Origin of the sequence: Binatus sp. (SeqCode), from assembly GCF_049584895.1 — a bacterium.
In the GTDB taxonomy this organism is placed as follows: Bacteria; Desulfobacterota; Binatia; order Binatales; family Binataceae; genus Binatus.
This window is the reverse complement of record NZ_JBAUYR010000097.1, coordinates 1-56,714: the sequence shown is the minus strand read 5'-3', so window position 1 is coordinate 56,714 and position 56,714 is coordinate 1. Positions and strand designations below refer to the sequence as shown.

At 59.3% G+C, this 56,714-nt stretch carries 57 protein-coding genes, 1 tRNA gene and 3 pseudogenes (1 of these 61 running past the window's edge); 31 read left to right on the top strand and 30 right to left on the bottom strand.

What is annotated here, in order from left to right; all coding sequences use genetic code 11:
- From WB650_RS16905 to WB650_RS16880, 6 genes are all read right to left on the bottom strand, one after another.
- Positions 1-419: the 5' portion of a cytochrome c gene (locus tag WB650_RS16905; protein ID WP_422305748.1), read on the bottom strand. The gene continues 286 nt to the left of window position 1, outside the view; only the first 419 of its 705 coding nucleotides appear in the window; it begins with the start codon at positions 417-419; its stop codon lies off the left edge, out of view.
- A gap of 7 nt (positions 420-426) precedes the next feature.
- The gene (locus WB650_RS16900) at positions 427-1,257 is read right to left on the bottom strand and encodes a hypothetical protein (protein WP_422305747.1); all 831 of its coding nucleotides are present in this window, start codon (positions 1,255-1,257) and stop codon (positions 427-429) included.
- Between the two features lie 9 nt (positions 1,258-1,266).
- The gene (locus WB650_RS16895; protein WP_422305746.1) at positions 1,267-1,869 is read right to left on the bottom strand and encodes a cytochrome c oxidase subunit 3; all 603 of its coding nucleotides are present in this window, start codon (positions 1,867-1,869) and stop codon (positions 1,267-1,269) included.
- Between the two features lie 61 nt (positions 1,870-1,930).
- On the bottom strand, positions 1,931-3,616 hold the full coding sequence (ctaD, locus tag WB650_RS16890) for a cytochrome c oxidase subunit I (protein WP_422305745.1): 1,686 nt from the start codon (positions 3,614-3,616) through the stop codon (positions 1,931-1,933).
- A gap of 13 nt (positions 3,617-3,629) precedes the next feature.
- Positions 3,630-4,685 (bottom strand): cytochrome c oxidase subunit II, encoded by a 1,056-nt coding sequence (gene coxB, locus WB650_RS16885; protein ID WP_422305743.1) that lies wholly within the window; start codon positions 4,683-4,685, stop codon positions 3,630-3,632.
- Positions 4,686-4,821: 136 nt separating this feature from the next.
- The gene (locus WB650_RS16880; protein WP_422305741.1) at positions 4,822-5,757 is read right to left on the bottom strand and encodes a hypothetical protein; all 936 of its coding nucleotides are present in this window, start codon (positions 5,755-5,757) and stop codon (positions 4,822-4,824) included.
- A gap of 371 nt (positions 5,758-6,128) precedes the next feature.
- Between WB650_RS16880 and WB650_RS16875 the strand changes: the two genes are divergently transcribed.
- From WB650_RS16875 to WB650_RS16790, 18 genes are all read left to right on the top strand, one after another.
- The gene (locus WB650_RS16875) at positions 6,129-6,308 is read left to right on the top strand and encodes a Flp family type IVb pilin (RefSeq protein WP_422305739.1); all 180 of its coding nucleotides are present in this window, start codon (positions 6,129-6,131) and stop codon (positions 6,306-6,308) included.
- A 65-nt stretch (positions 6,309-6,373) separates the two neighbouring features.
- Positions 6,374-6,553: a Flp family type IVb pilin gene (locus WB650_RS16870; protein WP_422305737.1), complete on the top strand. Its 180-nt coding sequence runs from the start codon at positions 6,374-6,376 to the stop codon at positions 6,551-6,553.
- Between the two features lie 187 nt (positions 6,554-6,740).
- Entirely contained in the window at positions 6,741-7,880 is a 1,140-nt protein-coding gene (gene cpaB / locus WB650_RS16865) for a Flp pilus assembly protein CpaB (RefSeq protein ID WP_422305735.1), read from the top strand.
- Positions 7,881-7,907: 27 nt separating this feature from the next.
- Complete coding sequence (locus WB650_RS16860; protein WP_422305733.1) at positions 7,908-9,779, top strand: pilus assembly protein N-terminal domain-containing protein; 1,872 nt, start codon at positions 7,908-7,910, stop codon at positions 9,777-9,779.
- A 67-nt stretch (positions 9,780-9,846) separates the two neighbouring features.
- The gene (locus WB650_RS16855; protein ID WP_422305731.1) at positions 9,847-11,034 is read left to right on the top strand and encodes an AAA family ATPase; all 1,188 of its coding nucleotides are present in this window, start codon (positions 9,847-9,849) and stop codon (positions 11,032-11,034) included.
- Between the two features lie 10 nt (positions 11,035-11,044).
- Complete coding sequence (locus WB650_RS16850; RefSeq protein WP_423961298.1) at positions 11,045-12,427, top strand: CpaF family protein; 1,383 nt, start codon at positions 11,045-11,047, stop codon at positions 12,425-12,427.
- On the top strand, positions 12,424-13,386 hold the full coding sequence (locus WB650_RS16845) for a type II secretion system F family protein (RefSeq protein WP_423961296.1): 963 nt from the start codon (positions 12,424-12,426) through the stop codon (positions 13,384-13,386). Before WB650_RS16850 ends, WB650_RS16845 begins: the two co-directional genes overlap by 4 nt.
- Positions 13,387-13,394: 8 nt before the next feature.
- Positions 13,395-14,342 carry a type II secretion system F family protein gene (locus WB650_RS16840; RefSeq protein WP_422305725.1) on the top strand — a complete coding sequence of 316 codons (948 nt, stop codon included), beginning with the start codon at positions 13,395-13,397 and terminating at the stop codon, positions 14,340-14,342.
- A 48-nt stretch (positions 14,343-14,390) separates the two neighbouring features.
- The gene (locus WB650_RS16835; RefSeq protein ID WP_422305723.1) at positions 14,391-14,876 is read left to right on the top strand and encodes a tetratricopeptide repeat protein; all 486 of its coding nucleotides are present in this window, start codon (positions 14,391-14,393) and stop codon (positions 14,874-14,876) included.
- Between the two features lie 34 nt (positions 14,877-14,910).
- The gene (locus WB650_RS16830; RefSeq protein ID WP_423961294.1) at positions 14,911-15,357 is read left to right on the top strand and encodes a peroxiredoxin; all 447 of its coding nucleotides are present in this window, start codon (positions 14,911-14,913) and stop codon (positions 15,355-15,357) included.
- Positions 15,358-15,360: 3 nt separating this feature from the next.
- A complete protein-coding gene (locus WB650_RS16825; protein ID WP_423961292.1) occupies positions 15,361-16,167 on the top strand; it encodes an HAD family hydrolase in 807 nt (268 codons plus the stop codon).
- A 98-nt stretch (positions 16,168-16,265) separates the two neighbouring features.
- Positions 16,266-17,531, top strand: a complete 1,266-nt coding sequence (locus WB650_RS16820; RefSeq protein WP_423961291.1) for a sigma 54-interacting transcriptional regulator — start codon at positions 16,266-16,268, stop codon at positions 17,529-17,531.
- A gap of 151 nt (positions 17,532-17,682) precedes the next feature.
- Positions 17,683-17,988: a hypothetical protein gene (locus tag WB650_RS16815; RefSeq protein ID WP_422305717.1), complete on the top strand. Its 306-nt coding sequence runs from the start codon at positions 17,683-17,685 to the stop codon at positions 17,986-17,988.
- Between the two features lie 61 nt (positions 17,989-18,049).
- A complete protein-coding gene (locus WB650_RS16810) occupies positions 18,050-19,210 on the top strand; it encodes an XdhC family protein (RefSeq protein WP_423961288.1) in 1,161 nt (386 codons plus the stop codon).
- A 10-nt stretch (positions 19,211-19,220) separates the two neighbouring features.
- Positions 19,221-19,826 carry a nucleotidyltransferase family protein gene (locus WB650_RS16805; protein WP_423961286.1) on the top strand — a complete coding sequence of 202 codons (606 nt, stop codon included), beginning with the start codon at positions 19,221-19,223 and terminating at the stop codon, positions 19,824-19,826.
- Positions 19,827-20,053: 227 nt separating this feature from the next.
- Positions 20,054-20,647, top strand: a complete 594-nt coding sequence (locus WB650_RS16800) for an RNA polymerase sigma factor (protein ID WP_422303526.1) — start codon at positions 20,054-20,056, stop codon at positions 20,645-20,647.
- A 5-nt stretch (positions 20,648-20,652) separates the two neighbouring features.
- Entirely contained in the window at positions 20,653-21,111 is a 459-nt protein-coding gene (locus tag WB650_RS16795) for a hypothetical protein (protein ID WP_422303525.1), read from the top strand.
- Positions 21,101-21,535 (top strand): hypothetical protein, encoded by a 435-nt coding sequence (locus tag WB650_RS16790; RefSeq protein ID WP_422303524.1) that lies wholly within the window; start codon positions 21,101-21,103, stop codon positions 21,533-21,535. Before WB650_RS16795 ends, WB650_RS16790 begins: the two co-directional genes overlap by 11 nt.
- A 9-nt stretch (positions 21,536-21,544) precedes the next feature.
- Here the strand turns inward: WB650_RS16790 and WB650_RS16785 are convergent, their stop codons facing one another.
- Positions 21,545-22,363, bottom strand: a complete 819-nt coding sequence (locus WB650_RS16785; RefSeq protein ID WP_423961283.1) for a helix-turn-helix domain-containing protein — start codon at positions 22,361-22,363, stop codon at positions 21,545-21,547.
- 461 nt (positions 22,364-22,824) lie between these two features.
- Here WB650_RS16785 and WB650_RS16780 point away from each other — a divergent pair, with 461 nt between their 5' ends.
- Complete coding sequence (locus WB650_RS16780) at positions 22,825-23,232, top strand: DUF1330 domain-containing protein (protein ID WP_422303522.1); 408 nt, start codon at positions 22,825-22,827, stop codon at positions 23,230-23,232.
- Between the two features lie 39 nt (positions 23,233-23,271).
- On the opposite strand, the gene WB650_RS16775 is transcribed toward WB650_RS16780, so the two are convergent.
- Positions 23,272-23,817, bottom strand: a complete 546-nt coding sequence (locus tag WB650_RS16775) for a CC0125/CC1285 family lipoprotein (RefSeq protein WP_422303521.1) — start codon at positions 23,815-23,817, stop codon at positions 23,272-23,274.
- 101 nt (positions 23,818-23,918) lie between these two features.
- Positions 23,919-24,485, bottom strand: a complete 567-nt coding sequence (locus WB650_RS16770; protein ID WP_422303520.1) for a tetratricopeptide repeat protein — start codon at positions 24,483-24,485, stop codon at positions 23,919-23,921.
- 169 nt (positions 24,486-24,654) lie between these two features.
- On the opposite strand from WB650_RS16770, the gene WB650_RS16765 reads away from it, so the two are divergent.
- Together WB650_RS16765 and WB650_RS16760 are read left to right on the top strand one after the other, a co-directional pair.
- Positions 24,655-25,500, top strand: coding sequence for an alpha/beta fold hydrolase (locus tag WB650_RS16765; protein ID WP_422303519.1), 846 nt, complete (start codon positions 24,655-24,657; stop codon positions 25,498-25,500).
- A complete protein-coding gene (locus tag WB650_RS16760) occupies positions 25,497-26,330 on the top strand; it encodes an alpha/beta fold hydrolase (protein WP_422303518.1) in 834 nt (277 codons plus the stop codon). The genes WB650_RS16765 and WB650_RS16760 overlap by 4 nt, the downstream gene beginning before the upstream one ends.
- Here the strand turns inward: WB650_RS16760 and WB650_RS16755 are convergent.
- Together WB650_RS16755 and WB650_RS16750 are read right to left on the bottom strand one after the other, a co-directional pair.
- Positions 26,327-26,770, bottom strand: coding sequence for a GNAT family N-acetyltransferase (locus WB650_RS16755; RefSeq protein WP_422303517.1), 444 nt, complete (start codon positions 26,768-26,770; stop codon positions 26,327-26,329). The two genes, WB650_RS16760 and WB650_RS16755, sit on opposite strands and share 4 nt — an antisense overlap.
- Before the next feature lie 89 nt (positions 26,771-26,859).
- Positions 26,860-28,679 (bottom strand): annotated as a pseudogene (locus tag WB650_RS16750) (ABC transporter ATP-binding protein).
- Positions 28,680-28,897: 218 nt separating this feature from the next.
- Between WB650_RS16750 and WB650_RS16745 the strand changes: the two are divergent.
- A complete protein-coding gene (locus tag WB650_RS16745) occupies positions 28,898-29,878 on the top strand; it encodes a redoxin family protein (protein WP_422302785.1) in 981 nt (326 codons plus the stop codon).
- A gap of 44 nt (positions 29,879-29,922) precedes the next feature.
- Positions 29,923-30,720, top strand: coding sequence for an SIR2 family NAD-dependent protein deacylase (locus tag WB650_RS16740; protein WP_423961280.1), 798 nt, complete (start codon positions 29,923-29,925; stop codon positions 30,718-30,720).
- A gap of 4 nt (positions 30,721-30,724) precedes the next feature.
- Here the strand turns inward: WB650_RS16740 and WB650_RS16735 are convergent, their stop codons facing one another.
- From WB650_RS16735 to WB650_RS16705, 7 genes are all read right to left on the bottom strand, one after another.
- Positions 30,725-32,566, bottom strand: a complete 1,842-nt coding sequence (locus tag WB650_RS16735; protein ID WP_423961278.1) for an ArnT family glycosyltransferase — start codon at positions 32,564-32,566, stop codon at positions 30,725-30,727.
- Between the two features lie 79 nt (positions 32,567-32,645).
- Complete coding sequence (locus tag WB650_RS16730) at positions 32,646-32,849, bottom strand: CDGSH iron-sulfur domain-containing protein (protein ID WP_422302791.1); 204 nt, start codon at positions 32,847-32,849, stop codon at positions 32,646-32,648.
- A 105-nt stretch (positions 32,850-32,954) separates the two neighbouring features.
- A complete protein-coding gene (locus WB650_RS16725) occupies positions 32,955-33,263 on the bottom strand; it encodes a hypothetical protein (RefSeq protein ID WP_422302793.1) in 309 nt (102 codons plus the stop codon).
- Positions 33,241-33,687, bottom strand: coding sequence for an HIT family protein (locus WB650_RS16720; RefSeq protein ID WP_423961275.1), 447 nt, complete (start codon positions 33,685-33,687; stop codon positions 33,241-33,243). Before WB650_RS16720 ends, WB650_RS16725 begins: the two co-directional genes overlap by 23 nt.
- Before the next feature lie 32 nt (positions 33,688-33,719).
- Entirely contained in the window at positions 33,720-34,223 is a 504-nt protein-coding gene (locus WB650_RS16715; protein ID WP_422301991.1) for a deoxycytidylate deaminase, read from the bottom strand.
- 31 nt (positions 34,224-34,254) lie between these two features.
- Positions 34,255-35,337, bottom strand: coding sequence for a site-2 protease family protein (locus WB650_RS16710; RefSeq protein ID WP_423961273.1), 1,083 nt, complete (start codon positions 35,335-35,337; stop codon positions 34,255-34,257).
- 3 nt (positions 35,338-35,340) lie between these two features.
- A complete protein-coding gene (locus WB650_RS16705; protein WP_422301988.1) occupies positions 35,341-36,177 on the bottom strand; it encodes an SAM hydrolase/SAM-dependent halogenase family protein in 837 nt (278 codons plus the stop codon).
- A 76-nt stretch (positions 36,178-36,253) separates the two neighbouring features.
- Between WB650_RS16705 and WB650_RS16700 the strand changes: the two genes are divergently transcribed.
- On the top strand, positions 36,254-37,720 hold the full coding sequence (locus WB650_RS16700) for a glycosyltransferase family 39 protein (RefSeq protein ID WP_422301986.1): 1,467 nt from the start codon (positions 36,254-36,256) through the stop codon (positions 37,718-37,720).
- On the opposite strand, the gene WB650_RS16695 is transcribed toward WB650_RS16700, so the two are convergent.
- Together WB650_RS16695 and WB650_RS16690 are read right to left on the bottom strand one after the other, a co-directional pair.
- Positions 37,717-38,322 carry a DNA-3-methyladenine glycosylase gene (locus WB650_RS16695; protein WP_422301984.1) on the bottom strand — a complete coding sequence of 202 codons (606 nt, stop codon included), beginning with the start codon at positions 38,320-38,322 and terminating at the stop codon, positions 37,717-37,719. The genes WB650_RS16700 and WB650_RS16695 overlap by 4 nt on opposite strands.
- A gap of 8 nt (positions 38,323-38,330) precedes the next feature.
- Positions 38,331-38,954: a hypothetical protein gene (locus tag WB650_RS16690; protein WP_422301982.1), complete on the bottom strand. Its 624-nt coding sequence runs from the start codon at positions 38,952-38,954 to the stop codon at positions 38,331-38,333.
- Positions 38,955-39,087: 133 nt separating this feature from the next.
- Here WB650_RS16690 and WB650_RS16685 point away from each other — a divergent pair.
- A tRNA-Gly gene (locus WB650_RS16685) sits at positions 39,088-39,162 on the top strand.
- Between the two features lie 227 nt (positions 39,163-39,389).
- Here WB650_RS16685 and WB650_RS16680 read toward each other — a convergent pair.
- The 4 genes and pseudogenes from WB650_RS16680 to WB650_RS16665 all read right to left on the bottom strand — a co-directional run.
- Positions 39,390-40,448, bottom strand: a pseudogene (locus tag WB650_RS16680) (Arm DNA-binding domain-containing protein); the annotation flags it as partial.
- Positions 40,435-40,659 carry a hypothetical protein gene (locus WB650_RS16675; protein ID WP_422301770.1) on the bottom strand — a complete coding sequence of 75 codons (225 nt, stop codon included), beginning with the start codon at positions 40,657-40,659 and terminating at the stop codon, positions 40,435-40,437. The gene WB650_RS16675 and the pseudogene WB650_RS16680, both read right to left, overlap by 14 nt.
- A 288-nt stretch (positions 40,660-40,947) precedes the next feature.
- Positions 40,948-41,391, bottom strand: a complete 444-nt coding sequence (locus tag WB650_RS16670) for a hypothetical protein (RefSeq protein ID WP_422301768.1) — start codon at positions 41,389-41,391, stop codon at positions 40,948-40,950.
- A gap of 418 nt (positions 41,392-41,809) precedes the next feature.
- Complete coding sequence (locus tag WB650_RS16665; RefSeq protein WP_422301766.1) at positions 41,810-43,129, bottom strand: hypothetical protein; 1,320 nt, start codon at positions 43,127-43,129, stop codon at positions 41,810-41,812.
- Between the two features lie 407 nt (positions 43,130-43,536).
- On the opposite strand from WB650_RS16665, the gene WB650_RS16660 reads away from it, so the two are divergent.
- Positions 43,537-44,508: a sigma-54 interaction domain-containing protein gene (locus WB650_RS16660; RefSeq protein ID WP_423961270.1), complete on the top strand. Its 972-nt coding sequence runs from the start codon at positions 43,537-43,539 to the stop codon at positions 44,506-44,508.
- 138 nt (positions 44,509-44,646) lie between these two features.
- Here the strand turns inward: WB650_RS16660 and WB650_RS16655 are convergent, their stop codons facing one another.
- The 3 genes from WB650_RS16655 to WB650_RS16645 form a co-directional block, all read right to left on the bottom strand.
- Positions 44,647-45,303, bottom strand: a complete 657-nt coding sequence (locus WB650_RS16655) for a zeta toxin family protein (RefSeq protein WP_422303281.1) — start codon at positions 45,301-45,303, stop codon at positions 44,647-44,649.
- A 292-nt stretch (positions 45,304-45,595) separates the two neighbouring features.
- Positions 45,596-45,988, bottom strand: coding sequence for a hypothetical protein (locus WB650_RS16650; RefSeq protein WP_422303282.1), 393 nt, complete (start codon positions 45,986-45,988; stop codon positions 45,596-45,598).
- A gap of 659 nt (positions 45,989-46,647) precedes the next feature.
- A complete protein-coding gene (locus tag WB650_RS16645) occupies positions 46,648-46,875 on the bottom strand; it encodes a helix-turn-helix domain-containing protein (protein WP_423961314.1) in 228 nt (75 codons plus the stop codon).
- Between the two features lie 415 nt (positions 46,876-47,290).
- Here WB650_RS16645 and WB650_RS16640 point away from each other — a divergent pair, with 415 nt between their 5' ends.
- A complete protein-coding gene (locus WB650_RS16640; RefSeq protein WP_423961268.1) occupies positions 47,291-48,130 on the top strand; it encodes a type IV toxin-antitoxin system AbiEi family antitoxin domain-containing protein in 840 nt (279 codons plus the stop codon).
- Positions 48,117-48,831, top strand: a pseudogene (locus WB650_RS16635) (nucleotidyl transferase AbiEii/AbiGii toxin family protein); the annotation flags it as partial. The gene WB650_RS16640 and the pseudogene WB650_RS16635, both read left to right, overlap by 14 nt.
- Before the next feature lie 250 nt (positions 48,832-49,081).
- On the opposite strand, the gene WB650_RS16630 reads toward WB650_RS16635, so the two are convergent.
- The 3 genes from WB650_RS16630 to WB650_RS16620 all read right to left on the bottom strand — a co-directional run bounded on the left by WB650_RS16630 (position 49,082) and on the right by WB650_RS16620 (position 50,659).
- Entirely contained in the window at positions 49,082-49,954 is an 873-nt protein-coding gene (locus WB650_RS16630) for an ArdC family protein (protein WP_422305080.1), read from the bottom strand.
- Positions 49,955-50,029: 75 nt separating this feature from the next.
- Entirely contained in the window at positions 50,030-50,413 is a 384-nt protein-coding gene (locus tag WB650_RS16625) for a single-stranded DNA-binding protein (protein ID WP_422305078.1), read from the bottom strand.
- A gap of 36 nt (positions 50,414-50,449) precedes the next feature.
- Positions 50,450-50,659 (bottom strand): hypothetical protein, encoded by a 210-nt coding sequence (locus WB650_RS16620; RefSeq protein ID WP_423961266.1) that lies wholly within the window; start codon positions 50,657-50,659, stop codon positions 50,450-50,452.
- A 460-nt stretch (positions 50,660-51,119) separates the two neighbouring features.
- Between WB650_RS16620 and WB650_RS16615 the strand changes: the two genes are divergently transcribed.
- The 3 genes from WB650_RS16615 (at position 51,120) to istB (ending at position 56,324) form a co-directional block, all read left to right on the top strand.
- Positions 51,120-53,939: a DEAD/DEAH box helicase gene (locus WB650_RS16615; protein WP_423961265.1), complete on the top strand. Its 2,820-nt coding sequence runs from the start codon at positions 51,120-51,122 to the stop codon at positions 53,937-53,939.
- A 106-nt stretch (positions 53,940-54,045) separates the two neighbouring features.
- On the top strand, positions 54,046-55,548 hold the full coding sequence (gene istA, locus WB650_RS16610; protein ID WP_423961263.1) for an IS21 family transposase: 1,503 nt from the start codon (positions 54,046-54,048) through the stop codon (positions 55,546-55,548).
- Positions 55,545-56,324, top strand: coding sequence for an IS21-like element helper ATPase IstB (istB, locus tag WB650_RS16605; protein WP_423961261.1), 780 nt, complete (start codon positions 55,545-55,547; stop codon positions 56,322-56,324). Before istA ends, istB begins: the two co-directional genes overlap by 4 nt.
- Positions 56,325-56,714: the final 390 nt, after the last annotated feature.

Sequence of the window (56,714 nt, the reverse complement as noted above, 5' to 3'; positions counted from 1 at the left end):
GTGGAACTGGAATATGGCGGAGCACCCGCGGCAGCATCCGCAGCGCCAGCCCAGCTTTTGCGGATGCCCGCGATCAGAATCTCGATCTGTTGATCAGTCAGCGAACCGCCGGCGCTTTGCGCGAACGGCGGCATCGCAGTGCCGGGAACTCCGTTGGCGACGACGCGGCGCATCGAAGCGTCGTCGATGATCGCGAGATACACGGGATTGTTCATTGCGATTGCGGCGCCCGACTTACCGTCGGCGCCGTGGCATCCAGCGCAATTGTCGCCGTACAGAGTCGCGAAGTCGGTCACATTGGTAGGGCGCAGTGGAAGCTCGGCTTGCGTGGGGCGGCCGGGCAGCGAATCGCACCCTGCGAACAGGATTGCCGTTAGCGCCGCGCTCGCGAGGAGCGATTTGGACTTGCGCGCGTTCAACTTGATGCTAGTCCTTGCGCTCTTCGCCGAGACCAGGCGCCTCGATCCCCGTGCGAACGGCGAATGGCAGATGCTGCAGCGTATGTACGCGCTCTGTTTGATTGACTACGAAACCAGCGACCGCGCCGAACCCAATCTGGCACAGAATGAACCAGCGCCATTCGATGCGCGCGTCGAGCAGCGGATTGATCACGCGTAGCGACGACCACAGCAGACCGGTCCACAGCAGCGGCGCGACGATCGCGGCCCACAGCGCCGGGTAGCGCGGAAACATCGGAAGCATCACGCCGTAGAGCAGTCCAACCAGGATCGAAGCCGAGGCGTGAATTATCAGTGCGACGACGAATGCTTCCGGGATGAATCTGCAAAGCGTCGCCGTGTCGGCGTTGGAGAGATTCGCCATCGCGGTCGCGGCGAGAATGTTGATTGTGTACCAGAGACTGCCGTGAAAAATGACGCCTTGCGCCACAGCGAGAACAGCCATCGCGACGCCGCCCGCGATCCCGCCTTTGATGCCAGCCGAGTACGGATAGATTTCCAGCGGCAGCACAGCGCGATTACCCAGCTCGCCGACTCGCAGATAGTCGACGCCGATTTTTGCGGGAACGATGACTTCCTCGATCGGCGTGACGCGAACCGTCTCGCGATGTTCGACCGGAAGCACTTCGCGAAACCATCCGACGGCGCCGGCGATCGTGAGCACGAAGCCGACCATGCTGACGGTGAAGGCGGTGACGAGGCCGGCAAAGGACAGCGTCAAGCCGATCGCAAAAAGCATCGGCCATGGCGTCGGTGCAGGCACTTCGATTACGTTGTCGCGATTTTCCTGCATAGCCATTGCATTAGCTCATCGACCGATCACGTACACGGTCAGGAATACTACAACCCAAACGGCGTCCACGAAGTGCCAATACCATGAGAGCACATCAGTCCGCTCGATGTGTCGTTCGTTCATGTATCCGCACATAGTCAGTATCAGCACGAGCAGAATAAGTAGTAATCCAACAGTGACGTGGATCGCGTGCAGACCCACTAATGAGTAATAGGTAGTTCCAAAAAGGTTGGTGCGAATCGATAGACCCTCATGGTAGATGAGTCGATGCCATTCGAGGGCCGTGCCGGTCAGGAATTCGGCGCCGAGGGCGAAAGTGACGAACCACCATAGGGCAAAGGTGCCGATCGAACCGGCGCGCAGGGCTCGGATCGCGAGGACGATCGTGATGCTGCTCGAAAGCAGGCAGATGGTATTCAGGATTGGAGGCGACAGGACGTCTTTAGGGTACGGGCCGGTCAGGCTTTTGCCAAGATAAAAGATGTAGGCGACTACGAAAATCGAGAAGAACACGGACTCGGTGAGAATCAGCGCCATAATGCCGACGCGGCCGCGTCGTGGGAGCGTGTCCGCCCAAGTCACTGCGGGAGTGGGCATCACGGTAGGTGCGGCGGCCATTACCTAACCCCTAACCCCTTCCCTCGAGGGAAGGGGGACAATCGCAAATGAGAGAACGCCTTCATTCGTACTTCCAGTCCGGGTCTTCCGGATGTTTAAGGTCCCACAGCGGACGGCGACTGAGTACCTTAGGCGCTTCGGCGAAATTGTATTCCGGTGGTGGTGAGCTCGTTGACCATTCGAGCGTCCAAGCATCCCACGGGTCGTTGCCTGCCCGTTCGCCGGAGCGGAGCGAGCGAACAATATTGATTACTAGTATGAGCACGGCGATGCCCTGGAACAGCGCGCCAATCGACTCAACCAGATTGAGCGTCTCGAGTCCGCGTCCCGGCTGATAGGTATAGATGCGCCGGGGCATCCCGCGCAGTCCCGCAAAGTGCATAGTGTCAAATGTCAGATGAAAGCCTATGAAGAATAGCCAGAAATGCCACCTACCCAATGCCTCACTGAGCATTCGCCCAGTAGCCTTTGGGAACCAATAGTAGATAGCGGCAAAATCCATGAATACAATCGCTCCGACTAGTACATAGTGGAAATGAGCGACGACGAAGTAGGTATCCGTAACTTGCCAATCGAAGGGCGCGACGGCCAACATGATGCCGGTCAGCCCCGCGACGAGAAACTGAAAAATAAATGCGAGGCTGAACAACATCGGCACTTTGAAGCGAAGTTTCCCGCCCCAGATTGTGCCGAGCCAGTTGAAAATCTTGATGCCGGTCGGCACACCTACCAGCATCGAGGAGGCGGCGAAAAACGAGTTGCCGACGGGCGTCATGCCGACCGAGAACATATGATGCGCCCACACGCTCAGGCTCACGAACGCAATCGCGGCCGACGCAGCGACCATGACGCTGTAACCGAAAATCACTTTGCGCGAGAAGACCGGGATGATCTCGGAGGCGAAAGCAAAAGCGGGAATCACCAGGATATAAACTTCGGGATGGCCGAAGATCCAGAAGAAGTGCTGCCACAGTATAGCCGAACCGCCCGCCTGCGTGTCGAAAAAGTGCGCACCGAGGAAGCGATCCAATAGCAGCATCGCCTGCGCGGCTGACAGCGGCGGCAACGCGACCAGCATCTGGAATGCGACGACGACCGCCAGCCACACCAGCACCGGCATCTTGCTGAGCGTCATCCCTTCGCACCGCATGCAGAACGCGCTGGCGATTATGTTGATTGCGGTTGCCGTCGTGCCGACGCTGGTCAGAAAAATACTCAGTATCCAATAATCAGTACTGTTGCCCCGCGAGAACGGCAGCTCGGTGAGCGGTGCGTACGCGAACCATCCGACGTCGGGCGCACTGCCCGCGCCGTAGAGACCGTCGCCGCCGATATAACTGAAGTAGAGGAGAATCGCGCCGAAGAACCACAGCCAGAAGCCGAAGGCGTTGAGCCGCGGGAACGCGAGGTCGCGCGCTCCAATCATCAGGGGCACCAGGTAGTTGAAGAAGCCGGTAAGGATCGGCATCCCAACCAGGAAGACCATCGCGGTGCCATGCATCGTCAGTAGGCGATTGAATACCTGCGGCGGCACGATGGCGCCGTCGGGGAACGCGAGCTGAAGCCGGATCGTCGCAGCTTGCAGGCCGGCTATCAGAAAAAAGAAGAGGCCGCCCCCGATGTACATGAGGCCGAGCCGCTTGTGATCTACCGTGACGACCCACTCGTGCAGCTTACCGAGCAGCGGCAGCGCTTGCGCGTCGTCTATCGCGCCGAGAGCAATCTGCTGATCGATAGTGCCCGCCATGCTCTCATCTCCATCAGCGCAAGGTCGCCAGGTAGGCGACGAGGTCGTCGAGGTCCTTGTCGCCGAGGTTCATCGCCGGCATCAACGCGCCGGGTTTCATGATGCTCGGATCGTTCACCCAGATTTTGAGGTGATCGCGAGTATTCATCGCGACGCCGGCGCCAATCGTCTCGCGAGTCATCAGATGTGTGAGGTCGGGACCGAACCGCCCGTCGGCCTGAGTGCCGCGAATCGTGTGACAGTTTACGCACGCGGTCGATTCGAAGACCTGGCGTCCGTGCACAGCCGACGCGTCCATCGCCGGCGGCTCCTTCTGCGCGGAGACCCATCGATCGAAATCGGCGCGCGGCTCGACGATTACCCGCAGCAACATCATGCCGTGCTCGGTGCCGCAGAACTCGGCGCAATTCCCGAGGTAGGTGCCGGCGACGTGCGGATCGATCCACATCGAATTTTTCTTGTTGGGGATTACGTCAGTCTTGCCCGCCAGGCGAGGGACCCAGAAACTGTGCGCGACGTCAGCCGACTCGAGGTCGAGAAACGTCGGCGTGGGGCTTTTGGGATCGCTGAGCGGGACGTGAAGTTCGTTGGCGGTGACGATGCCGAAGCCGGGATAGCGGAACTCCCACCACCACTGATGCGCTATCACATGGACGCTCAGCGCGCCGGGCGGCCGCGCCCGCGCCTGCACCGTATATATGGTGCGGATCGTGACGAGCGTGAGTACCAATACAATGAGGACGGGGACCGTCGTCCATGCGAACTCGATCGGATTGCTGCCGTAGACCTGCGGCGGTTCGCGGCCGTCGTCGCCCGGGCGGACGCGAAATCGCACGATGCTGTAAACGAGCAGTCCGGCGACAATAAGGAAAATTACCGCCGTGATCGAGATTACAAAGAATGCGACGGTGTTAATTTCGTGAGCAGGGGTCGAAACGGCATCGAAGACGCCGCTCGGGGGAATCTTCGAGTTGGAAGCGCCCATCCCCCAGTCGTCGGCTAATGCGGCAACCGGGGCGCAACCGATAACAGCAATCGTCAGGCACCAGCGCTGCATAAGTGCGTACAAGATTTTCGCAGCTCCCAGACCGCGCGGCCGACCGCGGTTACGCAATTGCGATACTTAGTCAGTTGGCATGACTAGCACAAAACATTTTTTATGACTAAGCGGCCCAGGAACGCCGAAGAGTTGGGCGAGCCAGAGCTCAGTTCGAGTTGGCCGATACGATCGCGTGGTCCCCGCGCGGCAGAATCATTACTTCGGACATCCGAGTCTCGGGATCCAGCCTGATGAAGTAGGCGGGGAAGCCGGTCTCAGCGACGGCCACATTGGTGCGCGCGTCGCAACCGCATCGAGCCACCATCGCGTCGTTGATAGTGGCAAGTCGGTCGAGGCTGAGCGCGACCACCGGCAAGTTCGCTTCGTCGACCGAAAGATTAAGCGTCGAGTCCTTAATTTCTACGTTCGACACCAGTGCGGTTCCCGAAACCGTCGAAGTCATGACCACCCACTGGTCGAATTGGCTCGGACTCATCTTTGCGACCTTCGGATGGTTTTTGCGTGCCTCGGCGATGGCGCCTCCGAGCGAATGCTTCTTGGCCACCGAATCCGCGAACACCTGCGTATCTGCCAGCGTCCAGATTTCCTTCGACCATCGCGCAACCGTTGCGGGATCGGCTCCAGGCATCCGCTGATAGTCAGTGGCTGCGCTCTCGGCGTCGGCCAGGTCACGCTCGGTCAGGGCGGCTTCTACTAACTGCGTATCCTTGAGGCGCTCGGCCTCGTCGATTTGCGCGACTATCGAAGCGCTCTGGCTGCCCGGCTCCTTCGCGGCGTCCATGCACACGCCGCGTTGCTCGGCCAGCGTGTAAGTCGGCCGCCCGATCTTGAAATCGCATAGACATAGATCGTCCTTCACCTCGATCCGCTCGCTCTCGCTCAGGTCCGTGCGGGCCGACAGAACGACCAGTTCTTGACGCGCTGCCGGATAATTGGCGGCGGCAATTTGGCTGCGCGCCGAGGTCAGTGCCGACGGTGCGCATGCTGACAGCGCAACGGCGAGCGCGATCGCAACTACCTCTTGGCCCGCAATTCGCAGGAAAGGGCAGGGCAGAATCGAAGTGCGATTTTGGCCAAGCATGACCCGATTATGGCAAAGGAGACAGCCGATTGCCTACCCAAAAAGACCAGAAATGGAACGCCGCTCCGGCGACTGAATCATTCGATGTACCGCGCCGCGACCAGCGGTGTCAGATTGGCTCGTTTACGATTTGCCCTGCGTGGCTATGCGGTCTTTCGCTCGCATCGGCTGCTGGCACAAGTGGTGCACCTAAGACTCACAGCAAGGCACGCAGCTGAATACTGAACCGAGCGCAGGTTGAACTTGGACAAGAGGGGTTGTCGCAGAAATCAAGTCAGTTCGGCAGGCAACACATCCGGTTCGATTAACTGTCCGGCTGGTGTGAAACAAATCGATTGCGCTGACTAAACGCGCAAAGGAGGACATCAAAAATGAACTACATCAACAAACTCATGGTTCGGGTCCGCGAAAGCAAAAAGGGACAGACGATGACTGAGTATGTGCTGATTATCGCGGCCATCGCTGTGGCCGGGTACATCGCGTACCAGGGCCTCGAAGGCGGAATCAACACGATCATCTCTAACGTGACCGCCACCCTGAAGGGTGCGTAGACCACTGGCCTTTCGCAAACCAGTCGCGGATGCGCCGACGCAAACGCGAAAGAAGGACATCGACGATGAAATATTTCGACCAATTCGTCAGTCGCGTCCGCGAAAGCCAGAAGGGTCAGACGATGACTGAGTATGTGCTGATTATCGCGGCGATCGCGGTGGCCGGCTACATCGCGTACCAGGGCCTCGAAGGCGGAATCAACACGATCATCGCCAACGTGACCGCGAGTCTGACGGGTGCGTGAGAATAGCCCTCAACCCTGCGCAGCCGAATACAAGCCGCGTGGGACAGGCGGCGGAGACTTAAGTCTCCGCCGCGCAAAATCCTGAGGTTGAGGCGGAAGTGCGATCGATTGAATTTTGCGCGTGGGGGCCAGTTGAAAAGTCGGGATCGACTGGTCGCGCAAACCGGGGGCCAAGCAGGGGGCATAGATGAAACGACCGATAGTGTTCGTAATCCTGGCCGCGTTGGGCGCGATGCTGGCCGCGATTGTGGTCTTCTCCGCAATCAGAAAACGCGAGTCCGAAGTCCAGCGCGCGATGGCCCAAACCGTCGAAATCGTCGTCGCTGCAAACGATATTCCGCTCGGCACCAAGCTCGAGCCCGATTCCGTCAAGCTCGTTCGATGGTCGCGCGACAGCGTTCCGCAGGGCGGTTTCACCGATCCGCAGGCGATCGCAGACTCGTTCGCCAAGACCGAGTTCGAAGCCAATGAACCGATTGTCGCCAGCAAGCTCTTCATGGGCGAAAAAACCTCCGGCGTTATGCCACTGCTGATTCCACCCGGGATGCGTGCGATGTCGGTCCCGGTCGACGAGGTCTCGGACATTGCCGGCTTCGTTGCGCCGCACACCCGCGTCGACATCCTGGTCGCCGTTGCGGGCACCGGTCCGGGCGAGCCTTCATTCTCGCGCATCGTTCTGCAGAACATCGAAGTTCTGGCAGTCGCGCAGGAAATCGAACACCTCAAGGACCAGCCTGAAGTGGTCAAAGTCGTCACCTTGCTGGTGACTCCGCCCGACGCCGAAAAACTCACCCTGGCCAGCCGCGAGGGACTGCTGCGCCTGGCGATGCGCAATTACAGCGACGCCAAAATCGTCGCGACCAAGGGAATCGGACTGCCCGATCTGCTCCATGAAGGTGGCGGAATACCCGCCTCAACCTTGCCCGTGATGCAAATACAACCGGCGCCGGGTCTGACCGCTCGTCCCGCGCACGGACCCACCGCTTTTCGAATCGAAGTGATGCGCGACGGCAAGTCGTCAGAGGCGATTTCCTTTGTCCATTCCGGCGCGGGCACACATTCATCTTTCCAGGCCCATCAGGACACGCCCGCCCTTTCGGAACCGCCGATGCCCGCGGCGCCGGCAGAGCCGGACAATAATGCGCCTGAATCTCCAGTCTCGTCGGTGAAGCCGGTCTGGTCGGCGAGCTTCGCCGAGCCGCCGCCGAGTGCATTCGCAGCAGTTCGAAGCGACGCAATCGACGGCCACGCCATGACCGATGTCGCGCCGCTCAGACCGGGGGATCGGGGTTACGTGCCAGCGCCAAAGACCTATCAGGTTCCATGATCGCAGGTGGCTAAAGGGGGAAAGGCCATGAGGAGATGCAAAAACAGATACGTAAACATTCTGTCGGCAGAAAGAATCTGTCGGCTACTCGCGGCCGCCGGATTGATTCTGATCGTCAGCGCGGCAAGCGTATCGGCGCAGGCAAAAGACCCGTCCGATTGGGTGCCGGTTTCGATGAACGCAGGCGAGACCTACGTGATCAACGATATCAAACCGGGCACCAAACCGTCGTTTAAGGTCGAGCAAAATCCAAATGCCTTCGTCAGCTACGACTCGCCGCCGGGCAAGCTCACGATGCTGAGTGCTGGCGCGGGGCGTTGGATAGTTACCGTCACCAATAGGTCGGATCGCGAAGTCAGCTACGACGTCAATGCGTTCGCTGTTGCCAAACCCGGCGCGCCGCTTACCCCCGGCAAAGCGCCGCCCTCGATTAGCGATGAGGGACTAAACTCGCGGCCGGGAGCGGCGCCGTCAACCTCGACGTCCTCTGCAACGCCGGAGTTGGGAACCATTTCTTCACTGCGCGCGACTCCATCAGTAGCTTCACCTTACACCGCGACGGTCGCCGACAAAGCGCCCATTTCTTATGATGACGCCTCATGGAATGTGCCGCCTCAGCCGGATAAGGGTTCTCAGCCTTATGAGCCGCGCCAATCGGTTGCACCGTCCGCAATCAGCACGGCTCGTTATCGAAACGATCCGTCGGTCGTGGATCCAGGCCGGGGATACCTGAGCGACAGTGTCTCCGGCGGAAAGCACTATCTGCCGGAGGAAGCCGTATCGCTCATGATCGGCACCTCCGAGGTAATCGATTTTCAGCACCGCATCACGCGAGTTTCCGTCGCCGACTCCAAGATTGCCGATGTGCAGGTGATCGATCCGTTCCAGCTCAATCTAATCGCTCATCAGCCCGGCTTCACGACGCTCGCCATTTGGGACGCCGAAGGCCGCTACGACGAACGCACGGTTCGAGTCGACGCCAGCGGCAAACAGCAGGTGATGCTCAACACTATTGTAGCCGAACTCGACCGCACTGAACTCGAGAACCAGGGAGTTGACCTGTCGGTCGCGCTCACCAAAATCGGCATCTCGCTGGTCGGTCTGCCTGGCGCGGTCGCCACGCCCTACAACGCAGCCAGCACTCTTCAGAGCTCGGCTTCGGCAGGAGCGTTGTCCGGCACTACCTCACCGAGCGGAATCTTGCCCGGTCCCGGCCAGTTGATTCCAATGCTGCTGTCACCGAACCTGACCTATGGACTCTCTGCGGGAAACTCGAACGTTCAATGGCAGGGATTCTTTCAGTTTATCGAGACTCACAACCTCGGCAAAGTTCTGGCGGAGCCGCATCTGCTGGCGAACTCGGGAGAAAAAGCCAAATTCCTATCGGGTGGCGAAATACCCATCGTCATTGCCCAGGCGCTGAACTCGACCATCGTATTCAAAACCTTCGGCACCTCGGTCGAGTTCATCCCGACCGTCGTAGGCCGCGACGATATCGAGCTGATTGTGAAACCCGAGGTCTCGGAACCGGATTATACGCACGGCGTCGAGCTCTTCGGCTTCACCGTTCCGGCCTTCGTAACCCGGCGGGCCGAGACGATGGCCCGACTCAAGGACCGCCAGACGCTCATCATCGCCGGGCTGATTCTTCATGAAAAAGTCTCTCAGGTGCAGAAGGTGCCTTATCTGGGAGACATCCCCTATCTGGCCGGTCTTTTCCGCAACACCTCTTGGTCGAACAAGGAAAGCGACCTCGTCATGAGCGTGACGCCCGAGATAGTCCGCCCGCTGCCCCCAACTGGCCAGGTATACCTGCCCACCGGTCGCTCCGAGTTAACTCCAGACGAGATCAGGACCCAGACCCTCGTGCCGCCGGACGCGGCCCGTCCTCGATTCTAGAACGCATACTCAAGGGAGAGAGTGAGTGCCATTTAACGGTTCAAACGGCGAGAGTCGTCGCAGCTCGATGAAAGTCATGCTAGTCGGCGATCCCGGCGACGAACGCACCCAGCTCAAAGCGGTTCTGGCGGGATTGGTTGAACCTCAACTCGAGATTGTCGAGGGTGAGGCTGCCACCGCCGCCAATCTTTCCGAGAATGCCTCCGTGCCGCCGGACGCAACCCTGGTGATAGTCAACGGCAACGAGGAAGCCGCCTTGAGCTTTCTCCAAAGCCAGTCGCTCCATTCGCCGCGCCCGACCCTGCTCGCATTGTTGAGCGCGCGCTCACCCGGTCTGATGAAGCGGGCGTTGCGCTCCGGCGCCGACGAAATTCTGTTCATCCCACTCGACCCTGGCGAGGCCACCCGCGCCTTGCTGAAAGTAAGCGAGGCCCGTTGGCGCACCGAGCGCCGCGAAGGTGGCATCGTCATTTCCGTCACCAGCCTGGTCGGCGGTGTCGGGGTGACTTCGCTCGCTGCCAACCTCGCTTTGGCGCTCGAGTCGTTGCATCAGCGCGTGGCGTTGGTCGATCTCGATCTTCAGACCGGAGGTCTCGCGGTTTTTCTCAACCTCGATCCCGAAGTGACAATCATGCCGCTGGTGCGCCTCGAGCATAAGCTCGACTCGATCCAGCTCGAATCCGCCTTGACCAAGCATTCGTCAGGCGTCTGCCTGCTGGCCGCGCCCAAGCGAATCGAAGAAGGCGAACTGGTCTCGGACATTACGGTCGGCACGGTGCTCGACCTGACGCGCCAGTTGTTCGACTACGTTATCGTCGATTGCGGCGACCACGTCGACGAGAACGGGGTTGCCGCGTGGGAGCGCTCCGACCACCTGTTTTACGTGCTCAATCAGTCGATCGCGGCGGCCCGATCCGCATGGCGATTCATCGACCTGTTCGAGCGCCTGGGGCTGACTACGCTCGAGCCGCACTTCGTCCTCGATCGCTACCGGCCGTCGCATCCGTTGACCGAAAAGGCCATCGAATCGACTCTCGCCAAGCCCATCTACGCCAGGATTCCGGCCGACGATCGCACCTTCGAAACGATCGAGATGAAAGCGCAGGACCTCTTCCAGGTCGCGCCATCGTCCGCCGTCGCGCGCGCGATGCTCGATCTGGCCGCTCTCGTAATGCCGCATACGGAACAGGCTGCGCTGCCTGAAACATTCATCTCGCGGCTCAAATCCGCCTTCGTCACGCATCAAAGTCGATGAGGTATGCAAGATGGGACTGACTGACAGGCTCCAGCATGTTAGCACCGGCGGACGCCCGCCTGAGACTGCCTCCGGCGGCGGTTCGCTCATCGGCGCGACCGTCCGCCGCCGCAAGGACGCGATTGCGGATAGCTCGCGCCGCTTGAAGGTCAAGGTTCACAACAAGCTGTTCGAAACCATCGACGTCTCCAAGCTCGAGACCCTCGAGCCCGCGATGGTTTCCAGCAAGGTTACCGCCGCCATCAACGACATCCTTAACGAGGACGGCCGTCTGCTGACCGACGCCGACCGCGGCCGGCTGGTCGAGGAACTCAAGAACGAACTGCTCGGCCTCGGCCCGCTCGAGCCGCTGCTCCGCGACGACGAAATCACCGACATCCTCGTCAACGGCCACAACCAGGTCTACGTCGAAAAGCGCGGCAAGCTCTACGGCACCGACGTGGTCTTCCAGGACGACGCCCATCTGATGCTGATCATCGATCGCATCGTCTCTCGGGTTGGCCGCCGCGTCGACGAATCATCGCCGATGGTCGATGCGCGATTGCCCGACGGCTCGCGTATCAACACCATCATACCGCCACTCGCGCTCGACGGGCCGGCGCTGTCAATCCGGCGTTTCGGGAAGCATCGCTTCGACATCGGCGCGCTGGTCGAAAGAGACGCGCTCACCTGGGACCTGGTCGAGTTTCTGCTCGCCGTCGTTCGCGCACGCCTGAACGTAATCGTCTGCGGAGGTACCGGCTCGGGCAAGACCACGATGCTCAATTGTCTGTCCGCGTTCGTCCCCGAAAACGAACGTATCGTCACCATCGAGGATTCTGCCGAACTGTCCCTGCAACAGCCTCACGTGGTGCGGCTCGAGACGCGGCCGTCCAACCTCGAAGGCCGCGGCGAAGTCACCCAGCGCGACCTGGTCAAGAATTGTCTCCGAATGCGCCCCGACCGAATCGTTGTCGGCGAGGTTCGCGGCGCGGAAGTCTTCGATATGTTGCAGGCCATGTCCACTGGCCATGACGGTTCTATCGCAACCATCCACGCCAATAGCCCGCGCGAATGCTTGGGCCGGCTCGAGATGATGATGCTGTTGTCGGGCGTTTCGATTCCGCAGCGCGCGATGCGGCAGCAGATCGCCTCGGCCATCAACATAATTGTTCACGTCAGCCGCCTGTCCGACGGTTCGCGCAAGGTCATGAAAATCTCCGAGATCAGCGGCATGGAAGGCGAGATGATTATGATGCAGGACTTGTTCGAATTTGTCCGCGCCGACACTACCGCAGCGGGAAAAATCAACGGCGCCTTTCAATCCACCGGCATCCGTTCTTCCTACACGCAGCGCCTCGAAACAGCCGGCTACAAAACCGAGTCGAAAGTCATCAAAACCGCCGCCCGATGAACCGCGAAGACCTGCAGATCCCGGCTGCCGTCGCCGGCTTCGTGCTGGTTGCCTGCGCGCTATGGTTCTTGCGCCGCGACGTCCGTCCCGGCGTAAACCGCAACGTGATGCGACGCATGTCGCGTCCGGACCTCGGCCTCGAAGGCGGTATCACTAAAACCGATTCTCGCCGGTTGACTGGGCGTGAGTTCCTGACCCGGTTTTACGGGCTCAATCTGCTTCAAAAGCTCGAGGAAAACTTATGGCAGGCGGGAATCTATGCGCGCATCGCCGACGTCCTGCTCGTGATCCTGCTGATGTTTACGGCGGGCCTGTTTGCGGGTGAAGCCATTTGGGGACGGGAACTCGTCTCGATAGCGATCGGCGCGGCAATGGGAAGTCTACCGATTGTCTATATCCGCATCCGCAGACAGCGGCGTCTCAAGGCATTCGCCAAACAACTGCCCTATGCACTCGATTTGATCAAATCGTCGCTCGAAGCCGGCCATTCCCTGCTGCGCGGATTGCAAGTCGTGGTGGCGGAGTTTGCCGATCCGATTGCAACCGAATTCCGTTCCGCTATCGAACAGAGCCGCCTCGGCCTGCCTCTCCCGCGCGCACTCGAAGAGATGCTCAAGCGCGTGCCGCAGGACGATCTCCGCCTTCTGGTAGTAGCGGTGCGCGTACAAGCGGAAGTCGGCAGCTCGCTGGCGATCATACTCGGCCGCCTGTCGGAAATAGTTCGCACTCGGCAGCGGCTGCAGCAGCAAATCAAGGCTCTCACCGCTCAATCCAAAATGAGCGGGATACCGGTCGGGTTCCTGCCGATCGTAATGCTGGCGGCTTTCAGCGTCATTCAGCCAAGCTACACCAACACGCTCTTCTTCGATCCAAGTGGCCAGAAGATTCTCGAAGTCGCCGCCGTGCTCGACGTCCTCGCGTTTCTTTCAATTCGTAAGTTGCTGAAAGTGAAGTACTGAGGATCGCCATGCCGGCAATCTATGCAAGTCTGACCGTGTTTCTCTTGTTCGGTGCAGTCTCGGTCGCGATTTACGCCGCCATCTACGGAATCAATCGCCCGTTTGACGATCGCATCGCCGAGATCGGCGTCAAGATGCGCGTTGCATACGGAAATCCAGACAACGTGGACATGGATTCCGATACTTTCGCCAACTCGCTTTTCCGATGGGTCGCTAAACATCTTCCCGAACCCGCGATGAACACTCCGGAGCGCGAGAAGCTCTCGCAGACCTTGGTTCGCGCCGGCTTTCCGGGGTCAAGCGCCGTCCGAACCTTTCACTTCGCCCGTCTCGCATCGACTGCCGGAACCGCGCTTATCGCGATGGTGGTCTCGATAGCTTTTGGTCTCCACGGCATCAAGCCGCTCATAGTAATGTTGATTGGCGCGGGCGTTGGCGCGTTCGCCCCGAGCTACTACATCGGTCGCAGAGCCAGGAGCCGCCGCGATAAAATCGCCAGCCAACTCTCCGACGTTTTGGATTTGCTGGTTGTATGCGTCGAAGCCGGCCTCGGCCTCAGCGAAGCGATCAAGATAGTCGGCTCCGAATCGCTCCGCCAAAAGCAGGAGATAGGGGCCGAACTCTCGATGGTGTCCGGCGAGCTCGCTGCCGGCAGCACGCTGGGCCAGGCGCTCAGGAGTTTCGCCGATCGCACCGCCGTCGAAGACATCCGGCCGCTCGCGGCCACGCTGGTGCAAAGCGAAAAGCTTGGCGCGCAAATCGGCCCTGCACTGCGGTCGATCTCGGACACGATGCGCACCACCCGCCGGCTCCGCGCCGAAGAAGCCGCCGCAAAAACCACCGTCAAGATTCTCTTTCCGCTCGTGCTCTTCATCCTGCCCGCAATGATGGCTGTGATCGTCGGCCCCGCGATGATTCAAATCATGCGCGCCCTCACCGGCGTCCACACCCAATAGCGACCCTCGCTCTTGACCCGGGCGGATCGGCACAATACCGATCGGATCATGGCTGATTCGGAACCGCGCAGGCGGGCCCTCGAGTTGTGGAACGAGGCGATGCGCTTTCACATGAACCACGATCTCGATCGCGCCGTCGAGCTCTACACAAAATCGATTGAGGTCTTCCCTACTGCGGAGGCCTACACCTTTCGGGGATGGGCGTTCGAGGGAATGGGCCGCATCGACGACGCTATCGCCGAATGCCATCGAGCCATCGAAATCGATCCCGCCTTTGGCAATCCGTACAACGATATCGGCGCCTATCTTATCGCCAAGGGTGAGCTTGATGAGGCGATCCTATGGCTCGAGAAAGCCAAGACCGCGCCGCGCTACGATCCGCGTCACTTTCCGTTCATGAATCTGGGCCGCATCTACGCTGCCAAGGGAATGGTGAAGCGGGCGATCGACGAGTTCGAAGGCGCGCTAAAATTCGCGCCCGGTGATCCAATTTGTGTTTCTTCGCTGGCGCAACTCCGCGCCTTGTTGAATTGAACCATCGACGCGAATCGAACCGGGTTGAATTGAAATGATCAAAGTTGGAGAGCCGGCGCCTGATTTCACGCTGCCCGCGCACGACGGCACAACTCTCTCGCTCGCGAGTCTTCGTAGCGCCAAAGTGTTGCTGTGGTTCTTCGTCGAGGCCAACACGCCCGGCTGCACCCTCGAAGGTCGCGGCTTTCGCGACCATCAATCGTACTACGACGAGAACAACATCCGCGTCGTCGGCGTGAGTTTCGATTCGCCGGAAGACAATGCGGCTTTCGCCCGCCGCCACGAATTCGGATTCCCGCTTCTGAGCGACACGAATCACGCCGTCGCGATGGCCTACGGGGCTTGTTCGGGCCGGGACGCCAGGTATCCCGACCGCGTGAGTTTCCTGATAGATGAAAACGGCGCGATCGAGCGGGTATACGACCAGGTCGATCCTCGCGACCATCCGGCCCGCGTACTCGCCGACATTCTTGGCGTGTGACCGATGCCGCATCCTCAGATGAAAGTCCGCGCCGTCATTTTCGATCTCGACGAAACGCTGATCGAGGAGGAGACCTCCAACGACGCGTCTGCGCTGACCGCTGCCGATATTGCCGTGGCGCGCCACGGCGTCGATCGCGTCGCACTCCTCACCGCCTTGCGGATGCGTTCGCGCGAGCTGTTCCTCAGCGGCCCCATGATCGACTACTGCCGCGACATCGGCATCAGCGCGCGCGAAGCACTATGGGGTTCGTTCACCGGCGACGATTCTTCGCTCGTCCAGCTTCGCAACTGGATGCCCACCTACCGGATGCATTCGTGGACGGGCGCCTTGGAAGAAGTCGGCATCGACGACCCAGCCCTCGCCGCGGAGCTCGCGGAATTCTTCGCGATCGATCGAAGCCGCCGCCACGTCGTGTTTGCCGAGTCAGAGCAGGTTCTGCATGAGTTGAAGAAAAAGTTTCGTCTAGCGTTAATCACCAACGGCGCGCCCGATATCCAGGGCACCAAAATCGACGGCTCCAACCTCGCCAGCTTTTTCGAAACGATCATCATCTCGGGCGATCACGGATTTGGAAAGCCCGACCTCAGGATTTTTCAATTGGCATTGGAACGGCTGAAGGTCGCGCCGCACGAAGCAGTGATGATAGGTGACAGCCTCAACCGCGACATCGCCGGCGCTCGCGACGCCGGCATCGGGACGATCTGGATCAATCGCTACAAGCGCACACTCAGCGTGAGTCATCCTGTACCAGATATCGAGCTCACCGACCTGCGCGATCTGCCGAAGCTACTCATCCCTGCCCACTAGCGGGCGATAGCGGCAAACCAATGTCGCCTCCTGACCCTCTTACGCCATCGAAATGGCGCATCGACTCCCGTATCCGGTCAGTTGCGCGGCTGTGCCTATTGCAGACAATCGTTCAGCGAGTGTTCCGATTCCGCGACAATGGCCCATCAATTGCTCTCAAGATAGCTATCGACCTGTCATCGCATGCCGACGCAGGAGGATTGGTGCAGCACGACGACACTCAACCGCCTTCAGGAACTCAGCCTACATCGGCCACTGCCAACGGGACCGGCGCAAGCGAGATGGTCTCGCTCAGTCATCTTGTGCATAGCGCGGACCGGCTCGGCGGGATGGTCGTGCGCTCGGCGCAGGTGCGCAAGGTCCTGAAGTCGGTTACGCAACTGAGTCCGTACAAGGCGACGGTTTTGATTTCGGGTGAATCCGGCACCGGCAAGGAACTGGTCGCGCGCGCACTCCATACCCTCGGTCCGGTTCCGAATGGTCCATTCGTGACGCTGAATTGCTCCAACCTGGTCGAAGCGCTGGCCGAGTCGCAGTTATTCGGCCACATCCGTGGCGCCTTTACCGACGCGCGCGACGAATCGCAAGGTTACTTCCGCGCGGCCAATGGCGGCACGCTGTTCCTTGACGAGATCGGCGAGTTGCCGCTCAAGCTCCAGCCCAAGCTGCTGCGCTCGGTCGAGACACATGAGGTTCAGCCCGTCGGCTCGTCGCATTGCTACAAGGTCAATCTGCGATTGGTTGCGGCGACCAATCGCGACTTGCGCGCGATGGTTAAAGCGGGAACGTTTCGCGACGACCTCTACTTCCGCATGAGCGCGGCAGCGATCTTTATTCCGCCCTTGCGCGAACGACGCGAGGCGATCCCGGCCTTCATCGGATATTTCATCGAACAATACAATCGTCTTTTCGGCAAAGACGTCTCAGAGATCTCGCGCGCCGCGATCGACGTTCTATGCGGGTACCAATGGCCGGGAAATGTCCGGGAACTTTCCAACGCAATCGAAAGCGCGGTCATTTTGAGCGAGAACAATCGTATTGTCGTGACCGATCTCCCCGAGCAGATCGTGGACGGAACCGGCGCCGAGTTGTTGAACTCGCCGGTAGATCCTCCCGCCCACGGCCACGATCCAGCGCCGGCCGTCCATAGCGCACCTCAGATAGATTTCGGCTCAGAGCCGCTGGGGTTCTTGCTCGACGACGTGATCAAGAAGACTTTGATGCGTTCACTGGAAGAGACTGAAGGAAATCGCCGCCGCGCCGCCGACTTGCTCGGCGTCTCGCGCTCGACCCTCTACCGGATGCTGACCCGCTACGGAATCGCCGAAAATCCCCACCGCCTCGGAGTCCAGCCAACTCTTTAAGCCTCTTAACACTGGGTGCAGAACCTGTCCTGAGCGAAGCCGAAGGAGGTCACCCCTGCCCAAGGAAGCGGAAAGCCACGGCGGGTTTCACATTAAATTAAGTTCTTTCTCACTCTGGCAAACTGATGTCGCTTCGATAACAATTCCATCGATGAGGAAGCTCGCTCGACTCTTCGCGCCAATTGCCGTATTCGCTATTTTCGTTGAGGTCTCTCCCGCGATTGCCGAGTCACCGCCGCCTGACCTGGTCGAGATGGAGCGCCAGGTGTCGCTGGAGTTGGCGCACGTGCGCGACAGCGGCCCCACCGATCCTGACCAGCGCAAGCAGCTCTTCGACGCGAGCCAGTTTGAGCAGAAAGGCGAAGCTGCTATCAAATCCGGCGATTACAAATATGCCCAGGAGAACCTCTCAAAGGCTCGCGACATTCTGCGCCACCTGCGCGCGCATCTGCAGTGACACCAGCGGCGCCGCATTCATCGCGCGCGCCGGTTCTGGTAAGTTCTAATCAGGGTCCTCAATGAGTGGTTCGGATCAAATCTGGGCTGAAGCTCTGCGCACGCTGGAGCGCGGGCAATCGTTTGCCTTGGCGACCGTCGTGAATGTTCGCGGCTCTACCCCGCGTGAAGTCGGCGCCAAGATGATTGTCCGCGAGGACGGGCAATTCGGCACTATCGGCGGCGGATGCGGCGAGGCCGAGGTCTTTCGAAAAGCTCGTGTGTTACTTGAAGAAAAAAGTGACCGCGGCGCGCGGCTGGCCGAAGTCGATCTCACCGGCGATTTCGACCAGCGCGAGATCGGCACCTGCGGCGGCATCATGGATGTCTTCGTCGATTTGTGGTCGCCGTCGCGCGACCTGAGTATCGCGCGAAAACTGGCCGATTTTGCCGGACGCAGCGCTCCTGGCGCGTTGCTGACGGTGATCGATTCCGGTGCGCGCGCGGAGCTCCTGGCCGGCTCGCGGACGTTCATCGATCCTCGAGATTCGAGCGCGCGCGATTCGGGACCAATCGATCTGCCAGCGGCGGGATTCGCGCAGATTGTCGATCGGACCACCGACGCGATTCCGACTCTGCTCGAGCTTGACGGCGCCGGTGGTATGCAACCTGTGACCCATCTCGAACCGAACGGCGGCATGCGATTGTTCGTCGATCCTATCGTCGGTGCGCAGCGCCTGATAATCGTCGGTGCGGGCCATATCGCGGTGCCGCTGTGCGCGCTCGGCGCAATGCTGGGATTTCACGTCACGGTGATCGACGATCGCGCGTCGTTCGCCAACCGCGAACGGTTCCCGCAAGCCGACGACATAATCGCCAAGCCTTTCACCGACGCGATCGACTCGCTCGCGCTCGACGGCCACTGCTACCTGGTGTCCGTGACGCGCGGTCATTCGTTCGACGAAGAAGTCGTACGCGCCGCGCTGATGCAACCGTGCGGATTCGTCGGGATGATCGGTTCGCGCCGCCGCGTGAAGGCCACCCTCGAAAGAATCGGCGCGAGTGGTGTGCCCAAAGATCGCCTCGCCGACGTTCACGCGCCGCTCGGGGTCGCGATTGGCGGTGAGACGCCGGAGGAAATCGCAATCTCGATCATCGCCGAAATTATCCGCGAGCGCCGCACCGAAGAGCGCGACGAGTTCACCCTCGGCGTCCGCTTCGGCAACCTCAAACGCTCGAAGTAAGCGCGCATCGATGCCGACGCATCTCGAGGGAATCCTGTTGGCCGCGGGCGAGTCGCGGCGCATGGGCTATCCGAAGCCGCTGCTCAAAATCGATGGACAAACTTTCATCGAGCGCATCGCCCAATCGATGCTCACAGTCGTGCCGCGGCTGGTGATTGTTCTCGGGGCGCACAGCGATCGAGCGCGTGCCGTGATTTCGCGCGACCAGAGAATCGTGATCGTCGAGAATCCCAAATATTCGCGCGGCCAGCTGTCCTCGCTGAAGGTCGGCCTCAGCGCGATTCAGCCGGACTCGACCGCCGCGCTGGTTCATCTTGGAGACCATCCGATGGTCCGCGCAGAAACGTTCCGCACCCTCGTCGATTCCTACAATCAAACCGGCCAGCCAATAGCGATCGCGCGCTACGAAGGCCACCGAGGCCACCCAGTGATCTTCGACCGCGCAATATTCGCCGAACTACAATCCGCGCCGGAAGAAGAGGGCGCCCGCCACGTGGTAAACGCCGACGCATCGCGGGTCGTCTACGTCGACATGGACGATCCTGGAATTAATCTCGACCTCGACACGCCGTCCGACCTGGCCCGCGCCGGCCTGCCGCCGCCTCCGACCGTATGAGTCCCTACCAAACTATTATCTTCAGCCTGCCAACCTGGCATGGAAGAAAATCTTCCAGAAGACATATAGAATAAAGGCAATATGCGTGAGTTGCGATCAATTTCCGCCTCTAGCAGATCTCCTTTTGGGGGCGTAAATCCGGCGAAAACTGTAACCGTTAGCGAGTCGATGCGTATTAATAAACAGTTATATTGGGTCGCCTTGCTGGCCGAAGGGCAGGGCGCAGTTTGAGCGACAAACCCGACGAGGAGCTGATAACGGAAGTCCTCGGCGGGCAGACCGACTCCTTCTCCGAGTTAGCGGCGCGGCATCGGCCACGAGTGGAACGGTTATGCAGACGATTTTTTTCAGACGAAGAGATGGCGCGGGATATCGCGCAGGAAAGTTTCATTCGGGCTTACACTGCGCTGGCAACCTATCGGGCCGAGATGCCATTTGGCGGGTGGCTGCGCGCGATCGTCGTAAACCTGTGCTACGACGAGCTGCGTCGGCGCAGGCGGCGTCCCGAGGAGCTGGTTGGAGATTTCAGCGCGCCGGAAGTGCAATGGATGCAGACCGCGCACGTCGCGTCGCCGGAGGATCTGGTTGGTGAGGCTGAAGAGCGGCGCGAAGCCTACGACTTGGCGCATCGCCTGCTCGACACGTTGAAGCCTGAGGATCGGATGGTGATGGTGCTCAAAGAGAGTGAAGATTTAAGCGTCAGCGAAATCGCCGAGACGCTTGGCTGGAGTGAGGCCAAGGTAAAAATTCGCGCATTCCGCGCACGACAGGCACTGCGCAAGCAGGCCGAGCGGATGCTCGCAATGGGACGCAACAGGTAACGGTCATGAATTGTTTTGAAGCACGACAGGAATTTCCCGCGCTGTGGCGCAAGACGGTAACTGCGGATCGGCGCAACGATCTGCTGGCACATCTGAAGGGATGCGAGAAGTGCGACCATGCCTTTCGCGTCTTTGCGCTGACGGCCCCTGTTCTGTACGGCGAGATGGAACAGCCGGCGTCGCGAGCGTTGCGGCCAGCACGTCGCGAGTTTTCCCTGGCGGATCGGCCGTCCCGATTTGCTTCGGCGTCGCGCGAGGTGTCGCGGTCGAATCGATGGCTCCCGATGGCTGCGGCTGCGGCGATATTTGTGTTTGCGACCAGTGCGGCGTATCTTTCGGTGCGAACCCCGAATGATTCAATTGGCGAAGCGCTATCTGTCCCCGAGTCCAACATGACTTCTGACACTACAGGCGACCCATTGGCGCCGGAGATGCCGCTGACAGAGAGCGATCTTGCCAGCTAGGTCGAATATCTGGTTCGGCTTACTGATCGGAGTCTCCTGCATCCTGATTGGTTTCGCGCTGAGCACGATGGCCTATCGGTACCGCTACTTGCACGTGCCAGGCGGCGGGCTGATCGGCCGAATGAATCATGAGCTCAATCTGACGCCTGCCCAAAGCGATCGAATCGCCGATATCCTGCGCGATACCCGCTTCAAGGTGATGCAGGCGCACCAGGATTATGTGCATCGGCGACATCAGCTTTTCTGGCAGGGAATGAGCGACATTCGCGGCATCCTGACGCCTGATCAACAGAAGATTTTCGATCGCGACTTCACCCGCCCGTGGGAGCATCACGGGCATCACGATAATGGTGAAGATGATGACCAGGTGCCTTCCGAACAAGGAGCTCCCTCGCCGCCCCCATCCCCAGCACCTCAGAACTAGGCGAGATCTCTATATGAGATGCCTCTGCCTCCAACGCCTCAAATGATGAATGAGCCTGTGACGGTGACCCGTCCGCGACGGTTTGATCTGCGGAGCGACCTGAGATCCTGCCTTTGTATCAGCTAAAGTAGTAGGCGCTGAAGCGGGAGATACCGCGACCGCATCAGGAGTTTGAGAATGATCCTGTGCGGGCATGGATCGCGCGTCCGTGGAAGCGATCGTCGTCGACGGCCGCGTGCCAGGCGAATGCGATGCCCCCAGCGTACTATCTGCCTGCCTGCGATACGCGACGCGCACTGCTCCAACTGCCCATGCGATACACGGGAGCAGAATTGCGCCGACCACCGCTGCCGCCGCAATCTGGCGCCATTTCAGTAGAGCCTTCGAGTACGCAGTCGGGGTCGGCGCCGCGACTACTTCGTTCTCAGCCTTCTCGAAATCACAGATGAAACGCGACACCACTTTCTGTGCGTCAAGTCCGAGGAAATCCGCATACCGTCGGAAAAAAGGCAGCAGGTAAAGTTGATCGGGGATCGCGTCGTAGCTGTCGCTCTCTATCATCCTGACGTAGTACGCCGGAATGTGCGTTCGCTCGCTCACCTGATCTCGCGAGAGACCTAGATGCTTGCGCGTCTCTGTCATCAGCTGGCCCAGCGTCTGATCGGCGTCGAGACCCGACCAGCCATCCTCGCTTGGCGACACGCGCTCGACCGCATCGTCTGGGCTCGGCGGGTTGTGCGCACCTTGGAGATTTGTTTCGAACACAAACATCGAAGAGGTGTCGCGTGGCCCGTGGCGAAATGCGATTTCGTCACGATCATCTTGCACGCGATCAACGTCACTCAACCTGACCAGGTTGGTCTGAGCTGTTCGATCGTTTGTGTCGGCCCTGGAAATACCAGGAAAAGGCTGCCTAACAACGGACATCTGACCACCTCCTCAACCCGCCCAACTTGAACTCCGCGAGTCCCCGTTGCCGGCCAAGATTTTGTCACAAGTGTGCGCGAATCTAAAGTAGGTAATCAGAAATTAGTCAGTTCAACGATGGCTGAGTAATTGCGAAGATAGGCTAAGAATCTGCAAGAACTAGGTTTTGATGCGCCCAAAGACTTGGTAAGAGAATAAGGCTCTAGGATCGGCGTAGTCTCGAGCTTGAATGCAGAGGCATGACGGTCCTTTGACCGCGGACCAATAAAAATGGCACTCGTAGTGACAATACATAAGCTCGAACCTCTCATCCCGATCTGATCCATACATTTATCGCCTCGACCAAATGAAGGGAGAAATGAATGAAGGTTGAAAACGCAGGTTATCCGACCGCCGATGGAATCAAGGCGCTGGCTCGCGATACGTCGTCGACGAAGATCGCGATGCTGAACCTGCTTAAGTTCCGCGAGAAGGCTGTGTACAAGGACGGCCGACCCGATGTCATCTCGGGCCGCGAAGCTTACCAGCGCTACTCCAACGCGATGACGAAAATTGTCGAGCGCGAAGGTGGCAGGATTTTGTTCGCGGGCAGGATCGCCGGCGTGGTGATCGGCGAAATCGAGGGAGTGTGGGACGTCGCCGCGATCATGGAGTATCCATCGCGTGCCGCGTTCCAGCGAATCGTGACGCTGCCAGAAGTTCAGGAAATCAGCGTCCATCGTGAGGCCGGCCTCGAAGGCCAGCTGCTGATTATGACGGAGAGCCTGTAGCCTCAGGGGCTTTCCAGCGCATGTTCTATCGCGGTCCGCCTACCAGTGATCGAAATGGACCGCCTCGTTGGTCAGAGCGTTCGGATTCGTGTTTGCGAGGGTTGAACGGGAGGCCGACATGGACACCGCGTTTGCGCTCGCTACCTTGTCGTCGCTTGCAACCACAGAAGGCGGTAAGGGCTCCTCGCTCTCACCCTGTTCAGCAAGAATCGTTCTGAGCGTGGAAATTGCGTCGTAGGCGTTTGCAAGGTGTTGAGGTTTGATCCCCTGGTGCATTTCGATCGTCGCCGTTTCGACCTTCATACTGTACAGCCTGTCGGTTTCTGCACTCGGCGCCTGTATATGCACCAGCACAAAGTAGCTGTAACCATCCTCGAGCGTTAACTCTGCGCACCTTCTGAGAATGTAGGAGTGAACGGTCTCTGGCGGTGTTAATCCATTGCCGCGAAAAGAAACCTGCGCGGTACTACTGCTCCGCACCTGGTCGGTATATCCTCCCGAAATCCCGTCCGGCTGATATGCCGTTGCGCAACTGGCCAGCAAACAAGCAGCTGACAGAACAATCAAACTGTCCCGGATTCGCATTGTAGTTCCCCTCCCCGAGCCGCCATCATAGCACCGCTACAGAGACGAAACTATCAGTTCTATTTAGCTACAATGAGGTTTATTGGCGACGGATCTTTCGCTCAGAGCGCGCCCATCTGCTTGAGGGTTTTTTCCGCTTCCGACGCGACCGTCGGATTCTTCGCGCTGTCGCCGAGCGCAATCTTCAGATATTTCAGCGCGTCATCGCGTTGGCCGGTCTGCGCGAGCAGTTGTCCAATTCTGAGCGCGGCGAAAGTATTCTTTGGATCGATCTCGTATGCCTTGCGATAGTAGACCAGCGCGTCGTCGGTCTTCGGCGGTGAAAACGACATGTACGCCTCGCCGATATTCAGATAGGCGCTGACCTGGTTGGGCTGATATTTCACCAGCTTTTGATAAACCTTAACGACGTTGGTGAAGTCGGATCGCGAATTGTAGTAGAGGCCGAGATAAACGTACGCGTCTTCGTCCGCCGGAGCGATGTCGGTCGCCTGCCAGAGCAGCTTTACAGCCGCGTCGCTGTCGCTCATTTTGATTGCGGCGTCGACCAGCGCGCGCGCCTTGGCCGCATTGGCGTCCTGCGCGCGCGCCGAAAATGGAAAACACGCAAGCGCAGATATCAGGATGGCGACGAGCGTCAGTGGTTTCAGCGCGGTTCGATCTCGCATGGCATCAGGTCGTGCACAAGACTCAACCCTTAAATCGTGGCATGAAAGGGTCGCGATGCAAAGCTATCATGTATCCGACCCTCCTGTTCGCCTGTCTAAAAGGGAGAGGGACCAGGGGCGAGGCTTGATAGTGGGCGGGGCGCCGTGCCCGCCTACTGGCATCGTCGATATGAAAAAAGAAATTGCGGTACTTGAAAAAGTGAAAACCCATCGCTTCATCGCCAACGGGCTAACGCTGAATTGTCTCGACTACGGCGGCGAGGGCAAGCCGCCGCTCCTGTTCCTGCATGGCGGCTCCGCGCACGCGCATTGGTGGGATTTTGTCGCGCCCGCCTTCGTCGAAGATTTCCATGTGCTGGCTCTGGATCAACGCGGGCATGGCGAAAGCGAGTGGGCCGATGAATGGGCGTACGGCTCGCGGCACTACGTGTCGGACCTGGATCAAGTGATCGGCCAGTGGACATTCGGCGCGCCGATTTTGGTTGGGCATTCGATGGGCGCGCATAACGTGCTTGCATTCGCCGCTGAACACAGCGAAAAACTGCGCGCGATCCTCGCGCTCGATCCGCCGCCGGACTACACCGAGCGCGCCGTCGAATTTTTGCAGTCGATCGCGGAAAAACCGGCGCGCAGATTTGGCTCGCTCGACGACGCCGCGCGCAATTTCAAGGTTCTCCCGCGCGAGACGCTGGCAAAGAAAGAAATCCTCGAACACGTCGCGCTCCGCAGCTTCCGGCAGGACGACGACGGTTCCTGGATCCATAAAATCGATCGGCGCACGATGATTCGTGAACCCTCGCGCGTGTGGAAATCCTTGCATCGCATCACCTGCCCTGCGCTGATCGTGAAGATCACGAAGAGTCCGCTGCTGGATCGTGAGGTCGCGAAGAAAATGGTCATGCAATTTCCGAACGCGCGCCTGGCGGAGGTCGACGACTCGTATCATCACGTGATGCTGGACAATCCGGCGGCGCTGATCGAAGTAATCCGAAAATTTGTCAGCGAGTTTAAGTGACCGCTCCGCATAGTCACCTGCTCGAGGGCTCGCCGCGGCTCCACTACCTGGAATGGAATCCGGACGCGTCGCGCACGATCGTATTGCTGCACGGCAACTCGGCGAATGCGTGGTGGTGGGAGCCGTTGGCCCGCGTGATTGCGCCGGAGTACCGCCTGCTGGCGCTTGATCAGCGCGGGCATGGTGACAGCGAATGGGCGCGTCCGGTCGCGTACTCGCCGGCGGATTACGCGAGCGACATCGCGAGATTCGTCCAGCACATCGCGCCCAACGCGGAGAAGCCGGTCGTCGTCGGTCACAGCATGGGCGGGCTGAACGTGCTGGCGTTTGCGCGCCAGCATCCGGAAAGCGTGCGTGGCGCGATGGCGATTGACGTCGCCGTCACCTCGAGCCGCGGCCGTGATCGATATCTACGCCGGCTGAAGGGACTGCCGGTCGTGACGTATCCCGATCTCGCGACCGCGAAAGCGAGGTTTCGTCTGATGCCGAAGGAGGGTGGAATTCCCGACGAAGTGCTTCTCGAGATCGCCGAGCGAAGCCTGGCGCGGACTGATGAAGGGCGGTGGACGCTCAAGTTCGATCGCGAAAGTTTTCTCGGCGGCGACGGACTCGAGGTGCTCGAGACGATCAGGGAGATCAGGATTCCCACGATGCTGGTGCGCGCCGATCACAGCCGCATCATGACCGCCGAGGCCGCCGAGCATGCGCGCGCATCAAACCCGCAGACGCGCCTGGTGACGATCGCCGACGCGCATCATCACGTGATCCTCGAGAAGCCCGCCGAGGTCGCGCGCGTGATCGAGGAGTTCGCCGCCAGCCTGTACCGCTAGAGGTCCCGCTCCATTGTGCGGTGCGCGATTCCGGCCTCGTCGAAAACGCCGCCCACCGGATTGAATCCTTCCTTGAGATAGAAGCCCTCGGCGGTCAGCTGCGCGTGCAGGATCGCTTTTCGGAATCCGCGCTCGCGCGCGCGCTCGATCAGGAAGCGCAGGATTTGAGCGCCGACCCCGGTCTTACGAAATTCGAGCAAGACCGCCATACGGCCGATCTTAACTTCGCTTGCCCCATGCTCGAGCATCCGGCCGCATCCGATCGCGACGCCGTCGAGAATCGCCAATGCGTGAAACGCGTGCTCGTCAGACGCATCCAATTCGATTTCTTCGGGAACATTTTGTTCTTCGATAAACACGCGGCGCCGAATCGCCAGGGCGCGCTGCATGTCCCCCGGCGACTCGATCTCAATCACCTTGATGCGCGTAGATTCGTTCACAAGCCAGTGAGTAGCGCGCGATGGACGCGTCGTCAATTCTTCCTGGGACCATCGCTGCCCGAAATCGGTCTCTGCATTTTAGCCATCTCTCATATGCTCGCCTGAGTGTTGTAGAGTCGCGCATACGCGCCGCCCGACGTGACCAGCTCGGCATGCGTACCTTCTTCGACGATCCCATCCTCGGTCAGCACTACAATTCTCCCCGCATGTCTCACTGTGGATAGCCGGTGCGCAATGACGATCGTGGTGCGATTGTGCGCCAGCCGCTGTAGCGACTCCTGGATCGATCGTTCGCTCTCATTGTCGAGCGCGCTCGTTGCCTCGTCGAAGATCAGGATAGGTGGATTTTTGAGAAACACGCGCGCGATGCTGAGCCGTTGCTTTTGGCCGCCAGAGAGCCGCACCCCGCGCTCGCCGATCTCCGTGTCATAGCCGTTCGGCAGCGTCATGATGAAATCGTGCGCATGCGCCTGTTTCGCGGCCTCAATGATCTCCTCGCCGCGCGCGTCGGGCTTGCCATAGCGAAGATTCTCCGCAACTGTCCCCGCGAACAGATAAACGTCCTGCTGCACGATGCCGATATTTCGCCGCAGGGAGTGTGGTCGGATATCTCTCACGTTCCTGCCATCGATCAGAATGTCGCCCGCGGTCGCATCATAGAAGCGCGGGATCAGCGAGCAGAGCGTGGTCTTGCCGACGCCCGAAGCCCCACCAGCGCGACAAATTCGCCGGCTCTTATCTCGAGCGACAAATCCTTCAGCACCATGGGCGAATCGTCGCTGTATCGGAAGCTCACACTGCGGAACGAAATATCTCCCCGCACATCCGTCAGTTCTGCCGCGCCAGTTTGGTCGGGCAGGTCCTGCTCCATCTGCAGCATTTCAAAGAAGCGGTCAAACCCGGTGCTGCCTTCCTGATAGAGCCGTGCGAAATTCACCAGCCGGCGAATGGGGTCAATGAGCACGGCGATGCACATCAGGAAGGTAAGCAGGTCGGCGAGATCGAGCGCCGACCGCGCGATCCCCGCCGCGCCGAATACGATCACGGCAATCGTGATGAGCTGTGTGAATGCGGCCATCCCGCCTGAGAACCACGCCTCGCTCCGATATTCCTCGCTCCTGCTCGCAAGAAAGCGATCGTTCTCGTAGTTGAAGCGCGTGGTCTCGAACCCCTCGTTGGTGAAGGACTTAACCACCCGGATTCCCGCGAGCGAGTCTTCGACCCGCGCGTTGATATCGCCGATGCGGTCTTTGCTCAATCTCAGCGCGGCTGTCATGCGCCGGCTGAAATGCAGCGCGAACAGGAACATCACGGGCAGGAAGCCCAGCACGATCAGCGTGAGCGTCCTGTCGATATGCGCAAGGATGATCAGCACCCCTGTCATTTCCAGTGGCGCGATCGCGAGATCTTCCGGTCCGTGATGATAAAGCTCGGCGAGGGAATAGAGATCGTTGGTGATCCGCGTCATGAGCTGGCCGGTTCTCTGCCGGTCGTAAAAGCTGAACGAGAGTTTCTGATAATGCTCGAACAGCTCTCGCCGCATGTCGCGTTCCATCTTCGCCCCCATCACATGTCCCTGATAATCGACGAACAACGTGCACAGGGTCTGGATGCCGACGAGCGCGAGCATCACACCGCCAAGCAGATAGATCTTGTCGATCGCGCCGGGCACGGCGGCGCTTCCAAGCAGGTTCTTGGTGATGAAATTCGCACAGACCGGCATTAGCAATGCCGCCGCCGATATGATGACGGCGGACAAAAGGTCCGCAAAAAGCAGACCTCGATACGGCTTGTAGTAGGAGAGGAACTTTTTGGCTCGCGAGCCCGCGAATCGCGTCGCCGCCCGCGCGCCTGCCCTTGATTTATCGGCGCCGACGCGCCCCGAACCTTCGGAACGTACTATTCGCATGAAACACCATGTCCTTCTGATGGGTTGAAACCGCTCTCTGAATGGACATGGACATTGTCATTGCGCTCTCCCCGGGGTTCAGTTGCTAAATCGAGACAACAATACAACACTGCCCGCCGTGTAGTACAAGTCAGACTGAGCCCACTGCATTGGCGCGCCGCCCGATTTAGAGGTGAAACCGGGCCTGTGCTACGCTCCGGATCATCGAGGAGATTGCGATGCCACAGTTGTCCGAGACAATTTACGCGCCTGAACCGGAGGGCGGGAATTGGATTCAGCACGGCCCCGTCAGCCTCAAGGCCCTGCGCGACAAGGCAGTGGTGCTGGTCGATTTTTGGGACTACACCTGCGTTAATTGCATCCGAACCCTGCCGTACGTGGTGGCGTGGAACAAAAGATACAAGGATAGCGGCTTAGTGGTTGTCGGCGTGCACGCGCCTGAGTTTTCCTTTGCGCGCGAAGGATCGCACGTCGCGGAAGCGGCTGCCCGATTCGGTCTGGAATACCCAATCGTGCTCGACAACGAATACGCAATCTGGCGGGCGTACTCGAATCGCTTCTGGCCGGCGAAATACCTGGTCGATGCGAAGGGACGCATTCGCTATTACCACTTCGGCGAAGGTGCGTACCAGGAAACCGAAGTAGCTATTCAGGGATTGCTCCGCGAACTGAATCCGAGCGCGAGTTTGCCGCCGCCGTTGGAGCCCGTGCGCGACAGCGATCGACCCGGCGCCGTCTGCTATCGCGTCACGCCGGAGCTGTACCTCGGTTATGCGCGCGGCCAGTTCGGAAATTTCGAGGGCGTGGTCCGCGATCGGCCGCACGACTATCGCGACCTCGGGCCGCATGTCGAGGGCATGACCTATCTCGCGGGCCGATGGCTCGTGGAGCAGGAAAGCGCTCGCAGCGAAGCGTTGGGCGCGGCGATCTCGCTCAGGTACACGGCGAAAGATGTGAATCTGGTGATGGCGCCGCCGGCGGGGGCCAGCGTGCGCGCAGAGATTACTCTGGAAGGTACGCAGCGCGCGGGCGAGGACGTGAAATTCGAAGGCGACCGCGGATTTATCACGGTGAACCGCCCGCGGATGTACAACGTCGTCGCGAATGAGTCGGTAGTTTCAGGCTCAGTGTCTATTCGAGCCGAAGCAGCAGGGCTGGCCGTATATGCATTCACGTTTATTTCGTGTGTAGCCAGTTGATGGCGACTGACTAGTCGGATTTTCCGCGGAGGGTGTAATTCCCGATGGCAAAACCGAACCAGCGTGCAAGCGACGACGACATTCGCGATGCTGCAAGAACGATTCTGGCAGCGCGATACCCGATCGCGCTGACTGGCGCGGGGATGTCGGTCGAAAGCGGCATACCTCCTTTTCGCGGCCCTGGCGGACTCTGGACCAAATACGGCGAGCCGCCGATGAACGGGTTCCAACGCTTCATGGCCGATCCGAAAAAGGCCTGGGAGGAGAGGCTCAGCAAGCGCAACGACGAACTCTACAAACCACTGTCGGTGGCCCGGCCGAATCCGGGTCATCTCGCGTTGGTCGAGCTGGAGCAGTTCGGAGTTCTGCGCTTTGTGATTACGCAGAACGTCGATGACCTTCATCGGCAGGCTGGGCAGAAGGCGCTCGCTGAAATTCACGGCAACTGGACTTTGATTCGATGCCTCGATTGCAGGACGCGGTTTCATGGCGACGCGATCAGCCTCGAGACGCTGCCGCCGGCGTGTCCGCGATGCGAGGGATTGTTGAAGTCGGACACGGTCTCGTTCGGCGAGCCGATTCCAATCGACGTGCTGAACATTTGCGCGGAGCATTCGGCGAAGGCGGACCTGGTGATTGTTGCCGGCACCTCGGCAACGGTTTATCCGGCGGCAGGATTCGCGCTCGAAGTGAAGCAGCGCGGCGGAACTTTAATCGAAGTGAATCTCTACGATTCAGAGATCACGCAGATATGCGACGTCAGTTTGCGCGGCACTTCGGCAGACGTGCTGCCGCGGTTGGTGAAGGCCGCCGCCGAAATTCGACGAGAAGCTTTGTCCTAGGAACCTAACCCCTAACCCCTTCCCACGTGGGAAGGGGAACCGGATTGGTGGTGGCCTGGATGTAGTCATCGGAAGGCTTGGGCGGCGGAGTTGCTGCACCCGCGCGCTGGCGGAGCAGGAGCATCTCGTCGCTGCCGTCGAGCGAAGTCGGGTTCGATACCATCACGATTTCGAAACGGCTGCTCTTCGACGCGGGCAGCGCATCGAAGAGCGTGCGCCATGCGATCACGTACCGGGGCATGTCGGGATCTTTTTGCGAGACGATCGGAATTGTGCGGCGGCTGTAAAAGGCGACGTCGTAGTTGAGCGCATTCAGGTAGCCGACGGGATTGTCGTCGACGACTTTCATCGCGCGATCGGTAAACTCCTTCAGTGAGAGGGTGTTGGCGATAGCCGGCACCACGATGACGTTGACCGCAACGGTGACGAAGACCATCGCGGACGCGATTGCGAACACGATTCGTTCGACCAGTGGCCGCGTGACTATCAGCCGCACGCCGAGCACGACGACCGTCAGCGGCATCGCGAGCGCCAGTATCCAATGTTCGTCCACGGCCGAGGCGAGGTTCGGCGCAAAGGCAGACGCGCGAACGTTCCCCACTTGCAGCAGGTCGGCGAACTCGTGTGGCGAGGCTATGAGCATCGCGAGCGCGACCAGAGCGGCGCTCCCAGACAGCAGCATCGCGACGCCATACAGTCGCGCGAGCCAATGGGCCAGCGTAGCAGACGGCGCAGGCCGCACGACGGCCTGTCTCAAATAAATCGCGACCAGAGTCGCAAAAGCGGGATACATGCAGAGCAGGTATACGCCGCGCTTGCTCTGCGGAAGGTTGTAGAAGATCACGACGGCGGCAAACCAGACGAAGATGTATTTGAGGCGCGAATCGGCGGTGAGCGGCGTGCGCGCGACCTGGACGCCGACGATCGGCAGCAGAAACGTCCACGGCATGAAGCCGGCCAGGAGCGCGAGCTCCATATAATAGAAGGGGTGGATGTGGCCTTCGTGAAAATCGCTGCCGCCAGCGAAGCGAAGCAGATTTTCGGCGAGAACCTGCTTGCGAAAAAAATCGGGCCCTCCTTCGATCAGCGCCGCGACGTACCATCCTCCCGCGAGCACTAGCACGACGATCGCGCCGCGGACGAGATTCATCTCGCCGAGAAAGCTCCAGCGTTTTTCGAGAGCGATCCATATCAGGGCGACCAGGCCAGGAAGAATCAAACCGATGGGACCCTTGGTCAAAACTGCCAGCGCGATTGCGACGTAGAGAAGCATCCGCCGGCGGGTCAAACCTTCGGCCATCAAAATAAATTCGAAGAACGCGACTTCCATGAAGAAGGTCAGCGTCATATCGACGCGGGCGCCCGTCCCAGCTTGCAGGTATTGAAAAGTAGTGCCGAGTATCAGCGCGGCGATCAGTGCGGTCACATCGTCGAACAGGCGGCGCACATAGAAGTAGCAAACGATCACGCCGGCGATAGCGAGACCGGCGGACGGCAGCCGCACGGAAAATTCGTTCACGCCGCCCGCCACGATCGAGACAAGGGCTGCGATCCAATGCATCAGGAGAGGCTTGGAGGGAATTTCGACGCCGGCACGCTGCGGCAATATGATGCCGCCGCCGTGAACGATATCGAAAACGGTGACGGCCTCGCGCGGCTCGCCCTTGGTATAGAGCGGGTAGCCGCCCAGATTTACCAGGTAGAGGGCCACGCCGACGATTAGCAGGATGGGCCATGCGTGGCGCGGCTCGGCGATGTACTGGAGCCAGTCCGGCGGAGCTTTGCTGGTCTCGTCGCTCGGAGGTGGAGTCGGCTCGGAGTCGGCGCGCACAATCTGTTCGGGCACGAGAGGCAGAAACCTAACCCCTAAACCCCTTCCCATACGGGAAGGGGGGCAATCGCGGAAGGAGGGTGGACTGGAATGGCTAGTATTCGGTTTTGACGCGGGCGCGGCCGATGTCGTCATAGACGTAGACGTCGGCGGGATTTTCGTCGCGCGTTTTTTTGTGCGAGCCGTCGCAAAAGGGTTTGTTCTTCGAAAGTCCGCACGCGCAGATGTAGATTGGCAGCTCGGTGCCTTCCGGTACTTCGTACGGTGAGTTCTTTTCGTGTCTGATCATTCGAGCCATGAACAATTCCTCGCGTAATTTTTTGTTTTCGTGCGCGCTGCAACTTCGGTGCGGCAGCATCTGAGGGTCACTTAAGACCACGCGGGTCGCAGAGTCAAATGACAATTATTCGGTGCCGGCGTTGCGCTTCAGATAATCGAGGATCGACGCGCGCTCCTCTGACGTCAGCGGGCGCATGCCGGCCGCTTGAATCTTCGTTTCCATCATCGTGACTTGCGTGTCCCACATCGCGGCCGTCATTTCGTGCGGAGGGTAGGGCACGTGGCAGTTGCCGCATCGACTTACGTAGAGCTGCGCGGCGGGGCTGGTCGCATCGGGCAGTGACGCGGGTTTGCATCCTGAAATGACGAGGCCCACGAACGCGAGAATGAATGCGGCGCGCAGACTTCGGTTAAGCGGTCGGAATGCGCGCATCGGGAAAGCGGATAGCAAGCTGGTGGCGGAGGGAGCCGATCAGTGCGCGGCGGTCATTTTCGTCGAGAGGCACCTTGCGTTCGGATTCGGGTCGCAGCCAGATCGGTCCGCGCCGTAGTTCCTCGGGTTCGTTTTTGCTGCGCGGCAGCAGATGCCAATGCACGTGCGGCTCTGAATTTCCCAGGCATTCGTAGTTCATCTTCCACGGCTGGACGACGGCGGCGATCGCTTCGGCGACGAGACGCATCTCGTCTGACAGCAGCCGCGCTGTGTCCGCGGGCATCAGATAGAGCTCGGTCGCGTGGAGTTTCGCGAATAGCACGCAATAGCCGCGATAGAATTGCTGATCGCCGAGGATCACGTAGCAGCTTTTCAGCTCCGCAATAAAATCGGGGAAGGCGCCGGCCTTGATGCGACCGATCATCGCGCAGATTCCGCACGCGGGCTTTGTCGAGGTCATGCTGAGGCTGCGGCCGGGACCTCGACCAGCTTGATAGTCGCGCCTTTAAGCATGTCGGCTACGGTATGCAGCTTGTACGGACGCGCATAGTACACCGTGCGGACGCCGGTGTTGATGAGCACCTTGAGGCAGTGGATGCACGGCGTGTGAGTGACGTAAATGTCGGCGTCGCGGATCGCGGCACCGTTGCGGGCTGCTTGCGAGATCGCGTTGATCTCGGCGTGGATGGTGCGGTAGCAGTTCTGCTCGAGTTCACCGTCGGGCGTGCGCGATTCGTAGATGAGGCATCCGACTTGGGTGCAATGCGGCAATCCTGCCGGCGATCCGTTGTAGCCGGTCGCAAGAATACTGCGGTCGCGAACGATGACGGCGCCGACCTGGGCGCGCAGGCAGGTCGAGCGCTCCGCGACCTCGCGCGTAATCGTCATGAAGTACTGGTCCCAGCTCGGACGATTGGGCCTCGGCGGATGATTCGGTTTGATAGTCGGAATTTCGGCCAATACCTTCCCTCGATCGCTCGGTTACGCGCGCTCAGATTTTAACATGACCGAGTTGCCGCAGCATCTGATCGTAGTGCGGCATGTGATGGATTATTTCCTGGCTGTGGCTATTTTCCTCGGTCGGCACCGGCGCTTCGGGCTGCACGAAGGAGAGCGGCACCGGGCTGAACGTGACGATGAAGAGCGCGACCGTAGCCCACGCGGCGAGGGCGCGGCGCGGATTCAACGGCGTGTCGCGATCGATGGTCGAGGGATGTCCCAATCCAAGCGCCATCACCAGCACTGCCCATAGCAGCCAGCCCCACCAGAGATTGTAGCCGAGCGCGAGCGGCACCAGCACCATCAGCACGCATGAGATAACGAACAGCACCGAGATCGTGCGATGACGGCGTGGGAACAGCGCGTAGATCACGTGGCCGCCGTCAAGCTGTCCGACCGGAAGCAGGTTCAGCGTGGTGACGAAAAGCCCAAGCCATCCGGCGAACGCGATCGGACTGAGATTCACGTTGACCGTCGAAGGATCGACGCCGAGCACCAGATGAGAGAGGCCCAGGAACAAGATTGAGTTGCCGAGCTCGAGGCCGCCGGCGGATTTGTCCAGCGGCGTCACGTCGGAAAGATAGAGCCCGATGACGACCGCGGGTATCGCGAGCATCACACCAGCCCACGGGCCGGCGGCGCCGATGTCGAACATCACGCGGCGAGTGCGCGCAGGCTCGCGCATCCGGATGAACGCGCCGAAAGTGCCGATGATGAAAATCGAAGGTGGCGCCGGAATGAAGTAAGGCAGGGAGGCATCGACGTTGTGGTAGCGCGAGGTCAGGTAGTGGCCCATCTCATGCGCGAACAGAATCATCAGTAGCGGAATCGAGAACGAGAGGCCCGAACGCAGCGCCGCAATCGCGAGCAGCGGATGCATGAAAGATACGTCCTCGCCATTCATGTACGCGCCGGCGGTCGTGGTGGTCAGGAAGGTGAGCAACAGCAGCACAAGGTTGAGCGGCGGAATTCGCGGGCGGTCGAGCGCGCGAGCGGCCGGTTCAGCCGGCGCCGTATAACGCGGAATCTCCGTCAGGACGGTGGGGGCGTCCTTGTGTGTGATTATTTCATCCATGATTCAAATGCGGCCTACGTCCGCGATCAGAGATACCGATGTGCCGGGTCCAGCAGCGAAGTGTGTGGCAGCGTTGCCGTCGCGAATTGCGACTTCGAGCAGGCCGAAGCTTCCGAATATTGCGAGAGGAACACCTTTGGGCGCGTCACCATAAGCGTCAAGTATTCGCATCGTCGCGCCACTTTTGATCCTAACGGAAAGGGATTTGTGGCGAAAGCGAGTGCCGAACCGCTCGGCCGTAGGGCGATCGATATTGCTCACCAGATTGCCGAAGCCGTCGACGTAGATCACTTCGCCGCGCACCCGGCGCGGTGACTCCACCGAACACGGCAAGTCGAGCGTTACGATCGAGTCCGGGTCGAGGGTTGGCCCCAGCGCGGAAATCGGCGTGCCCCGCCACAGATACGCCGCGGCGGGTGCGAAGATGTCGCGGCCGTGAAAGGTAGCACTCACGTTGGTAAGACGATGGCGGGCCGACGTTAGTTTCACGATTCTCGTGATACCGGCATCATTCGCGGCAAGCCAAAGCAGACCGTTGTCAGGCCCGACGAAGCGGGCGCCGGCGCGGGTTTCGATGGCAATCGGCGAGCGCGCGGTGCCGACGCCTGGATCGACCACCGCGAGAAATACCGTGCGCCTTGGAAAATAGCGCCACGATTCGCGTAGCGCGATCGCTCCCGCGACCGTGCATTGTGCAACGACGCCGTGCGTGATGTCGATCACGCTGGCTCCAGGAGCAATCGATGCGATGACCCCCTTCATTACCCCGACGTAATGGTCGCGGTAGCTGAAATCGGTTAATATCGCGAGGGGAAAGGGGCGTTGCACGAGCGTCGGCATCGCAGATAGTAGACCGCGAAACCATGCTGGCGCGCAATTTCCTGACTTCGAGTCACGCAGCAACAGATCCAGATCAATGAAGCGCAACTTTCTGTCGGGCGTATGGCGAGGACAGGCCGGAGCACTACTGCTGATAGCTGTCGCATTGGGCGCGACGCTCAGATTTTTTCGGCTAGGCTCGCGTGAGTTGTCGATTGACGAATCGCTTTCGTGGGCCGAGTCTTCCGGGCACAACATCAAGGCAGTTTTGCGCGTGCAGCATCAGTTGGATTCGGGCAAATTCCCGATTTACGAAATCGCGCAACACGGATGGATGCGGGTTTTCGGTGAAAGCGAAGCGGCGATGCGGTCGTTGTCGGCGCTGATCGGTTCGCTGTCGATCGTGCTGGTCTTCATCCTGGGTGTGGAATTGATGTTGGCGGCTACATCGCGGCGAGCGGACGAAAGCGACGAAGGCCGCATCTACATTGTGGCGGCGGTGTGCGCACTGATTTTTGCGGTTGCGCTTCCGTCGGTGGAGATCGCGCGCCAGGCGCGGATGTATTCGATGATGCAGGCGTGGATTCTCGTGCAGATAATCTTTCTGCTCCGCGCGCGTCGGCTAGGCGGGCTGGCGAATTACGCTGGTCTCACAATTTTTTCGGCGATTGCTGTCGCCACCAACTTCACGGCGGCGCTGGTGATTCCCGCCGAAGTGCTGTGGTTGATTTACCTGCGGCTTGTCTATGCGCCAAGCGATGAGACGACCCGACGCTCGACAGAATGGATGATGGGGGTCGCGCTCGCCGCCTCGATAGTGTTGTTGCTGCCGTTTTTTGCCGGTTTGCGATACGGCGTCGAGGGCGTAGCGCGGGGTGATTACGATTGGATCAAACCGCCGGGTCGATGGGAACCGATAGCGACGTTCGAGAGCGCACTCGGCACCCTGACATTTCCGCTCTTGGCGATATTCTCAATTTTGGGCGGGCTTCGGCTTTGGCGCTCGTCTCGAGATCAGGCAATGCTGCTGATTCTCTGGATCGTGGTGCCGCCGATTATCCTCTTCGCCGGATCTTATTTGATTACTCCGATGCTGATTACGCGATACCTGATATCCTCTTTCGTTCCCTTGTTTATACTCACTGCAATAGGTATTGAGTCCGTACAATCGCGACAACTCCGTTCAGTTGCATTAATCGCAATAGTCAGTCTCTGTGTACTAAGAGCGTCGGCGGATTTAAGGGCAGGAGACAACCGCTGGCGCGACGCGTGCGAGATAGCGCTATCGAATTCCTGTGCGAGGCAGTGTGTCGGCGCCAGCAGCGAGGTCTACCTGGTTAGCTATTACATGCCTGCAGCGAATCGTCGTACCGTGAAAATAGTCCGCTTTCCTTTTGACGAAGCCGAACATAAAGCGCCCCGAGTCGTGATTCTATCGCCGACTGTGTCGCCCGAAGAGGCCGCCGCGATACGCCGGGAGTACCCGATAATCGTCTCTAAATTCAAAAATATTACCGTGGTTTCGCGGCCCGCAGGTTGTCTGCAGAAGGCTCCGATCAGTTAGTCGCGAGGTGCTACCGAAACGTAGCGGTTGCCGCGCTCATAAAAACGCCATCGCTTCGATGCCCAAATGCCGGCGTAGTCCACGTTGATTCTCGGGGAGCGGCCGATTCGCCCAACCGAAACTTCGGAATGCTCCAGGTAGAGCCGTCCACCACATAGATCGCGTCCATAGTCGGCGCCCGTAATAGCCAGTGCATTAGTTAGTTTGCCGGGGCCATTAGTCAGTTCACGAGAATCGGGTGGCTTGCGTCGCCGCCGCGCCATCAAAGGAATACCTCGCAGCGGCTCGATTGCTCTGATCAGTACTGCGTGCGGCTCGCCATCGGCAGTAGTCACAAGGTTCAATGCCCAACTGATTCCGTATAGCAAGTACACATACGCGTGACCTGGCGGCCCATACATGACGGCGGTTCGTTTTGTAAGTCCGCGCGCGCTATGAGCCGCAAGATCGAGTGGACCGCGATACGCTTCGACCTCGACCACTCGGCCGGCTGCGACGCCTTCGGAGGTACGATGTACGAGAATTTTACCGATACATTCGCGCGCGACCAGCAGTACCGGGCGTGCGTAAAACTCACGCGGCAGCTTTCGCGACGGGCTCATCGCGACTTTTATTGCAGTTGTGGAAAGCAGGGCAATTCGGGCGTCAGAGTGTAACTGTACTTTCGTCCGCGCCAGGTAAACTCCCCTTGCGGCGCGCCGAACACCCCTCTGATGGCGTCGGATTTTTCGCTCTCCGCGAGGCTCTGGCTCTGAACTGGAGCGTAGGCAAGGAAGTGGCTGGAACCCGATGCGAGCGCAGGATCAACGGGCGGCTGGAAGTCGAGCTTGTCGAGGCCAGGCTTGGGCGCCCAGCCGCCGGCAGAGGCATCGGGAGCCTTTACGAAAACCCAGCGGTGCTCCGAGCCATTTCCGATGAGCGTCCATTGGCGGCTCTCGACGGCGCCCTGGTTGATCCGAAGTTCCTCGACGCCGGGCGTGGCCGCGGCGAGCTGATCGCAACTCTGCTGTGTGGCTCCGCCGGGATTGCTCGCGTTATCTCGAAGGGCCGTCTGCTGCGTGGCGTAACTTTCCAACTGCTGCTCGGTCGGAGGGTTTGCGGAATTCGACTTCGCTCCAAAAAGAGAGCATCCGGCGGATGCCAGCGTCAGCGCCCCGACGATTAGCGAAACAATAGTTAGATGGAGCGAAGGTCGAGACGCACTCGCGGCGACGGCCGGAAACCGATGGCTCATACGTGAGACTTTTCGATCGGAGGCAACGAAGTCAATCCCGAGGTGTGCTTGTATTCGCAGGAGGGTTGATTCAGGCGAAGTTGGCGAAGACTCAATTGACACTTCGCAAGGCGGTACCTAGACTCGGCCCAGAGCGGGTGTAATTCAGTGGTAGAATGCCAGCTTCCCAAGCTGGACGTCGCCGGTTCGACCCCGGTCGCCCGCTCCACGATTTCCCCTTGTAGTATCAGCGGTTTGCGACGATCGGCGGCTTGCGCCGCGGACGCTGGGAGCGTCCGCGGCAGCCATTTTCTGGCATTTTTCTGGCAAAATTTGCGGGAACTTGGCGGAAAGCTGGTGAGCTAGAGTGCCAACGCGCTCCGGCTTGCGCGACCATCGCGCGTAGTGCCGGATGATCATTTCGAGATTGGTGTGGCCCATCTGATGCGCGACATATTGTGGATTTTCTCCGCGCGAAAGTTGTAGTGCGGCGAAGGTGTGACGGCATTGATAGATCGTGCGGGCTCGCAGACGCGCCCTGATCAGAATTCGTTTCCAGTTTCGATCTCTGAAGTTCGTGAGATCGACCGGGCCGCCAACATCGTTCAGGAAAACGAGCTCGCCGCGCATCTGCGTGCGCGCTCGCTGCTCCTCGAGCTCCACGATTACTGGATCGAGCGTGTCAACGTCGCGCTCACTCGACGCCGTCTTCGGCAATCCGATTCCGCCGAAGCGATGAATTGTTCGACGGATTTTCAGAATGCGCCGGCCGAAATCCACATCTTGCCAACGAAGCGCGAGAGCTTCGTTTGGTCTGAGCCCGCAGAAGATCAGCACGGTGATGATTGCGCGATCCTGGCCGGTGGCGCTGTTGATTAGCCGCTCCGCCTCTTCCAACTCGAACGGATCAACCTCTGCTTTCGGTTCGCGAAGATTCTGGACGAACAGCATCGGGTCTTCGGGAACCAGCTTGCGACGCTTCGCCGTCGCGAAGATCGTTCGCAATCGCGCAATGATCATGTTGATCCGGCGCGGTCCGACGGGTTGTCCGCTGCGAGTCTTTCGGCGGGACATCTCGCCCATGAAGAGATGGATGTCGCCGTCGTTGACCTCGTCCATTCGCTTCTGCGCCAGTGACGATGGAAGAAGCAAAGCCTTGATCAGCCGCTCGTAATCGTAGGCGGTTGCGAGCGTTAGGATCGCGCGGCGCTCTTCGAGCCACGCTTCGGCAAATTTGCCAAGTGACGGAACCTCAGGCTTTTCTTCGACGGGCATAGGCGTTGGCGCCTGTGCTTGCGGCTTCATCCCGAATCGCTCAAGCCTGTGGCTTTCCGGGAAACGGACCGCGTAGTCGAACTTGCCTGCCTTGAGCTCGCACTCAATCTCGTTGACTGTACGCGCTCCCGTTCTTCGATTGTCGCGAGTGTCGTCGAGACCGAGATACTCTCGGCAACGAACGCCGTTGAACTGGAAAGAAACGAGCAGCCTTCCGTGATCGCTTTCAAGCCGCGCCATTTTCGCCTCTCCTCATCACCGCCGCCTCAAACGTTGGCCAATGAATCACAACCTTGCGTCCGACGTGGCAGACACCTTCGCGGGGTCCGAGTCGGCCAAGGCTGATCCAATTATAGAGCGTCTTCACGGCCAAGCGCGAACGATCTGCAGTCTCTGTGATATTGAGGTAGTCGCGCGTCTCGGGGCTGGGGGAAACTTGAGCGTCAGGCATTTGCGGAGTCCTCCTGATTTGGTGTGTCCACCTCCACTCCGCCACACCTCTGCCGGTTCGCGTATGGTGCAAGTCAGGGACCTTCGGGGATGTGGACGATCGCGGCTCGCGGGGCGACGGACCAACAGCAAAAAGTGTGCAGTGTGCAGATTTCGCACACACACTTTCGCGTCGAGTTCCCGCATTTTCCGGGCGCGTCGGCTCGAATCACGGTTGTCAGGATGCATGCAGGATTTCCGCGCATCGGTTTCCGCAGATCTCGAAATCAGTCTCTGTGAAAGGGGCCTTCTACGCGAGTGGGCCGAACTTGGCCTCGATTGTGGAGCGAAGCTTCGGAATCTGCGTGGCTACCAGGCGGAGCCATACTTCGATGCGGGTTGCTATGACTTCTTTCTCTTCCCGCCACCATCCTCGCTCGATCGCAACGAGTCTCGCCTTGTCAGGAGACCAGACCAAGTTCTCTCTAAATGTCGGAAACAGCCACACAGCGCCGCCGCTTAAACCTGCGGGATGCGGCAGTCCAGCTTTCTTAAGGCTGTCGTCGTGAGGAGGATACTCGATGCCAATTACGCGTGGATCCTGAGCGGCGGGACGCATCGGAAGAGGAATGACCAGCGTTAAAAGGCCGTCGGACTCGGCGAGCGGGCGGTGCTGGGCATGCGCCGGCTTTTCGATATTTTGCGCGGGATACCCTTGAAGAAAACAGACTTGAGGTTCTGACTGTTCCGTCAAGGGCGCGATCTGATTTAGGTGAACGAATCGAACCCGCTGGGCTCGCGCGCACTGTTGCGGATCCAGCTCGAGACACGCGACATCTTCGTCCTCAGTGTTGGTTGGATATCCGATACGGCAGACACGGAGTGCTTCCGCGTTCCGTTCGCCAGCTGGCACAATCTCTATCCGCGGGGGATCTAAATGCCGGACGTTATGCGCAGCTGTCGCAGCCAGATAGCGATCCTCTATCTTGAGGCATACGACTGAGCCGATCTCCAACATCTCGGGCTGCTCACGTAGGAGTAGAGCCGCAGAACGATCGGAGACGTACTCGTGAAAACTTACCGCCGCGGCGCCTGCCGCGTCGGTCGTTCGGATACCGGCTCTCTCCAGAAGCTTCAAACTGAACCCAAATGGGGCGCTCTAAGTTCGCAGGCTATCCAAGCACCTCGAAGTGCTCGTCGATTGGGAGTTTGCCCTGGATAAGTAACCACTGGCCGGGCAGACACTCCTGTACGGCATGCGTCAGAACTCCAGGCGCGGGACTACCGAGTTCGCTTGTGGACTCGCCTTTCTCGTTCAACCGAAACTCGCGATACACGTTGCCGCTTTGAAATGCGTAGCAGCCATCAATCGGTACAGAGATGGTTCCATCATTCAGCATCATCTGCGTAGGCTTCGTCGAAACGCCGCCGACGATTGTCCGGATGCTCATAGGGTGCGGCAGTGTTGCGGACCAAGTCTCGAACTTAACGGTTCCCGCAAATGCAAGGTAGTGAGTGATGATAGACTGGCTGGTCTTCAAGTCTCTAGATACAGTTGGTTGATAGAGAATTACTCCATCTATCGGACTGTCCGGAGTGTCCGAGAAGTATTGGCGTACGGTTTTTTGGCAAATGACGACGGATCCGGACGGAGGCAACCGGATGAATGCGGCGCGGCAGACCTGTGGGGAGCCCGGACCCGGATGCGCCGCAAAGTTCGCGCACGCCGCTTCAACTTTTGCAATCAGATTCTGCTGCTCATTTTTGTGAAATGGCACTAGCACCAGCATCACATACGATAGATATTGCGCGCTCAATGGTGAAAAGGAGTCGGCTAGTGGGTGAATCATAGCCCCCCATATGTTGTTTATCGCAAAGGGGGCCGAGCTGGCGCCACTGCGCGCTTCGGTGAATGAGGAAATAGCCGAGCGCAAAGAGTTCCAGTCTGATTGAGATGGAAAAGTCGTTGCCAAAATTCGAATTCCGAGGCCATTCCGCGATGTACGTTGCATCGCGGAAGCAAATGTCGCCTCTACCAAGCGAGACTGCCGAACTATCTCGCGCTCATGAACGGAGTCTCCATAACTCTTGAGCGATAGCAGTAGTCGTTGGCCGCCTTGAAAAACTATCTCGCCGTCGTAACCAGGATTGCTGTCGCGCGCACAAGTGACCTTCTGGTCGCCAGCCTCGAAAAGGCTCAGTCCGATCAGTTCGAAAACTGCACCGCTTCGATTGTTGTCATCGGCCGTCTTAATTTTGTTAACGGTTTTCTGAACCCAGCGCTCGTTTTCTGATTCAAGCCTCTGGAGGGCGTCTCCCAGAATCACAAGCTCGTCTGTCGCGAGCCCATCCTGTCGATGCCAGATTCTCTGCACAGGGTTCTTACTGCCTTTCTCCAACCAATTCTCGCCAAACCATTCGACGACGGAAGCGAGTTTCGCGTTGATTTCAGCGTCAGCGACATTCCGGAGCGGATTGTTACGACCGCGCAAAAAGTTCCCCTTTTCTTGGTTCTCAGCCCTCGATCGCAAGATAGCGGAAACACACGCTCGCCGCAGGATGAGCGTGGCAGAAATGCGAGGGCTGGGCCGCTGGACACCATTTCGAAAATGGGGCCTTTGGGATGAAGCCTGAGAGAAACATTTTCTGGGTAGACAAATCGTAACACGATGTGCATCCTTTAACAGCGCAGACCGTCGTGCGGCGTTCAGGAGTTCACGGCTGCGAAACGGGCGGAACTACCGGTTCACAGGTTTAAACTTCGGGTTCAGCTTCCGACGTGGACCCTTGGTGCCGTCCGCAGTTTAGGGCGTTATTGGAGTAGTGAGAGGGCGTTAGAGGTACTCGACCTGAGGTGGTGGTGGACGCGGTAGCGGAGAGACTCTGATGCTTGCGTCCAATGTTTGTTGGCGGATCGCAAGCGATTCTCCGCGTGCAGGAGCTGATCGACAAGGCTGCTCGATCAGGATCTACAGTTCTAATCATTGGCGAGAGCGGCGTCGGCAAGGATGTCGCCTCGAACGAGATTCATGCTCGCTCGAAGCGGAGCGGACGATTTCTTGCGGTAAACTGCGCCGCGATTCCTGGCGATCTAATCGAGAGTGAGCTGTTCGGGCACGAACGCGGTGCGTTCACGAGCGCATCCGCCCGGCGGCTCGGGATCTTCGAGCAGGCCAATGGCGGGACCGTCTTCTTGGACGAAATAACCGAGATGAAGCCGGAGCTTCAGCCGAAACTTCTTCGCGTTCTCGAAGACCACAAGATCAGAAGGGTTGGCGGCGAAGAAAGCATCCAGGTTAACGTTCGTGTGATCGCCGCCACTAACCGCCCGCTTCACGAAGCTCTCGAAAGCAGGAAACTGCGGGAGGACTTGTACTACCGCCTTAACGTTCTCAAGATCACGATCCCTCCGTTGCGCGAGCGACTTGAGGACCTCGATTTGCTTGTTGCCCACTTCGTTGAGGAACTCAATCAGGAGCACGGAAAGGATGTTGACGGCCTCGACGCCGAATCTCTGGCCGCGTTCAGGGCGTACGATTGGCCGGGCAACGTGCGGGAGCTTCGGAACGCGATCGAGCGGGCCGTAGTCACGCGAGAGCAAGGCCGGATAGCGCTCCACGATCTTCCCGAGGAATTTTACGAGGTCAGGCACAGCGAAGCTGAGTTTGTCGTCCGCGTTGGATCGACGCTGGAAGCGGTAGAGCACGAACTCATCCGGAGGACGTTGGAGGCGACGGGTAACAACCGCAGTCGCGCTGCGGACATTCTTGGAGTTTCGAGGCGCTCACTCTACGTCATGCTGCACAAAAACGGATTCCAGCCACGAGAGCGAAGGTCCAGCCGATCTAACGATCGGAATCCGAGAACCTGAGCAGCATCGGCCGCGTGGAAGACGGCAGCATATGGCATCGCGAGAGGTTTCCCGGAGCGACTGCGGATCACGCTTTGATACAAATGCTCGGATGGTCCGCAGATTGATCCGAGGAAATCTCCACCGGTTGTCTGAGGATCAGGGTTTGTGCGGAAATGGCATGCCTCCGGTTTTCGGACCGGATTGAGGAAAATCTTTCGCTCCAAGGCGTGCCTTCAGGTCCGGGAATTTTGCTCCGCCATACCAAATGACCTGCCCTTGATGTTTTTCTGAAAGGAGATCGACGCCTCCCGAAGTACTCAGAAACAGGAGAAGGCCATCCACTAGCGGGACGAATTTGACCAGCCGATCGAGAGACCGTTCCCAACGATCCGCGATTTTTGTTTGCGGCACCGGATGGCCTCCGCTGGCTACGCGCTTTGCTACGCGCTCTTTTGAAACCTTCGCGCTCTCCAGCGCCAGATAAATGATTCCAACTTGGTATCCTTGCCGCTGCGCATGTTGGATTATGGGTTCGTATTTGTCGCTGCTAAGGACTGTTTCGACGGCTACGTTTTCTCCAGCATCGATGCATTTGACGACCTGCGAAGGAATCTCTTTCGCAGCCCAGTAGTCGGCCGCATCCCGTGTGACACCAGGGTTGCCAGAGTAGTAGGCCCTAGCAGCATCATCAGGATTCAGCAGCCGTACTGGGCCACCCGGGAAAAGCTTGAGGGCGTTCTGGAAATCCGGCGAGCCCGTGAAAGTGGTTTTACCAGCACCATTTGGACCGGCAATGAGGAGGAACCAAGCCAAGAGAGAAAGACGCTAGCTCAGACGGTATCTCGGATCCTCGTCTTCTGAGGAAGGATCCTCGGGATCTATGCCGAACGCTCGGAGACGCGCTTTGGCGCCCTGGATCGCACGATTGGCAATTTCCGTAAACCAAAGAGCACCGGAATGTGAGAACAACGTGGCGAACGTACGCCCGTCCTCAGCCCGGCGCTCTTCCGTTTCGGCCTGCGGGTGTGATCGAGATTCCCTTGTGTAGAAAGAACTCATCGTGTCTGTAAGGTTATCTCAATTGCGAGGGGTTGAACAGGGCCCCCTAGAAGGCCAAGCCGCTTCGGGATTCTTCGATAAGACCGAAGACTCTACGGAAGTAACCGCTCAGGATTAGTTGCTGGGGGGACTTGCCGTCTAGCGCTCTGATCGGGGTCCGAAACCACGCCCGAGTTCCCCGCAGATCCTCACGCATTATCTCGAAGACCTCTTGCGTCAACGAAGCGAGGGCGGCGAGCTTTTCCTGGTGCACCGGCGATGCGCCAAAGCGGGAAATTGTTGAGGCGTCCCTATCCAGATAACGCGCGATGTCGCTTACGGTCCAGTCGAGCAGATGTGCGATCTTCGCAGCTTCGTATCGCCCGTTCTCGTCTGTTGCATCTCTCAAGATTCGCGCTTCGTGGAACGCGGTCGCGGCTTGTGTGTGCGATCTGACCATCGGTCGGCCTCCGGAAGTTTGGCGGTTGCCTCTCTTTCTAAGGTCAGCTTATCGTCACAGACTTAGCAGGTCAAACGCATATAGACAGCATCTTGAAAGCATGAGAAATTATCGTGGAGTCCACCCGCGAGGCGTGGAAAAATACGGTCGGCGAGTCGGACGAATGAACGCTCAAAACACGAAAGCTCTGGTCGAATCGTTTCCGGTGCTATACTGTGGAGCCGACCGCCCGAGGGCCACCGACAGCGCTCCGCGATTCTTCTTCGAATGCAGGGACGGTTGGTTCAATCTCATCTTTCGACTATCGGAAAAACTGGAGCGCAGCGCACGCCGTTGTGGCGCTGCGCCGGATTCAACAGATTGGCCGCGTGCACTTCAAGTCAAGGAGAAGTTCGGAACGCTGCGGTTCTATGCGATGCCTGCGACGGACGAGTTTTCAAGGCTAATCGACGAAGCTGAAAAACAGAGCGCGAGAATCTGTGAACTTTGCGGCGGGCCCGCGAAGCTCCGAGAAAAGGGACGCTGGTATAAAACCCTTTGTGATCCATGCGCACGCGAGTCTGGGTATTCTGAAATTCGGCGTCCTTAGATTGTGTCTGCACGGCCTCAGGACTGCGCCCGCTGGAAAGGCCCGACGCATTGCGGGCGGCTGTGTGCCGCTATCGAGCAGGCCTTCCTGATGGGCTCCGGGTGAACAGAGCCTTCACCTCATCCGACCGGAAGCGGACATAGTGGCCTAACTTTACGGAGGGCAATTCGCCGAGCCTAGCTTGTTCTCTTACCCATGACTCGGGAACGTTTAAGATTTTCGCCATCTCAGGGGCGGTCAGCAATTGACCGGAAGGTTGAGAGGCGGGGTCACTGTCGGTCGGTTGGCGTAGGAGCATCGATAGCAAGACACTTTCAAGAGCTTTGAGCGTGCCGATGCGTGATGCGAGCTGGATGTAGAGTTGCTGGATGGCTCCGCGCGTTAGCCCAACGGAGCGTGAAGGATCGGCGAGCAGATCATCAATGGTCACAGGCGTTTGTGGCATGGGGATAGCGGTACCTCTCGTGTTTTCGCAGTTGTTTCTACTTCGCGCTCTTGTTGTTTTCGGCGAATTCCGCTGCGGCAGTTGCCTCTCAGTGGGGCTTACATTCGTAGGGCCGTTTTGGCTTCGCGGTGGATACTTAGGCTGGTTCCATAGAAAGTTGTTGCTCCTCCAGGGGTTTGAGATACGTCTTATTTATCAAATGTGATTGGATAATATGGCTAAGTTCCAAACTAGACGGTTGGTTTGATCTTATGCTAATATATCAAATGTGGCTGGACAGCGAGCCCAACACTTAAACCTACTCCAGAAGCAGCTCCCCGAGGGGCTGGTCGTTACTTCGTCCTGGCTCATACGGCACGGCTATTCCCGTCAGCTCGTCAGCCATTACGTGCGGAGCGGCTGGCTGCGGCAACCGACACGCGGCGTCTATCAGCGGCCCCGCGGCTCCTTAACCTGGCGGCAAATCGTGATCTCGCTTCAGACGATTCTGAAAGAACCTCTGGTGGTTGGCGGACGTACCTCGCTCGAAGTACAGGGGTATGCGCACTACCTTCGGCCAACGATGAAAGAGGTGTACCTCTACGGACCGGAACCGCCGCCAAATTGGCTCAACAGGCTGCCGGGCAAGGTCCGTTTCATCTATCGCTACAGCGGCAGGCTTTTCTCGGCCGAAGCGGATCAAAGGTCGTTCACGAACTTGATCAAGGGCGTTAAGGCGCAACCGAGCCGAGGGGCGGACGCTGGCTTTCTCGTCCAGCCTTGGGGGGAGTGGGATTTGGGCCTCGCGCTGTCGGCGCCCGAGCGGGCGATTCTTGAGTTGCTCGATGAGTTGCCGGGGCGAGAAAGTTTTGAACACGCGGACAAGCTGATGGAGGGGCTCTCGAATATGCGTCCGCAGCAGCTCCAAAAGCTGCTGGCTCGCTGTCAAAGCATAAAGGTGAAAAGGCTTTTCTTCTTCTTCGCCGACCGTCATCAGCACGCGTGGTTGAAACGGATCGATCGGGCCGCAGTTGACCTCGGCAAAGGCAAGCGCATGCTTGCGAAGGGTGGCAAGCTAGATCTTGCGTATCAGATAACGGTGCCCCGAAACCTCGATGCCGTTCAGTGAAGTCTATCGCAAGCAGGCCGCGCTCGTCGTGCGAGCCCTGCCCGAAGTTGCGCGCGAAGACTGCTTCGCGCTCAAGGGAGGCACGGGCATCAATCTGTTCATTCGCGACATGCCGCGTCTGTCGGTCGATATCGATCTGACGTATTTGCCCGTTCAAATCTCTCGCTGCTATCGACGCCGCTATGAGGCGGATCGAGCAAGGGATAAAGAAGAGGATCCGCGGGTCGCGAACGACGCACGAGCTGCTCCGCCCGGAAGGCATCGCGACAAAACTACTGGTGCGCGCCGAAGGCGTGCTGATAAAGATCGAAGTGACGCCGGTTCTGCGTGGCTCCGTCTACCAGGCCGAACTCCGCGCCGTTTCTTCAAGCGTTGAAGAGGCTTTCGGGTTTGCAGAAACGCGCGTCGTTTCGTTCGCCGACATCTATGGCGGAAAAATCGTGGCGGCTTTCGACCGCCAGCATCCTCGCGACATCTTTGATGTGCACCATCTTCTGCAAAACGAGGGCATAGACGATTCGTTGCGACGCGCCTATGTCGTCTATCTCGTTAGTCACGACCGGCCGATGTTCGAGGTATTGGCAGGAACCCGGCGAGACATCAGCAAAGAATTCAACCACGGGTTCGAAGGGATGACGGCCGAGCGGGTGTTGCTACGCGAGCTGGTTGACGCCCAGAAGGAGATGATCGAGCTGGTTGTCGGACGGATGCCCGAGGAGCATCGTCGTTTTTTGATTTCGTTCGAGAAGGGAGAACCGGGCTGGTCCCTGCTTGGCCTTCCAGAAGCGGCCGGCCTTCCTGCGGTCAAGTGGCGGGAAAAAAATCTCGGCGGATTGACCAAGAGGAAACGTGCGGAGTTGGTGTCACGACTCGAAGATGTGCTTTTTCACTCGGACGGGTGATGGGAAATAACGGCGCGCCCGCGCAACGCGCGGGCGCGCCGCGCGCAGCCTACTCTTGGCAAGTGCGGTTGAGGATATAATCCGCCGCGCGCTGTGCCTGGGCGGCAGCATGAATCAGAAGCCTGCGATCGTCGCGAAGTTTCTTCAGCCAGCCGGAGACATAGGCGGCCTGATTCGGGAGGACGGCGTTTGAGATTCCAGCTTCCGCGCAAAGAAATGCCGCTCCAAGCTCCGCGACCATTTCCTCGCGCGAGTATGTTGGCGAGCCAAACGGGGCCGCCTCGGCGACAGATTCGCGATTCAATCGTTTCGGCGAACCACACGCATGGATGATTTCGTGATCGAGGGTTGCATAAAATTCTTCGACGGACTCGAAGAGACTGCGCGGCGGCAGAGTGATTCGATCGGTGATCGAGCTGTAGAACGCTTTTGAACCTGCGTACTGAATTTCCGGCGGGTTGGGCATTCCGGCGATGATTCGCTCGGCCGCTTCGATCGGATCGTGCTCGTGCGTTTCGATCTTCGGAAGCTTGTCGATGACGGATTGCGGCAGCTCGCATTGTTCGAGGTTCCAAACCCGATAAAATCTGAGGAGAAAACGCCGGCGCGTGTTCGCCTCGGATTCGCCGTCGGCGAGGTCGTCCGTACGCTGCTTCAAGTCTTCGACTTTCCAAAACACCACGGCGGTAGATTCCTCGCCTTTGCGGACATGGCCGCCGAGTTCGTTCGCTTGGCGGATGGTCAACCAAAACGGCGAAACGTACTTCGACGCAGAAAGTAGGAAAACGTTGACGCCACGATACGGTTTCTTGCTCACAAGATTGCGCGGCAATCCGGTCGTGGTCCACGGTCTGCGCCACGGCGCCACGCCTTGTTCAAGTAGATTGATGATCTTTTCGGTGACAATCGCATACACATCCATTGTCGTAATCTCCAAAATGAAATTGTTGATTTGAGGAGGGAGCCGCTTGCGCGGCTCTCTCCTGATTGATGAGCCTTAGAAGGGGATATCGTCGGACGCTTGCGCCTTGGACGCGTTGCCGTTCGCGCGATTCCCGAGCAAGCGCATTTGCAGCGCCACGATCTCCGTCCGATAGCGCGTGCCGCTCCCGTCCTTCGCCTCGTACTGGCGGGTCGTCAGCCGTCCCTCGACGTAGACCTGGCGGCCTTTGGCTAGAAACTGCTGGCAGGTGTCCGCGAGTTTCCCGAAGGCAACCACGCGATGCCATTCGGTCCGCTTCTGCTGGTCGCCGTTGCGATCCTTGAAACGCGCGGTCGTCGCCAGCGAGAAATTCGCCACGTTTTGACCGGAGTTCGGCAGAGTCCGAACCTGGGGGTTAGCGCCAAGATTTCCGATTACGATCACTTTGTTGACTGACATGATTAGAACCTCCGTTCTTTGTTCCTTGGGTTTCGCTCAATAGCCGTCTTCGTCGATTTGGTGCGCGGCGAAATCGCGTTCGGCCTTTTCCCCATGACCGCAACCGGAGCCGTAGAGGGCTCGATCGCTCGGGTAATAGAAGGCGCGGTCGCCAGCATTGATTGGTGCTTGGCAATTCGGCTCGGCGCACCTAGCCGGATACCGGACGGTGATCCACTTGGGATCGCATTTGAACCTGCGTCGCATCGTTGTGTTCTCCTTTCGCCCGCTTCCCGTCATCGGGCAGGGCATGCTGCGTTTTGCCTTCATTCCCGCGCAACATTTTCGCGGGGACCTCTCACCGGAACTGGAGGTCCCTGCGCAGATTTCTAGATGCGCGAGCGGAGCGGGCGGCAGGACGTGCCAGAGCGAAAGCGGCCCGTCAGGGCTGGCGCGTCGTGCTAGCGCAGCGAACGCCACCACTTAGAGCGGCGCGAAGCGGAGCCGCATGGGCAAAGGGGTAAGGGGAAGGGCGTGACGCGGAGTTTACGGAGCTGCTCGCGGGGCGGCTCACAGCGCAGGGCCGCCTCTTGAGACGTGGGTTTGAAGGGTGCGAGAGGGGCCGGAGCGAAGGTGCCCGCGTTGTAAGAACGGGTGGAGCGTCGTAGTCTGATGATGCTCGTTCGGGGGAGTCGTGGGCAATCAATCGGTGCAGGAAGGCCAAGTCTTGGTCGGTTCGCTTTTCAACGAACCGATGCGGGTCGAAACCGTCAGGCCAGTAAATGGCGACACTTGGAGCGTCGGGCTAGTAGGGGTTCAGTCCGAGCGTTTTCGGAACGTAACGCTGACGGCGGCTGATCTCCAAAAGTTGACGATCCAGGAGACGAATTGCTCTTACGCAGGCGATTCTGAACTCCTGCGGCTCGGACTCCAAGCGTACATGCTCGGTATCGCCTACGAGTTCGACCCGTACTTCGGTCTATCGATTTCCCGTGTAGATCCGCTTCCTCATCAACTCGAAGCTGTTTACGACTACCTGCTCAAGTTGGCGCGGGTGCGATTTCTCTTGGCCGACGATGCGGGTGCGGGCAAAACAATCATGGCGGGTCTCCTCGTCAGGGAGCTGAAGCTTCGCGGGCTGGTAGAGCGGGTTCTCGTGCTGTGCCCGGCAAACCTCACGTTCCAATGGCAGCGCGAACTCAAGGAGAAGTTTGACGAAAAGTTTATCGTTCTGAAGGGCGGTGATATTCGCGAGCAGTTCGGTATTAACCAGTGGCTCGAAAACCGCCAGATCATCACGTCACTCGATCTCGCGAAGCGGGAGACAATTCTGCCTGGTTTGCGGCAGGTCCAATGGGATCTGGTCATCGTCGACGAAGCGCACCGAATGTCGTGGTCTCCACCGGCTCGGAAGACAGCGCGCTACGCACTCGGCGAGCTTTTGCGAGATCACTCCGACCATTTCCTGATGTTGACAGCGACTCCGCACAAGGGCGATCCGGAGAACTTCAGTCTCTTTCTTCAGCTACTCGATCAGGATGCCTATGCAGACGTGAAGTCGATTCGTGAGGCCATCACGCGACGCGTGGCGCCTTTTTATCTTCGGCGCACCAAGGAGGCGATGGTCTATTTTCCCGAGCGACAGGCCGACGGCAGTTGGGTCGCACGAAAGCTTTTCACCAAGCGCGATCCTCGGACCGCAGATTTCACCATCGATGGCGACGAGTTCGATTTGTACCGCGATGTCACCTCCTTCGTGAAATCTCAATCGTCTCGGGCTGCAGCGAAAGGTGATGATCCGCGGGCTCGCGCCGTTGGCTTCTTGATGGCTCTTTATCAGCGCCGACTCGCTTCGAGCGCACATGCTCTTCGGCACTCGCTGGAAAATCGAGCGCGACGTCTAGCGGAAGGATTGAAGCGCGCGCAGGACATTGCGCTGACCGCTTCCGATTTGCCGGACGCAGAAGATATGGAGGAGATGGAAGAGGCCGAGCGCGATCGCATCGAGCGCGTGCTGGAAGCAGTCACACTTGCACAAAACCCTACGCTGGTCCGCGAAGAGATCGCAGATCTCGAGGAACTCGCGAAGCGTGCGGGCGCTCTGGAAGACGCCGAAGGCGAGGCCAAGCTCGCGAAGCTCAAGGAGGTCCTTAAGGAGCAAGGATTCTTCGACGATTCGAGTGAGCGGCTTCTGATTTTCACCGAATTCAAGGACACGCTCGACTACCTTGTCCTCAAGCTCGCGAACTGGGGTTTCAAGGTCGGCTTCATCCACGGCGGGATGCAAATCGGCTCACGCGATGTGAAGGGCAGCAGGCTCCACGCAGAACAGCAGTTTCGGGAGGGCGCGATCCAGGTGCTGGTGGCTACAGAAGCGGCCGGCGAAGGAATCAATCTTCAGTGCTGCCACATCATGTTCAATTACGACATTCCGTGGAATCCGAACCGGCTCGAACAGCGGATGGGCCGTATCCATCGCTACGGGCAGACGCGTGACTGCCTGATTTTCAATTTTGTCGCGACCAACACGGTCGAGGGACACATCCTCGACCGCTTGCTTGAAAAGCTCAACGAGATTCGCAAGGCGCTTGAGGACGACACGGTTTTCAATGTTGTGGGAGAAATTCTTCCAGCGGCTCAAATGGAACGCATCCTGCGCGACTACTATGCCGGCAACCTCGGCGAGGCGGATCTGGAAGATCGCCTTCTGCGCGATGTAAGCGAGGATCGCTTCCGCGCAATCTGCCAGAACGCGCTGGAGGGTCTCGCCTCGAAAAAACTGAATCTGCAAATGCTCGTCGAGCGGCGCGCGCGTGCGCAGGAGCATCGGCTCGTTCCCGAGACGATCGCTCGCTTCGTGAGTCAGGGCGCTCCTTACGTGCCGTTCACTCTTAAACCCGTGCCCTCGCTGCCGCATACGTTCGATCCCGCGGCGACTCCACAGGCGCTGCGTCGTTATGAAACCCAGCCCGATTGGAAAATGCCTGCGCTGGCCGCTCGGTATCCTCGATTCTCGACCGATCGGGAGACGGCCGAAAAGAACAACTTTGAATGGGTAACGCCGGGACACTCGATGTTCGAGGCGCTTCGGCGTCACGTCCTCGATAGGGCTCGTGAATCTTTCGCCGATGGTGCGTGCCTGTACTCGCTCGCCGTAGATGCGCCAGTGAGAGTGGATTTCTTCCGGGCGCGTGTCGTCGATGGGCTGGGCGACGTGATTCACGAAAGGATGTTCGCGGTCGAGATTCGCGATGACGGCACTATTAAGCTTCGTGATCAGAGCGTGCTCGGCAACATGAGTCCCGCGCCTGCACCCGCGAGCTTGCCCGCCGTCGCGCATGAGCCGGAGCCTCGTGCGTGGCTGAATGAAAACGCGCTCACCGCTTTTTTGAATGAGGTCCGTGGCGAGCGCGCCGCCGAAGTCGAACGTATTTCTCAGCACGTCGAGTTGTCCCTGACCGAACTCCTCAATCGCGAGGACCAGTTGATTGGCCGTCTGGCCGAAGATGCTCAGCGCGGAGTCGAAGGTGCGGCGGGCAATCTGTAAGCGCCGGAGAGAAAATCCCTCAGTGAAGCGGCCGGATAGACCGACCGCGCCGGAGTAAAACTCCAGCACGAGATAGCCTTCAGCCTGGAGGGTTGAAGGCGGAGGGATGAAAGGCGTGGAACTGTATGGGCAGGTGCGTCGAGCGGTTTATGTTGAAGGACTGAGCCGGCGCGAAGCCGCGCGGCGATTCGGGATCGACCCACGGACGGTGGCGAAGATGCTTTTGTTCTCAGTGCCGCCGGGATACCGGCGGGGCCGGCCGCCGGCGCGGCCGAAGCTGGATCCGTTCGTCGCGATCATCGATCGGATCCTGGAGGAAGATAAGGGACAGCCGGCCAAGCAGCAGCATACCTCGAAGCGGATTTTCGAGCGGCTGCGGGACGAGCACGGCTACGCCGGCGGGATCACCGTCGTAAAGGACTACGTGCACGAGCGGCGCCAGCGGTCGCGCGAGATGTTCGTGCCGTTGCGCCACGAACCGGGACACGCACAGGTTGACTTCGGCGAAGCGCTGGCAGTGATCGCCGGAGTGGAGCGGAAGATCCACTTCTTCGCGATGGATCTGCCGCACAGCGACGGCGGCCTGGTGCAAGCCTATCCATCGGAGAGCAGCGAAGCCTTCTGTGACGGGCATCGCGTCGGCTTCGAGTTCTTCGGTGGTGTGCCACGCTCGATCCTGTACGACAACCTCAAGCTGGCGGTGGCGCGCATCCTGGGAGACGGCCGGCGGCTAAGGACCCGGGTCTTCAGCGAGCTGCAGTCCCACTACCTGTTCGCCGATCGCTTCGGGCGACCCGGGAAGGGCAACGACAAGGGCAAGGTCGAAGGGTTGGTGGGCTACGCGCGGCGCAACTTCATGGTGCCCATTCCGCACGCGGCTAGCTTCACGGAGTTGAACTCTCGGCTGCTGGAGTGCTGCCGGCGCCGATTGAACGACCGCCTGCGTGGCCATGATGAGACCATCGGCGAGCGGCTGGTACGCGACCGCGCTGCCTTCCTGCCGTTGCCGGCCACTCCCTATGAAGCCTGCGAGAAGAGAGCAGTCCGGGTCAGCTCGCTCTCGCTGGTGCGCTACCGGGGCAACGACTACTCGGTGCCGACTGCCTACGGGCACCGCGAAGTGCTGGTCCGCGGTTACATCCACGAGGTAGTGATCGCCTGCGCGGCGGAAGAGATCGCGCGTCATATGCGTTCTTACGAGCGCGAGGACTTCATCTTTGATCCGCTGCACTACCTGGCGCTGCTGGAACGGAAGATCGGCGCGCTCGATCAAGCTGCTCCGCTGGTCGGCTGGACCCTGCCTGACGAGTTCGCGACCCTGCGCCGTCTTCTCGAGGCCCGCCTGGGCAAGCCGGGCAAGCGCGAGTTCGTGCAGGTGCTGCGTCTGCTGGAGGTGTTCCGCACCGATGATGTATCGGCCGCGGTGAGAGAAGCGATCGCGCGCGGAGTGTTAAGCTTCGATGCGGTCAAGCATCTGGTGCTGTGCCGGATCGAACGGCGACCACCGCGGCTGGACCTTAAGATCTATCCCTATCTGCCGCGCGCCACGGTGGCGACCACCTCGGCCTCGTCCTACCTGAGCTTGCTCGCGGGAGGGGTAGCGTCATGAGCGATACACCACAGGTTCTCCTCGCTCATCACCTCAAGGCGCTGAGGCTCCCGACCTTCCTGCGCGAGTACGACAAGCTGGCGCGCCAGTGCGCCGCCGAAGGCGTCGATCACTCGCGCTACCTGTTGCGGCTGGCCGAGCTTGAGATGATCGACCGGGAACGACGGACCGTCGAGCGCCGGATCAAGGAGGCCAGGTTCCCGGCAGTGAAGAGCCTCGACAGCTTCGACTTCACCGCCATCCCATCGCTCAACAAGACCTTGGTGCTGGAACTGGCCCGCTCTGAGTATGTATCCCGCCGCGAGAACGTCATCGCGCTCGGTAACAGCGGCACCGGCAAGACTCACATCGCGCTGGGACTCGGACTGGCCGCTTGCCAGAAGGGCCTCGCGGTCGGCTTCACCACCGCCGCAGCACTGGTCAATGAACTGCACGAAGCGAGAGACGAAAAGCGTCTGCAGCGTCTGCAACGCCAGCTCGCCGGCCTAAAACTGCTGATCGTCGACGAGCTGGGCTACGTGCCTCTCTCTCAGACCGGCGCTGAGCTGCTGTTCGAGGTCTTCAGCCAGCGCTACGAGCGCGGCTCGATCATCGTCACCAGCAACCTGCCCTTCGATGAGTGGACCGGCGTGTTCGGTTCCGACCGGCTCACTGGCGCGCTGCTCGATCGCCTCACCCATCACGTCCACATCCTAGAGATGAACGGTGACAGCTTTAGGCTCAAACACAGCAGACAGCATATCGCAGACGATCCTCAACCGACCGAACCCGGATAGGGCCTGCCTAGATAGTCGCTCGACCGCCTAAGAGTTCCTCGAACTGGCGAGGGGGAAAATCCCCCTCGCGCTCCTCCTGCCGGAACTCAAACCCACCCCAGACTGATGCACTTTTACTCCGGCCTGCTGATGTACTTTTGCTCCGGCGTTGACACCCCTCCTCATCGGGGATCGGTTTGAAGCACTCCGCTGTGGGCGATTGGCGCATGGAATAGCGTCGAGTTTCAGTCCCCTCCTCATCGGGGATCGGTTTGAAGCTCGTGATTGGAGTTTAACGTGAACGAACCCCGCGAACCGGCGTTTCAGTCCCCTCCTCATCGGGGATCGGTTTGAAGCGCGCGGCAGCGAGCATCGAGGTTGAACTAATGTCGCCAAGTTTCAGTCCCCTCC

Coding starts and splice junctions, on each gene's coding strand:
- WB650_RS16900 (WP_422305747.1), bottom strand. CDS start 1,257: ATGGCTATGCAGGAAAATCGCGACAACGTAATCGAAGTGCCTGCACCG.
- WB650_RS16895 (WP_422305746.1), bottom strand. CDS start 1,869: ATGGCCGCCGCACCTACCGTGATGCCCACTCCCGCAGTGACTTGGGCG.
- ctaD (WP_422305745.1), bottom strand. CDS start 3,616: ATGGCGGGCACTATCGATCAGCAGATTGCTCTCGGCGCGATAGACGAC.
- WB650_RS16880 (WP_422305741.1), bottom strand. CDS start 5,757: ATGCTTGGCCAAAATCGCACTTCGATTCTGCCCTGCCCTTTCCTGCGA.
- WB650_RS16875 (WP_422305739.1), top strand. CDS start 6,129: ATGAACTACATCAACAAACTCATGGTTCGGGTCCGCGAAAGCAAAAAG.
- WB650_RS16870 (WP_422305737.1), top strand. CDS start 6,374: ATGAAATATTTCGACCAATTCGTCAGTCGCGTCCGCGAAAGCCAGAAG.
- cpaB (WP_422305735.1), top strand. CDS start 6,741: ATGAAACGACCGATAGTGTTCGTAATCCTGGCCGCGTTGGGCGCGATG.
- WB650_RS16860 (WP_422305733.1), top strand. CDS start 7,908: ATGAGGAGATGCAAAAACAGATACGTAAACATTCTGTCGGCAGAAAGA.
- WB650_RS16855 (WP_422305731.1), top strand. CDS start 9,847: ATGAAAGTCATGCTAGTCGGCGATCCCGGCGACGAACGCACCCAGCTC.
- WB650_RS16850 (WP_423961298.1), top strand. CDS start 11,045: ATGGGACTGACTGACAGGCTCCAGCATGTTAGCACCGGCGGACGCCCG.
- WB650_RS16845 (WP_423961296.1), top strand. CDS start 12,424: ATGAACCGCGAAGACCTGCAGATCCCGGCTGCCGTCGCCGGCTTCGTG.
- WB650_RS16840 (WP_422305725.1), top strand. CDS start 13,395: ATGCCGGCAATCTATGCAAGTCTGACCGTGTTTCTCTTGTTCGGTGCA.
- WB650_RS16835 (WP_422305723.1), top strand. CDS start 14,391: ATGGCTGATTCGGAACCGCGCAGGCGGGCCCTCGAGTTGTGGAACGAG.
- WB650_RS16830 (WP_423961294.1), top strand. CDS start 14,911: ATGATCAAAGTTGGAGAGCCGGCGCCTGATTTCACGCTGCCCGCGCAC.
- WB650_RS16825 (WP_423961292.1), top strand. CDS start 15,361: ATGCCGCATCCTCAGATGAAAGTCCGCGCCGTCATTTTCGATCTCGAC.
- WB650_RS16815 (WP_422305717.1), top strand. CDS start 17,683: ATGAGGAAGCTCGCTCGACTCTTCGCGCCAATTGCCGTATTCGCTATT.
- WB650_RS16810 (WP_423961288.1), top strand. CDS start 18,050: ATGAGTGGTTCGGATCAAATCTGGGCTGAAGCTCTGCGCACGCTGGAG.
- WB650_RS16805 (WP_423961286.1), top strand. CDS start 19,221: ATGCCGACGCATCTCGAGGGAATCCTGTTGGCCGCGGGCGAGTCGCGG.
- WB650_RS16795 (WP_422303525.1), top strand. CDS start 20,653: ATGAATTGTTTTGAAGCACGACAGGAATTTCCCGCGCTGTGGCGCAAG.
- WB650_RS16780 (WP_422303522.1), top strand. CDS start 22,825: ATGAAGGTTGAAAACGCAGGTTATCCGACCGCCGATGGAATCAAGGCG.
- WB650_RS16775 (WP_422303521.1), bottom strand. CDS start 23,817: ATGCGAATCCGGGACAGTTTGATTGTTCTGTCAGCTGCTTGTTTGCTG.
- WB650_RS16770 (WP_422303520.1), bottom strand. CDS start 24,485: ATGCGAGATCGAACCGCGCTGAAACCACTGACGCTCGTCGCCATCCTG.
- WB650_RS16765 (WP_422303519.1), top strand. CDS start 24,655: ATGAAAAAAGAAATTGCGGTACTTGAAAAAGTGAAAACCCATCGCTTC.
- WB650_RS16745 (WP_422302785.1), top strand. CDS start 28,898: ATGCCACAGTTGTCCGAGACAATTTACGCGCCTGAACCGGAGGGCGGG.
- WB650_RS16740 (WP_423961280.1), top strand. CDS start 29,923: ATGGCAAAACCGAACCAGCGTGCAAGCGACGACGACATTCGCGATGCT.
- WB650_RS16730 (WP_422302791.1), bottom strand. CDS start 32,849: ATGGCTCGAATGATCAGACACGAAAAGAACTCACCGTACGAAGTACCG.
- WB650_RS16725 (WP_422302793.1), bottom strand. CDS start 33,263: ATGCGCGCATTCCGACCGCTTAACCGAAGTCTGCGCGCCGCATTCATT.
- WB650_RS16720 (WP_423961275.1), bottom strand. CDS start 33,687: ATGATCGGTCGCATCAAGGCCGGCGCCTTCCCCGATTTTATTGCGGAG.
- WB650_RS16710 (WP_423961273.1), bottom strand. CDS start 35,337: ATGGATGAAATAATCACACACAAGGACGCCCCCACCGTCCTGACGGAG.
- WB650_RS16705 (WP_422301988.1), bottom strand. CDS start 36,177: ATGCCGACGCTCGTGCAACGCCCCTTTCCCCTCGCGATATTAACCGAT.
- WB650_RS16700 (WP_422301986.1), top strand. CDS start 36,254: ATGAAGCGCAACTTTCTGTCGGGCGTATGGCGAGGACAGGCCGGAGCA.
- WB650_RS16695 (WP_422301984.1), bottom strand. CDS start 38,322: ATGAGCCCGTCGCGAAAGCTGCCGCGTGAGTTTTACGCACGCCCGGTA.
- WB650_RS16690 (WP_422301982.1), bottom strand. CDS start 38,954: ATGAGCCATCGGTTTCCGGCCGTCGCCGCGAGTGCGTCTCGACCTTCG.
- WB650_RS16675 (WP_422301770.1), bottom strand. CDS start 40,659: ATGCCTGACGCTCAAGTTTCCCCCAGCCCCGAGACGCGCGACTACCTC.
- WB650_RS16660 (WP_423961270.1), top strand. CDS start 43,537: ATGTTTGTTGGCGGATCGCAAGCGATTCTCCGCGTGCAGGAGCTGATC.
- WB650_RS16650 (WP_422303282.1), bottom strand. CDS start 45,988: ATGGTCAGATCGCACACACAAGCCGCGACCGCGTTCCACGAAGCGCGA.
- WB650_RS16645 (WP_423961314.1), bottom strand. CDS start 46,875: ATGCTCCTACGCCAACCGACCGACAGTGACCCCGCCTCTCAACCTTCC.
- WB650_RS16630 (WP_422305080.1), bottom strand. CDS start 49,954: ATGGATGTGTATGCGATTGTCACCGAAAAGATCATCAATCTACTTGAA.
- WB650_RS16625 (WP_422305078.1), bottom strand. CDS start 50,413: ATGTCAGTCAACAAAGTGATCGTAATCGGAAATCTTGGCGCTAACCCC.
- WB650_RS16620 (WP_423961266.1), bottom strand. CDS start 50,659: ATGCGACGCAGGTTCAAATGCGATCCCAAGTGGATCACCGTCCGGTAT.
- istA (WP_423961263.1), top strand. CDS start 54,046: ATGAAAGGCGTGGAACTGTATGGGCAGGTGCGTCGAGCGGTTTATGTT.
- istB (WP_423961261.1), top strand. CDS start 55,545: ATGAGCGATACACCACAGGTTCTCCTCGCTCATCACCTCAAGGCGCTG.